Origin of the sequence: Gilliamella sp. ESL0232, assembly GCF_013346885.1 — a bacterium.
Taxonomy (GTDB): domain Bacteria; phylum Pseudomonadota; class Gammaproteobacteria; order Enterobacterales; family Orbaceae; genus Gilliamella; species Gilliamella bombi.
In genome coordinates this window covers 173,015-230,685 of sequence record NZ_JAAEDW010000001.1, presented here as the reverse complement: position 1 = coordinate 230,685, position 57,671 = coordinate 173,015, and the positions used below count along the sequence as shown (strand labels likewise).

Genomic DNA, 57,671 nt, shown 5'->3' with positions numbered 1-57,671 from the left:
GGAAAAGAGGAAAAACGAACCAAGCCAAATAGTTAGCGTAATTAAATGAACGCCTAACAAACTAAAAAGCGCCCAATACAAATTGATAGGGTTTTGACTTAATGCTCCCAATGCTAATGAACCACCTAAAAAAACAGATAGTAGCAGCAATAATGCAAAAGATAACTTTACCGATCGCAAAAGTACTTTTTGCGCCAAATACAATCCATTTTGTTTAGACAACATGATTGCACGCATCACAATTCGATCTGGAAGAGATATTTGTTCGGCTCTTACTTGTCGGTTGATATCTTGATCAGCAAACTGCCCAAATTCTGTTTCAATTAAATGGATCGTTTCGGTCAACCAGAGTGATTTTAGCTTTTGTCGCATTAGACTTAATCTTCAACATTATAATAAATAAAATATAAAAGAAACGCGACATAAGTCGCGTTCATAAAGTCGAATCAATTATTGTGTAATTTCACCAATTTTACTTAATAAAGTTTGAATACGTTGTTGCCATACTTGCTGATCTTGTTTTAGCTTTTCGTTTTCGTCACGTAGTGCTTTCATTTCATCTGAACTATCATTAATTAATTGCTCTAACTCTTGATTGCCTTTTCTTAAGGTTGCAATCTCTTGTTGTAATGTATTGATAGTATTTATAGTATGTTGGATTCGACTTTCTAATTGATTTAGTATTTCTAATGACATATTTTTCCTCAAGCTCAAATTATTTGGTGTATAATGCTAATCATTATACCGAATTCATTCTAAAATCAACACCTTTTTAAATCTTAAGTTGGAGAAAATTATGCGAAAACCTCTCGTTATGGGTAACTGGAAATTAAACGGTAGTTTGGATATGGCTAAAAGCTTAGTCTCAGGACTAAAAAGTGAGCTATCAAACGACACAGCATGTGATATTGCAATTGCACCACCTGTTGTATACCTTGATTTTGTAAAACACCAATTAGGTGGATCTAATATTATTTTAGGAGCACAAGATGTTGGTATTAATTTATCAGGTGCTTTTACTGGCGAAGTATCAGTTAACATGTTAAAAGAAATTGGCGTGACTCATATTATTATTGGACATTCTGAACGCCGAACTTATCACAAAGAATCTGATGAATTTATTGCAAAAAAATTTGGTGTTATTAAAGAAGCTGGTTTAGTGCCTGTATTATGTATTGGCGAAACCGAAGCAGAAAACGAAGCTGGTCAAACACAAGCTGTTTGCGCACGCCAAATTGATGCAGTAATAAAAGCACTTGGTGTTCAAGCATTTAACGGTGCGGTTATTGCTTATGAACCAATCTGGGCTATTGGAACTGGCAAATCTGCAACTCCTGCACAAGCACAAGCTGTTCATAAATTCATTCGTGATCATATTGCTAAACAAGATGCAAAAGTAGCACAACAAGTAACCATTCAATATGGTGGTTCAGTTAATGATAAAAATGCGGCTGAACTATTTACTCAACCCGACATTGATGGCGCACTAGTTGGTGGTGCATCACTAAAAGCTGATGCTTTTGCGGCAATTGTTAAAGCGGCTGAACAGGCTAAAAAATAACGCATAAATATGTCGAATAACAAAATAAAAAGACGCTTAATTTAGCGTCTTTTTATCATTTAAATTAATATCATTTTTTAGCCTTAGTCGGATAACGTGAAGGCCAAATTTTTTCGACAGGTACTTGTAAATAATCAGAAATAATTCGTTCATACTTAGGGCAATGACGATATAATGCGTTTCTTAAAGTATCAGCCTGCAAACCACTAGCTCTAGACAATGCTCTTAAATTTCCGCCTCTAATTTTAATTTCGCCTACAACTCTAGATGGTGCCCAGTCTTGATCTTGCTCTCTCATTATGAGATCCTCTATTAGTTAAATTCTTACTATTGTAAAGATTATCGGTAATACAATGTTCAAAAGATATGAATTTATATAGAACAGAATAACACAGAAAAAAACGATTTAAAACAATAAAAACAATAAAAAAATGGAATAGAGGAAAAAATGTTCGAAAATAAAATAAAAAACCAAACCGAAAAAGAAAAAACACGAACCCTAACTAATACAGGGGTCATTAATTTTAAAAATCGATTAAGCTTAGTGTTAGAAGGTCTTTCAGGTAATGCCTTTGCTAAAAAAGTTGGCATGTCAGAAGCTGTAATAAGAGATTACTTATCAGGCAAAACCTACCCATCACTAAATAGATTAGCCATCATAGCCCAAAAATGTAATGTTCCTATTGAATGGTTAGTAACTGGAAAAGGAAAATGTCGATTATTATCAGATTCAGATACTCAAGATTCAGTATATATCCCATTCCACCATTTAAATAATATGGTGAAATCTTACTCAAAAATCGAATCAATCCCATTTGATATTAATTTAATAAGGCATCAAGGCTGTAATTACGAAGACTTAGTCGCCGTATGGGCAAAAGGTGATAGCATGGAGCCAACAATATCAAATCATGATATTCTTATTATTGATAAAGCGCATTATAAACCGATCGATGGCTATTTGTATGCTGTTGAATATGAGGATCAAATCAGTATAAAACGCATTCAAAATCAAGGAGCAAACTTAGCATTACTTTGCGACAATCCTAAGTACCCAACCATTATTGGGGATAAGCATGAACCGCAAGAATTTAAAATTATTGGGCATGTAGTTTATCTTCTAAAAGATCTTAACTAAAACCCATTTAAGCTTGGGCTAATTACAGCTTTATCGGCTTCGACTGGTAAGGCTGTTTTAATGTATTTAACTCTCGTTTTTTTCTATGAATATCAAGGTAAAAAAATGTCAAAAAGTTTCAGGTAACTATGTGTTTCAGTATAAAATCAATGTAAAGCTATTATAAAAAATAAATTAACTTAACAATCGTTATCAGCATAACTTTATGCTTTTTTCACTAGTTATGCTAAAATTAGCATTAAATTTTTTATTAGTTTTACCTATTAATATAATATTATGCCAAATATAAACACTCGAAAAAAAGTCGTTGTCGGTATGTCTGGCGGCGTTGATTCTTCTGTCTCAGCTTATTTATTACAACAACAAGGATACGATGTCGTTGGGTTATTTATGAAAAATTGGGAAGAAGACGACACAGAAGAATATTGCTCTGCCGCTGTTGACTTAGCCGATGCGCAAGCAGTTTGTGACAAATTAAATATAAAATTACATACTGTCAATTTTGCTGCCGAATATTGGGACAACGTATTTGAACATTTTTTATCTGAATATAAAGCAGGCCGAACGCCAAATCCTGATATTTTATGTAATAAAGAAATAAAATTTAAAGCTTTTTTAGAATATGCGGCCGAAGATCTTGGCGCAGACTTTATTGCCACCGGGCATTACGTCCGTAAACGTCAAACAGGCGATAAAGTCGAATTATTACGAGGGATCGACAATAACAAAGATCAAAGCTACTTTCTTTACACCCTTAGCGAAGCACAAATAAGCCAAAGCTTATTTCCAGTTGGTGAACTCGAAAAACCAGAAGTGCGAAAAATTGCACAACAACTTGGTTTAGCTACCGCTGCTAAAAAAGACTCAACTGGCATCTGCTTTATTGGTGAACGTAAATTTAGTGACTTTTTAGCACGATATTTACCCGCTCAAGCAGGTAACATTCGCACTATTGATGGAGAGATTATTGGTCAACATCAAGGCTTGATGTATCACACATTAGGGCAACGCAAAGGGCTTGGTATTGGTGGCTTAAAACAAGCTGACGACACACCATGGTATGTTGTAGACAAAGATCTTACCAATAACGAATTGATTGTGGCACAAGGTCATGATCATCCAGCACTCCTTTCTGAAGGATTAATTGCTCAACAACTTCATTGGGTTGATCGTAAAGTAGTAACAAAACCATTTAGCTGTACTGTAAAAACACGTTATCGTCAACAAGACATAGCCTGCCAAGTAATACCATTAACCGATGACAAAATTAAAGTCATATTTAATAATCCTGTTGTAGCTGTTACACCAGGTCAGTCTGCTGTCTTTTATAAAGATGAAGTATGTCTTGGTGGTGGTATTATAGAAGAACGAATTACAAACAGTAAGGAAGACTAACGTGAATAATAAATACCACCATATTGCTATTGCCCTCGCTGGTGCGGCACAAAGTGCAATACTGGTGCCACAACTTGCTAACACAGGCGTTTGTAATGTTACACTTTATGAACAAGCAATAAAAAGCTTGTTTAAAACCTCGCCAAAAACAACGGATGATGTTTATGATGGTATTAAAAATATCAAAACAGGATTACAAACAGTAATACAACTATTATTATCAGGACAAAAAGAACAAGTCCAAATTATTCGTTACCTGTTTGGTACAATTGGCATTACTAGCAAATTATTAAAAAATAATGACGCATTAGATAAAATTGACCAACGATTAAAACGCATTTCAGGGCTTTATCTAGATATAAATGATGAAACTGTTAGTACTAATGTTGAAGATCTGTCCTATTCATTAGCGGGAATTTATTCTGATATCGTCAGCCCGATATCAACAAGAATAAAAGTTGTTGGCAAAATCGAATTTTTACAAAACACATTGGTACAAGCAAAAGTAAGAACCGCCCTTTTGGGATGTGTTCGATCGGCTATTTTATGGTATCAAGTTGGTGGAAATCGTTTCCAGTTTCTTTTTTGCCGTAAACGCATTTGTAAAGCAGCACAAGAACTATTAGACCAAATTAATTGCGCAAACTAATTTGCACTTTATAACTGATATTTCAAATATTGTAACGGAGTAAAACCGATGGAATTATCTGCACTCACTGCCCTTTCACCAATTGACGGGCGTTATGGTGAAAAAACCACAGAGTTACGCACCATTTTTAGCGAATATGGTTTATTAAAATACCGCGTTCAGGTCGAGGTTTGTTGGCTACAAAAATTAGCTTCACAAGCAGATATTTTAGAGGTTCCAACATTAAGTCAATCAGCTATTAATCATCTTAATCAAATTGTAGACCAATTTAGTGTGCAAGATGCAAGTCGCATTAAAGAAATCGAAAGAACTACTAATCACGATGTTAAAGCTGTAGAATATTTTCTAAAAGAAAAAGTGAGTACTCATGAAGAATTACACGCCATTAATGAGTTTATCCATTTTGCTTGCACATCAGAGGACATTAACAACCTATCTTATGCGTTAATGCTAAAAACAGCTAGAGAAGCTGTCTTAGTGCCATATTGGAATAAACTCATTGATAAAATCACCTCACAAGCTATCGCTTATCGTGATTTACCACTACTATCAAGAACACATGGTCAACCCGCTACGCCATCAACCATAGGTAAAGAGTTTGCTAATGTAGCTTACCGCTTAAAACGCCAATTACAACAACTAAAATCGGTTGAAATACTAGGGAAGATTAATGGTGCAACGGGAAATTATAATGCACATATGGTTGCTTATCCGCAAGTGAACTGGCATAAATTTAGTGAGAATTTTGTTAACTCGCTAGGACTAAAGTGGAATCCTTATACCACCCAAATTGAACCACATGACTATATTGCCGAATTCTTTGATTGTGTAGCACGTTTTAATACCATTATGATAGACTTTGATCGAGATATTTGGGGATATATTTCACTAAATCACTTTAAACAAAAAACTGTTGCTGGCGAAATCGGATCTTCAACGATGCCACACAAAGTTAATCCTATCGACTTCGAAAATTCAGAAGGCAACTTAGGGATTGCCAATGCAATTATGAACCATTTAAGTAGCAAATTACCGATTTCACGCTGGCAACGTGATTTAACCGATTCTACAGTGTTGCGTAATCTAGGTGTAGGTATTAGTTATGCCATTATAGCTTATCAATCAACCCTAAAAGGATTAAACAAACTCGAAGTCAACCAAGACCACTTACTTGAAGAACTTAATCGCAACTGGGAAGTATTAGCCGAGCCAATTCAAACAGTAATGCGCCGTTATGGTATCGAAAAACCTTACGAAAAATTAAAAGAATTAACTCGAGGCAAACGAGTTGATGCAAAAGGCATGCAAGAATTCATTGACTCATTAAATCTACCCGAAAGCGAAAAAACACGACTAAAACAGTTAACACCAGCTAACTATATTGGTTATGCCGTTAGCTTTGTTGACAATTTAGAATAACAACTTAAATCCAAATAGCCTGATACAGTCACACCCTATCAGGCCATATTGACTTTCAGGTGATCATATTAATCACACTAGTGTAGAAATTACTCATTAAATATAAATCACCTAAACAAAAAATAGGGAAATTAATTGAACATTCGCATTGCAACTCGTAAAAGCCCATTAGCGCTATGGCAAGCAAATTTTGTTAAGCAACAAATTTTAACTAATCACCCAAATTTGACAGTGGAATTAATTCCCATGGTAACTAAAGGTGATGTATTGCTAGACAGCCCTTTATCGAAAATTGGTGGTAAAGGTCTTTTTGTAAAACAACTAGAACAAGCAATATTAAATAACGAAGCGGATATTGCTGTCCATTCAATAAAAGACATCCCTGCTGAGTTTCCTGAAGGATTAACATTAGCCACAATTTGCAAGCGAGATGATGTACGTGATAGCTTCATTTCAAATAAATATTCAAATATAGATGAGCTACCCAATGGTGCAATAATTGGTACATCAAGTTTACGACGTCAATGTCAATTGCGTGCAAAATATCCCCATTTACAAATTAAAGATCTTCGTGGCAATGTAGGCACTCGTTTAGCTAAATTGGATAATCAACAATACGATGCCATCATATTAGCCTCAGCGGGTTTAAAACGTTTAGCACTACAAGACAGAATCAAACAATATATTGATACTGACTTAATCTTACCTGCTGTCGGACAAGGTGCTATTGGTATTGAAACCCGAGCAGATGACAAAAAAATATTAGAGATTCTTTCAGTGCTTGATGACAAACATAGCCGAGTTTGTATTGAAGCAGAAAGAGCAATGAATAAAGCCTTACAAGGAGGATGCCAAGTACCCATTGCTTGTTATAGCCAATTAAATAACAATATTTTATCACTACAAGGCCTTGTTGGACGCATTGACGGTTCTAAAATAATTAAAGGGACATTAGAGGGTAGTATAACTGAAGCCGAAAAGTTAGGAAAAGAATTAGCAAAACGCTTATTAGATCAAGGTGCGAAAACAATATTAAAGGAATTAAATGGCGGATGATTTATGTAACTAGACCCTCTCCAGAGGGTGAAAACCTTACCCAACTATTTGCTCAAGCAAATTTGCCTGTACAACATCTTCCATTTTTTACTATTTCACAAGGCAATGACCTACTAAATTTACAACAACAACTGAATAAACTTTTACCTAACGATATTGTAATCGTTGTTTCACCACAAGTTACACACGTTATTAAAACCTATATTGGCAATCTAATATTACCAACTAATGTTCGGTATTACGCAATAGGAAAAAAGTCAGCACAATTATTTAACCAGCTCACCACAACTAAAGTCAATTATCCAGAACAAGAAGACAGTGAAGGATTATTGATAAAACTACAGCAAGAATCTGTACAAAATCATACTGTTTTAATTTTATGCGGTAATTCAGGTCGGCAATTATTATCTCAAACACTAACAAATCGAAAAGCCAAAGTAAAATCAATAACGTGTTACTGCCGTGAGCCAATCACCTATCCGCCAAAGATATTATCTAGTAATATTGAAAATCAAATCATCATTATTACTAGTCTAGAACACTTAATCCAGCTTGAGTTATATATCAATCTTGAACATAAAATGCATGCTAATCTTGTAGTAACAAGCCAACGAATTTTTGCAAAAGCGAAACAACTTAATTGGCAAAAAGTTCAACTAGTGAGTAGTGCGAATAATCAAAAGCTTTTTAACGCTGTAATGATAAATTATACTATAGCCGATAATATAAATAATCTATGACACTTGCTTATTAAGACAATAATTAAAATTTATTTAAAACAATGTTAACTCTATGTCATAATGCAACATAAATTTCTAGAAATCTAAATGAGGTTATTTATGCCACCAAAATATTACGGTGCCAATGCAACACTTTCAACAATAAACACAACTTCGTTTAGTCAAATAACGATAACAGCGGTTCAAAATGAAGCGAATAACACTATGAAAGAAGATAAAAAAAATCAAACAACCACTCAATCCAATCCATCTGTGGAATCTAAATCCCAACCTAAAAACAGTGTTAGCGATAACACTAAGAACACAAGCAAATCACCCGTTTCAAAACTATCAATAATTGCTATAGCATTAACTGTTTGCTTAGGTGGTTTGGGGCTTTATTATGGTCAACAGGAAATTAAAAAACAAAAAAAAACCATCTCAATATTACAAACTGAGCTGGCCAATTTAAAACAAACAACCAAGCAAAGTATAACAAATGATTTACAAAGTAGTATTACCGACGCAGTTAATAAACAAAATCAGCAATTCAATTCACTAGAACAGCGTATTGATCGTAAACTGAGTGATCAACAACAGCTACAGCAACAATTAATAACTCAAATTAATGATTCACAAAAATTGACAGAACAAAGCTTACAAAATATCAATGAACGCTTAGCAGCAATGTCAACAAGTGATCACAATGTTTGGTTAATTTCACAAGCCAATTACTTAGTACATTTAGCTGGTCGTAAAATTTGGAGTGACCAAGACTACACATCCGCACGATTACTACTAAAAAGTGCTGACGAAAGCCTAACTCAAGCTGATGACCCAAGCCTATTGCCTGCAAGACAGGCAATTAGTAAGGATATTAATTCACTTGCTCAAGTAAGCTTTACTGATACCGATGGCATTATTATGAATTTAATCGGTTTATCAGAATCGCTTACCGAATTACCTTTAGTAGGTAATTATAAAGATATCGATCTTGGCATGACACAATATGCTGAAGATGCTACAAACACACCACAAACAAACATTAACAATATAGCTAATGATAATAATAGTGGGGTATCATCATCGGTTAACGATTGGTCTGATAATTTATTAAGCAGTACCAAGACTTTTATGGATAAATTTATCACCATAGAAAAACTTGATGACAAAGAGAACAACTTTAAGGCTTGCTTAGAACAAGCAGGACAAGACGAAAAACAAATCGTCAAATGCCAAATATTAAAAGCACCACTGAATTTGGAACAGTCGCTTTACCTACGTGAAAACATCCGCTTCCGTTTATTGATTGCAGCGCAAGCCGTACCAAGACATCAAGAACTTATTTACCAACGTGCACTAAATGAAACCGCAATTTGGGTTAATGCTTATTTTGATGGGAATGCTCCAAGCGTTAAAGCGTTTATTAATGAACTTGAAAATTTGCAAAATCAATCAATCAGCAATCAAAATGTGCCTGAAAACCTAACTAGCATTGGCGAACTTGAAAAACTAATGCAAACCCGCGTTCGCTCAATGTTAACAAAATAGGAGAATAATAATGATAAAAATACTAATTATTTTCTTAGTACTAGTGGGTGGATTCTTTTTGGGACCATTATTACAAGGGCACCAAGGTTCAGCGGTATTTGAATTTGCCAAATATCGTGTCAGCATGTCATTTAATTCATTTATGATACTTGAATTAGTTGGTCTACTTTGCCTTTATTTAATCTATTGTTTATTGAATAAAATTTTTAATTCTAAAACAGCATTAGGCAATTGGCTACGCTTAAAGTCGCCAAAAAAATCGATAAAACGTGTTGAACAAGCGCAAATGTTATTACTTGAAGGTGATTATAAGCAAGCTGCTAAACTATTTATCAAAAGTGCCAAAGGGGCAAAAAATACCACCTTATCGTATTTACTTGCGGCACAAGCTCAAATTGATAATGATGAATTAATCCCCGCTAATCAGTCGCTAGAACAAGCCGCTAAAAGTTGCCAACCTAATGAGTTATTTGCCTTTCAGCTAGTACAAATTAGATTGCAACTAAAAAACCAAGAATACACAACTGCACGCATCACATTAGACCAGCTACTAAACGAAAAGCCTCGCAATGCTGAAGTACTTAGATTAGCAGATCAACTTTATTATGAAATGGGTGATTATCAAGCGATTATTGACCTATTACCAGCAATGTACAAAGCTAAAGTGTACAGCGAGTCGCAACTAGATCAGTTTAAACAAGCAGCCTATATTGGTCGAATTAAGCAATTATCGACTAATAGTGATGCACAAACACTAGTAAAATGGTGGCATGAACAACCAAGAGCCATTTTAAATAATATGGCTTATCAAAAAGCGATGGCTAATTATCTAACTCAACTAGGCCAAGCAAACGAAGCAGAAAAGATATTAAAATCGATTAGTAAACTTGAACAAAAAGAAAGAACATAAAAAAAATATAACAAAAAAAACAGGGTAATTGCCCTGTTTTAGTTTGAACTCACAATAATGGTTAAAAATTCAGTTATTGATTGATACAGATCAAATCATAAAATAGCGAATTAACGCCATAAAGCACATACCAGCAACCACAATACACATTAGATTCTTAGTCAAAAAGGCAACAATTGCGGTTGGAATTGTCGCTAAGCAATATTCCACATTAAAATCAGGAAAATGCCCCTCCTTTGCCACAAATAAATTTTGCACAAATAGCGCTGTTAAAATACATAAAGGTACATATGACAAGAATTGAGTCACAACATTAGGCAACTGAAATTTACGAACTAATATAAATGGAATCACTCTTGGCAACCAAGTTACTAACCCGCAACCTAAAATAATCAATAAACTATAAGTTGTCATGCTTTTTCTCCATTGCCATACCCATAAAACAACCGCCAAACGTACTGATTAAAATAGCCATTTCAGGTGACACAAAACGCATTAAGAAAATTAGCAAAACAGCAACCGTTAACATAGCTAAAAGTCGATTTTTAAGACTTTTGCTATTATCGCTAATCAATTGTAAATAGAGCAAACCAATAAACATGGCGACTAAAGCATAATCTAGACCAAATTGTGTAGGATCAGGCAACCACTCTCCGATTAAAGCACCAATAAAACAAGACAAAATCCAAGTAATATAAGCCGTTAAATTAAGGCCATGCATCCAAGCAGCATTAACTGGCACTTTATTTGTAATCGCATTTATTGCCACGGCAAAACTTTCGTCGGTCAATAAGCTACCAATACCAATATTATTTAATAACGATGCTTTGCGAAAAGCTGGAGCTGTTGCCATACTCATCAAAAAATGACGTGAATTAACTAAAAAAACAGTAAAAATAATAGCCGAAATAGGTGTAGCTACTATCATTAATCCAGCAATAATAAACTGCGCAGCGCCTGCATAAACAATAATAGCCAGTAATGTAATTTCGAGTACCGATAAATTTGCCGATTTACCCACAACACCGGCAGCAATACCAATACCGATATACCCCAATAGAGTTGGAATACAAGCATAAACTCCATCTTTAAATGATAATGGCATAGATATTCCTTAATAATAACAATATGCTATAGATTAATATTACCTATATTACAAATACATATTAAAAATGACAAATTAAATAACTTAATTCACAATAAGCCATAATATATTGCCGAAATTTGCTATAATATCGCTTAACTAATATTGATGACAATCAAAATAACTTAATAACAATTAATGTGACAAATATATCTATGCATACAGGAACTTTATTTATCATTTCTGCACCAAGTGGTGCAGGCAAATCAAGTCTGATCCGAGCCTACCTAGCGCAAAAGAATCAACATCAAGCTAAAGTATCAATTTCGCATACTACGCGCGATCCTCGCCCAGGAGAAGCGCATGGTGAACACTATTACTTTGTGGATCACAAACACTTTGAATCCTTAATTGATCGGCAAGCATTTGTCGAATATGCCAACGTATTTGACCACTATTACGGCACATCTAAAGCCGAAATAGAACAAAGCCTATCGCAAGGAATTAATGTTTTTCTAGATATTGATTGGCAAGGTGCAAGGCAAGTACGCCAAAAAATGCCACAAGCAAAAAGCATATTTATACTACCACCTTCGCTCAAAGAGCTTGAAAACCGCCTAGTTAAACGTGGGCAAGACGACAACCATGTGATTGCCAAAAGAATGCAAAAAGCCCGAGCTGAAATTTCACATTATAACGAATATGACTATATCATTATTAACGATGATTTTGACACCTCATTAAATGCCTTAAGTGCCATTATTACCACTGCCAGCCTTGAGCAACCAAAACAAGCTATCATCAATAGGCAATTATTAGTAGATTTGCTAGGGGAATAATTCGAAATAAGATGAAAAAATATCGCCAAAAAAGTGGCGATATTTTTATGGAATAAATTAATTACCTAACGCTTTATCAGCCTGATCATTTTGGATCAACTCTAACTTATAGCCATCAGGATCCTCAACAAAAGCAATAATAGTTGAGCCACCTTTTACAGGTCCAGCTTCGCGCGTTACCTTGCCTCCAGCTTGTTTGACGTCATTACACATTTTAGCAACATCATCAACACCAATAGCTATATGACCAAACGCCGAACCATGCTCGTATTTATCGGTACTCCAATTATAAGTTAACTCAATAACTGAGCTAGTTGTTTCATCACCATAACCAACAAATGCAAGTGAATATTTATATTCAGTATTTTCACTAGTTCTTAACACCCGCATTCCCATTACACGAGTATAAAAATCGATTGAGCGCTGTAGATCGCCAACTCGAATCATAGTATGTAATATACGCATTACTTTGTTGTTCCTTATACGATTAATAATTTGTTTGAGCTTATATGTTAGCATTCAGACAGGCAAACTTCTGTGAAAGATTCATCGATTAGATAAAAAACAATAATTAATTTAATCAAGTTATTTGCTAAAGTAATCCGCTCACCATTGAGATGAGCGAAAATTAGTTGTTATTTAAGGACAATATGTCCAAAACTAATAAAATTAAGCGTTATTTTTTTACACTACTACCATAACGTGGTGATGCGCTAATTTGTTTACCATTAGTGACTAAACGAACAGCTTGACCAACATAAAAATCGTTAGCCGAACCTTTTTGTACAAGAACAATATTAGATCCGTTTTTTTGCTTGATTTCTAACTCAACACCACTAGCTTGGCTAGATTTATTTTGAATAGCATCACCCAAAATCGCACCACCAATAGCTCCTGTTGCAGCAGCTAACACACGACCAGAGCCATTACCAATAGTATTACCTAAAACGCCACCTATAACAGCACCACCAAGGCTACCTGCTACACTTTCACTTTTACCATTTGACGCATTAGCTTGAATTTTAACAGGTCGTACTGAAACAACTGTACCATAACTTACTTGCTGAACTTGTTTTGCTTGATCTGCTGTATAAACATCGCCAGAATAAACATCACTATTGCTACATCCAGATAAAATTGCAGCTAAAATAGTTAACGTGACGATTTTTTTCATAATTTATTCCTCATATAATAGTATAAGCTTTTTATACACAGTTTAGAATAATATTTTTTTTTAAAAACAACAATACCATTTTCATTATTTTATCAATAGCCAATACAATTTATGCTTAAGTTAGGTTATACTCAGCACAAAAATTTATCAACTATGCAATGAATATATGAAACGGTTATTTTTTCTATTAACATTATCAGTTATGATAACTGCTTGTCATGATGCAAATCAAGCACCTACAACAACCGATAATGCTGCCATTAAACAGCCATCGAATGATTGTTTAGATAACAAATCAGCCCATGATTCGCATTTAGGCAAAATTCCTGCTTTAGGATGTCCCGTGAAATAATACAATAGGCACAAGTAACATAATGAAAACTATCGAAATCGACGAAGAATTATACCAATTTATTGCTGGCCAAACTAAACACATTGGCGAAGATGCATCAAGTATATTACGACGTTTATTAAATATAAACCAATCTACATCGGCAAAAAAACAGACTATTGCACAAAAAGAGAATCATTATCCACTGTTTAATGACTTATTAACTAGTGACGCTTTCACAAACGAGAAATCCATTATTAGTCGCTTTATATTACTGCTTAGTGCGTTGTATAACTATAATCCAGCACTATTTGCCATAGCTGCAACATCCTTACATGGAAGCAAGCGAAAATATTTAGCCAAAGATAAACAATTACTAGAAACATCAGGCAAAAACACAAAACCCCGCGAAATCATTGGTACACCTTATTGGGTTATCAGCAACACTAATACTGCCAGAAAATTATATATTATTGAATCAATAATGAGTGACATGGGCATATCTGAAACCATGATAAACCAAGTCACCAACGCATTTTTACCTTAATAGGTTAAATAAAAATAAAAAAGCTAAAAACGTGATATAAACTCAACAGATTCGCGTTTTTAGTCATATAAAGTATTTTTTTATGAAAGAGGAGTAAAAAATGGCCAAGCAAAGCCGCGCAGGAATGTTAGCTCAACCATCAGATCTTATCAACGTTGAAACATTACGCAATAACTATTACCAAATCCAACCTGATACGGATAATGCTAGCCAATTAGTCATTTTTGGTACATCAGGTCATCGCGGAAGCTCAAACAAAGGCACATTTAATGAAGCACATATATTAGCCGTTGCTCAAGCAATTGCCGAATACCGCAAAGCGAACAACATTACAGGCCCTTGCTTTATTGGTCAAGACACACATGCTTTATCAGAACTTGCCTTAAAATCAGTGCTTGAAGTTTTTGTCGCCAACGAGCAAACGGTGGTTATGGCTCGTGATTGGGGCTATACGCCAACGCCAGTCATATCGCATGCCATTTTAACTTACAATCAAAACAAACAATCACAACTATCAGACGGCATTGTTATCACTCCATCGCATAATCCACCAGAAGATGGCGGAATAAAATACAACCCAACCAATGGCGGACCTGCGGATACTGACATCACCAAACAAATTGAAAACCGCGCCAATGAATTACTGAAAAACAAACTCAATGGTGTAAAACGTGTCACCTTAGACAAGGCTCTAAATTCAAATTACATCCACACCAAAGAATACGAAACCGACTATATCAACGATCTTGAAAATATCTTAGATCTCTCTCTTATCAAATCATCATCGCTCAAAATCGGTGTTGACCCATTGGGTGGTGCTGGTATCACCTATTGGCCACGCATTGCCGAAAAGTATGGCATCAACCTTAATATTGTTAATAACAAAGTCGATCCAACTTTCAGCTTTATGCATCTAGATCATGACGAAGTTATTCGTATGGACTGCTCAAGCTGTTGGGCTATGGCTGGATTATTAAAATTAAAAGATCAATTTGATTTAGCCTTTGGTAATGATACCGACTTTGATCGTCATGGCATTGTGACACCAAAAGGGCTAATGAACCCAAATGCCTACCTTTCAACCTGTGTTAATTACTTGTTCCAAAACCGTCCACAATGGCACAAAGATATTGCTATTGGTAAAACACTAGTCACAAGCTCAATGATCGACCGAGTTGCAAATAGCTTAAACAAACAGTACTTAGAATACCCAGTTGGTTTTAAATGGTATGCAGATGGGCTTTACAATGGTAAACTTGGATTTGCTGGCGAAGAAAGCGCAGGCGCATCGTTTTTAAGAACGAATGGTAAAGTATGGTCTACCGACAAAGATGGCATTATTTTATGTCTGCTTGCTGCCGAAATGACGGCTAAACTAGGCAAAAACCCACAAGAACAGTACCAAGAACTTGAAGATAAATTTGGTGTTTCTTATTATGGACGAATCCAAGCGCCAGCCTCGTTTAGTGAAAAACAAAAACTAGCCAAACTTGATGCCAGCCAACTAACCACCGACAACTTAGCAGGTGAAAAAATCACTCAATGTTTAACCACTGCACCAGCTAACAATGCTGCAATTGGTGGGCTTAAAGTGATAACCAAAAACGGCTGGTTTGCCGCTCGCCCATCAGGAACAGAAGATGCTTACAAAATTTATGCAGAAAGCTTTATAAGCAACGAACATTTAAATACGCTACAGCAAGAGGCGCAACAAATTGTGGCTAAAGCGATTAAATAACCGAAAAAAACAAACGCAATAAAAAACAGCAGCCAAGTAGCTGCTGTTTTTTTACATAAGTCTTTTATTAGAAAGATATCAAAACAAAAATAATATCAATATATTTTCTGAGCAATTTTTACCTAAAGCAGTGGGATTTTTTATATAAATAGCTCAAGTAGAATGCTGATTTTATTAAATTTTAAAGTAAATCAAATAACTATTGGTTGATTTTTTTATTGTGGTGAATTAAAAAAATGCTTTTGCACTTTATGCAAAAGCGTAAGCCTTCAGTATTGCTAGTCGAATCGATTTTTTTGCTTTCAATCATTAAAGTACCCACAGCAAACTTTACCTATTTGAACTTATCTTTACGTTGGTTTTGTCTTTTATTAACACCATAACTTCTATCTACCATCTACACCTTACAAAGCATTAAAAACACAAACAGCCTCAGTACTGTCAACACTGCTCTTCCAGACAGAACGACCTGTTGGGCTTATCTCGTGCCAATAAATTATATTATCATGGAGATCTTTTTTCCTGTCACTTGACCAAAAAGAGGAGCCAAAACCCCCATCAATGTAATTATGCAAAGGTCCCCACTCTGTAAGAAATCCAGCTCCTATTCGGCGTTGATAATGTTTATAACTTGAAGACGGTTTAGCTCCACGTCCAGATTCACCTTCATTAGTCAAATCACTTGTCTGTGGAAGACGATAACCTATACTATTACACCAAGATTCTTGATTAGAAACTATATCTTTTTTATTTCGACTAACGAACCATTTCCTTAATTGAAATCCATATTTTAATACATTACCACGACTATCCTTACCCACTAATTCAAACGTTTGTGGTAAACTTGGCTTGGAAATTATACTGGGAGTGTCTGACTGTTTTTGACTACTCCTTGCTGCAGGCCCTGTTAATTTAACGCGTGCTACGACTTTCCTTCTATCGTCATTAGGAATCCATCTATCACTAGCTACAACATTTGTTACCGTAGCAGTTATTCCCCCCAAAGTAACGGCTTCCCAAGTCAACTGACCAACGTCAACTCCACCTATGATGAAATCAAAATATAAATTATCAGCTCCCGTTGTCGGGAAATTTTGACTGTATGAGTCTGAATGGGTTGATTGAACTAAAAATCCTTTTTTGTCGTTCCATATTTCGGCTGGACCAGCACTTAATCCGTCCCCCCAAAATAGATTCGGTCTTACAAAACAAATGGTTGGCGATGCCTTCGGTTTGATATAATATGCTACTTTACGACCTATAAAGGAGCTGGTGTTTGGTATGCCGTAATAAGTGCTTATATTACCGTCTGTACTACTTAATTCCACTTTATAAGGTGACTTGCAAATATCTAAAACATCATTACGATTAACTGCTTGACCATCACTATCGGTTATCCTGAGCGTTATACTTCCTGTTATTTTAACTCCACCGCTACCTTCTCCATCACCATCACCATCATCATCCCCCCAATAATGATAACGTGTCACTAAGCTGTCTATACTTACTGAATTGGTAGATGCTGGCACCAGCATATTAATATCAGCAAAACTTTGACCATCTATGGGTAACTCAATTGGCTTTGTAGACGAGGAACTATTAATTCTAGGTGTGATTTTACTACCATCGGATAATGTGATAGCCAATAGCTCATCAGTTGTTATAGCCTTAGTCCGACCTTCGTCAAATGTTAAATAAGGCGCACTACCCTGTATAACACCGCTTGTATGAGCCGTTAGTGCTTGAGAGTTCGATGAATACGATAATAACAACAACAACGGAGTCAAGGACCATACGCTTGAGAATGTAAAAATGAATTTTAGTTGCGGTATAAATAAATCCGCTAAATTCCCTAAAAAATTATCAGTTTGTAAGAGTTTTTGATAATTTAAAGTTTTAAGAGAATTTAAGATATAGGCCTGCCTATTTTTGCTCCTACGACAATAATCCATTATATTTCACCTATTAATGAATGTTCCATTTCATTTTTATTAACTTATTAAATAAGCTGATTTTCTATCAGCTGTAAAAGTATAATCTTTTGTGAAAATTTTGGCTAGTTTTTTGGCGGACTTTTTTGTAAAGAAATGTAAATAAATTTAAAGAAACATAAAGATAGAAATGATTCAGTTATAAAAATAGGTGAATTTTTTAACTAAATTATGATGTCTGATTTCAGACTTTTTGACTTTTACGGAATGGTTAATATTGCTGATAACATCTAAAACACAAACACGCCCAATAGCCCAGTTTGGCGTGCTAGCTTTACTTCGTTATCGGCATATTTTGGCGCTCTGATAAGGCAAACTTATTAACATTGTGGTGCTATAAGTGTGTTTCTTACTCTAAAATCGCTCAGGTAGACTATTGATTTTATTGTTATTTTTATTTTTCTTAAAAAGAAACAACTTTTTGATCTCTTTCCCTAATTGATGCAATATAGTATTCTAGTAGCTATTATTTGAACATACACCAAACCCAATACACCGTGCACACATTTATTTTGTCTTTACGTAAAGTCTTTTACAGCAGTAATCTTCTTTTTAGTCTTCGGATGTTAATTAGTTTAACTGGTTCGACTTTAGTTCCGTGGTATTTTGGGTATACTTCGCTAGTTATTCCCCTTACGCTTGGTGTAGTGGCAGCAGGTTTAACCGAGATCGATACACGTCTATTAAGCCGTTGTATTAATTTAATTCTTACATTGTTCTGTTTTACTATTGCCACTTTTTCAGTCGAGTTGTTATTTGATTATCCTGCATTTTTTATTATCGGTTTGGTCTCTTCAACGTTTATTTTTACCATGCTTGGTTCGCTTGGGCAACGTTACGGTGTGATTGCGTTTGGATCACTTTTAATTGCTGCCTATACCATGCTTGGGCATAATTTGTTTACCGATAATTACACCTTACCCTGTTTTTTGCTGTTAGGTGCGCTTTGGTATAATGTTGTTTCGTTAATTGAATCGATCATCCAACCTATTCGCACAACCCAACAATCGCTTTCTCAGTGTTTTATTGATTTAGCACAATATCTTGACGCTAAGGCGGCGATGTTTGATCCCGATGAGTCTGACGGTTTTAAAAAACAGACTTTGCAATTAAACAATAGTAATAATCAACTCATTAGTGCTTTTAATAACACAAAACGTTCACTATTTAATCGTTTGAAAAGCTATCGTGGACAAGCTTATATTAGAAAGTTACTAAGCTATTATTTTGTCGCGCAAGATATTCATGAGCGAGCAAGTTCAGCGCATGGACATTATCAAGCGCTTAGTGTGCATTTTAAACATAGTGATATTTTATTTAGATTTGCTCGTATTTTAAATTTGCAAGCGAAAGCTTGTGCGCAATTGGCAATGACAATTAAGTTAAATCAAACTTATCAACATGATCCGCTGTTTTCACGTTATTTTTCGTATCTTGAAGAAGCTATTAATCAATATCATGCTAGTCATAAAAGCGATATGCTGATGATTAAAGCTCTTAAGAGTTTACATCAAAATTTGCTTTCTATCGATCTGTTACTTGCTAATATTGATACCGAGCAACATTTGCCAAAAGCAGAAGAAGATAATCAGTTAATCGATGAAGAACTAACCAGCTTTTATGCTATTTTTGCCAAGATTAGAAACAATTTAACCATAAAATCGGCACTATTTCGTCATGCAATTCGTATGTGTGTGGTGTTTTTTGTTGGTTATATGGTGATTCATTTTTCCGATTTACAGCATGGATATTGGATTATTTTAACCAGTTTGTTTGTGTGTCAACCTAACTATTCAACTACAAAATATCGGTTAAAATTACGCGTAATCGGTACCATTCTAGGGATTATTGTAGGTATTCCGTTGACGTTTTTATTTCCAAGTGTTCCTGAGCAGTTGGTGTTGATTATTATCACTGGTTGGCTGTTTTTTCTATTTAAAAATTCACAATATGCTTACGCTACTGCGTTTATTACGTTACTGGTGTTTTTTAGTTTCAGTTTAATTGGCGAAAGTAGTATTCAAGTTGCGGTCGCACGTATTATTGCAACGTTAATTGGTTGTTTTATTGCATGGTTTGCTGTGAGCTTTATTTGGCCTGACTGGAAGTTTAGAAATCTACCTAAATTAGTGGATCGTGTTTGCCATGACGATAGCCATTACTTAGCGTTAATTGGTCGTCAGTATTTGACTGGTAAAACTAATGATGTTATGTATCGTTTAGCTAGGCGTGCGGCGCATGATAGTAATGCAGATTTGTCGTCATTAATTAGTTTGATGACTAAAGAGCCGCATATGAATCCAGTTGTTATCGATCAGGGATTTCGTTTGTTAACACTTAATCATACGTTGATTAGCTATCTTTCGACTTTAGGTGCGCATCGCGATAAACCTCTTTCAAAACAGACTTTCGATCTATTTGATGATTTGTCAGTCTATATTATTAATCTATTAAGCATTAAAAAGATCGACGGTGAATACCAAGCTATTAAAAAATCCGTCACCGATTATATCGAAACTATTTCGGCTGTTTCAATTGATGATGATAAAACAAATAATGATCTGTTAGTTATGCAACAATTGGCTTTGATTTTGGATATTTTGCCTGAGGTTGTCATGCTTGCAAGTGAATTGGAACATTAAATGGTTTAATAAGGGAATTGACCTTTAAACCACATTACTAGCATTTGAGAATTAATTCATTTATTCTTTTATTGATAAATAATGTTATATACCCAAAATATAAATTGAACCGTATTTTTGTATATTATCATCAATCCATGTTATAAAATCACCAATCATCTGTGAAAAAGAAGATTTATATTTGTAAAAATTATTTGTCATTTCTTGCAAATCATTATCAAAAATAAACTTAAAATCGTATAAGTCATGTTCAAGTTCTATTAGATTTAGAGAGTGATCAAGCTTCTGTTTAAGCTTGATTAATGATGATTTTATTAAGAACCACTGTTTTTTATTAACTTCCGTTTTCCCCCAATGCCCATGGTTTTGATACTTAGGTACATTGTTATATATAATACTTTCAATAAAGTTAAATGGGTTTTCTGCCAGATACTTTGACGTTTCATTCCAACAATAATCTTTAAAAGGAGGTATAACGAACTCAAAAATTAGCCCCGGCATGTTTTCTTTCAAGAGATTTTAACCTAAAATCTATCATGTAAATTCTTTCATATTAAAAATGTTATGTACACATAAATACCAGCATATTATTTTTTGATTACTATCAAGCCAACTAATCATATTAAATGTAGCAATAAATCAAAAAAAATGACCTAACGTAAAAATTCTAAGTATTTTACTATAATAATTTTAGTTAAATATGTTTCTCTACAGAATGAAAGTTATTATATATTATGATTATGTGGTGATGTCATTGAAAAGATATAGTTGTCATTAAAATTGAACTAAAATATGACGATATTTAAATTATTTCAATCGATTACTCGCTTGGTTATAAACTTCATTACGCTCTCTTTTTCCTATAACGACAACAATAATAATTAGCACATTATCTTGAACTTGATAAACCAATCGATACCCAGATGCCTTTAATTTTATTTTGTAACAATTAACGATTCCTCGTAGCTTGTTACTTGGTATATGAGGGTTTTCTTTACATTTTAGTAGTTTTTTTGCAAATTGTTGTTGTATTGTTCGATCAAGTTTTTTCCATTCTTTTTCTGCATCCTTTCTAAACTTGATGGTGTATTTCATAAAAAACTTTCCAAATCAATATCAACGAGCTTTTGTTTTTCTCGCTCTTTAACTAATGCAATTAATTCTTGATCATCAATCATATCAAGCATTTTTTCGTAAAGTTCGGCTGGAACACAATAAAATGTAGGTTGATTTCTATTTAAAATTGCAACTGGCAAACCTTGTCCTGCATTCACTGTTGCCATTGGATTTTTTTTTAATTCACTGATACTTGCAGTTGTATCACTCAAAATAATATTAGGCATGATCATATACCCTTGTTTTGTTATGCATATTAAATATAACACCTTAAAGACCTGTTAACAAGTCTTATCAGTGCTTGTTACCCTTTAAAATAATTCTAATTATGTATTATTTATAGTACCAAACGAACCTTACGATCACACTGGAATATTAGTCTTATAACATTTAAAAACTTTATTTAGCATAAAAGAATATAACACTCTACTGAATAATAAACGCAAAAATACGCAATATTATTTTCTACTAGAGTTATGTAATAGCGATAAGGTATTTATATCATAAATCTTTCAGTTGTATTGGTAATTGGTAGTTTGTCTTTTTTAAAAGATAACACAAGTAAACTGCTTGTAAGATATGTGTTATTGCTATTTGTTGTTGACTGAGAATTTTATTTAAAACGGTACTTAATGTGTTTAATCCTAGAGTATCACAATCATATTGGATCGCAATTAATTGCTGTTTTTGATCAGTGAATAATTCAAGTCTTCCAGAACATACCATACTCTCAAGTATCGTTAAAAGTGGTTGAATAATTAAGGTTGAAAGTGAATCCGTCATATAGTGATTTTCGCCTAGATGCTTTTTATGCGCTAAATAATTATTTATAATAACATTTTGTTTAGAATTATTTTTTTTACTTTTATGACAGAAGTCTTCAAAATCAAGGTTTAATGTTTTGATATCTCCTGTTAGTTGCTCTTTGTAAAGCAATGCAAAAGGCTCTAAATCCAAAAAGTTGTCATTTTTTACACAATTGACAAATACGGTTAAGGGGTGATTGTTGGTTTCTAAAAAATTCTTTAAAACATCGATACGTAATTTTTCATATTCATCCCAAAAGAGACATAAAAAAAGGCTATTTCCATCATTATCATTTACTTGCCAAACTAAATTTTGTCGAATTTCATCTAAATAAGGTTTATTTGAGCTTGCTATATGAAGAATTAACATCTCATTAAGAGGTGAATCATCTAAATGATTATCTTGTAAATAGTCGCTCAGCATTGACCAATTTTCAAATCCCGCTTTTGATCTAAAATCCTGATAATTGTTATCATTCCACCCTGTTTCTTGTAAAGTAACAGTTGAACCATGAATCGCCAATTCGCCAGTATCTGATAAACGAGGGTGATGAAGCTTTATTGATTTTTGCATCAACATATAAGGAAATGTTTGCCATATTGACATACTGTTCCAAATCATTGTGCGATTAAAATTGATATCGTTTTTATAGGATCTGGCTAATGTTGTTTCTTGGTATTGTTGTTTTTCAATATCCCAAAAGTAGAAAGTTGCACCAATGGCACCTGTTTTACTTTGCCACCAACGACCGCCTAATGGTAATAGCTCAAGGGGCTGTGATTCTGTTTTATATTGGCGTTTTATCCTACCTCGCAATTTAAAAAGTTGTTCACCTTGATGATGTAATAGCATTTCGGTATAGGCTTGTATCTGCCCTAAAAAAAGAAGTATATCTTGTTCTTCAACCGCAAAATGCCGTTTGGCAAGTAACTCAACCAATTGACTAAGATGCCGAAGCATTGCAGCCAGACGAGGTAATCCTTGAGATCTTGCTGACATATTAAGTAATTGTAATTGATCAGCTTGATTATGACTCACATGAGATAAACCTTGATTGATAAGATTACAAATATGCTGTTGAATCTGTTTAATCAAAGTAATTTCATCAGCAGAAAGCTGATCACTTTCATGTGTTATGCTTTGTCGATATTGGATTGGCCACGGCCATGTTTTGTTGTTTTTTTCAAATAGATAAGCAATAGCTGCTAAATGTATTGCCATTTTTTGGTTTGTACAGAAAGTTGAAATCATTCCATCAAAGCCAGTACCCGCCATATAAATAATAGGTGTATCGCTTTCTGGTACAATAATTCGTATTTGTGAATCTTGGTATTCTATCGTAACTAAATGATTTTTTTGCCAACTACACGCAAATTGATAAGCTTTAAAAATATTGTTTTTTCCTGCTTTTTTTAAAAGTTTGGAGGCATCTAATGACAATAATTCAGTTAACACGTTAGCTAAAGGTCTTATTGTTTCAAGCTGTTTTGTACTTATTTTATTATCAGATTTATGCAAATCATTAGATTGATCTAGCGACTTAATTTGATTTTCATCATCAATTTTATTGCTATCGGTAATAGAATGTTCTAACAACGAAGCATTTGATTGTAGCCATAAAACAGCCGATATAATGTGCTTACAATGCCCGTGAGCAAGACAATTGCAACTTGCGGCTTGAATACCTTGAGCAGGTAATCTAACTTGCTGACCGTCTGCATTGAATTCTAAATAATCTTCATTGTTTTTTTCAATTAATTTTACTTTGTTAGCCTCGATATCTTTACGAGCACGGCGAACTAAGCCAATATTGGCATAAAGTGCCAATGACTCTTGATCATAGTTTAAATAGATATGTTGCCAACTCATTGCATAACCTCAGCTAGCCAAGCAGCAAAGTGTTCTGGTGTTAATGCCGCAATTTGCATACCACGGTTAGCTAATTGCTGCGATATTTGCAAATCATAAACAGGATCAGCATTATCATCTAGCGCTGCTAAACCTAACATTTTGACTCTATTGCTGTTCATTCTTGAAACAGTTGCATAAAGGTGAATTAATGCTCCTCCCTCACAAAAATCACTAATTAATACCACAATTGTTCGTTGTGGATTTTTAATTTTTTGTTCAGCATAATTGAGCGCTTTGGCAATATCAGTTCCCCCCCCTAACTGAACTGTCATTAAAACTTCCACAGGATCATGGGCTAAGTGAGACAGATCAACAATTTGAGTGTCAAAAACAAATAAATGTAAATTAACAGAAGGTAATTTAGCCATAATGCTAGCACAAACAGCAGAATAGATAATTGAACTATCCATTGAGGCGCTTTGATCAACACATAAAATAATATCCCAAGGTAATTGTTTGTTTGCACGGGAGTTAAAAATCGCATTTTCAATAATCATTTGTTGTTTTTGTTGATCAAAATGTTTCAAATTAGCCTTAATTGTTGCACGCCAGTCAAAATTTTGGTTACAACGTATTTTGGAACGACGAAATCGATTCCTTTTACCTATCAAGGCATTAACAAAATCGGATTTGATTTTTTGTAAAATTTCATCAACAACGTTTTGAATCAGCTCTTTAACTGCCAAATAGACTTCACTTTTTAATTGCCCTCTTAAATTCATTAATAAACGCACAGAGTTCAAATTCGGCTCTAACGCTTTAATAACATTAGGATCGTTTAAAATTCCTTGCAGTTGATAACGGGCAATCGCCTGCTGTTGCATGCGTTCAAATGTACTTTTAGGGAACAGTTTTCGCGTTTTATTGAGCCAATTTACTGTGTTAAATACAGAATTTTCATTGCCACCAGGTGAAATCTTTTTTCTAACACTATCCCTACTATCTTCATCACCTATTTTTAAACCTCGCTTGCGGTATTCATGCTGATAAAGATAATTTAATGTTTGTTCTAAGTTATGATCATGTTGGTTAAATGTCGCCTGATTAAGGTGTCCATCTGCATATTTTCCTAATATCAATCGCCATCGCTTAACATGAGCAACATTTTTTTTATCAATGATTTTTTTATTGCCGATCATGCTAAATCCTTACTGTTTAAACCAATCTTGTAGTTGTTGTTGATGAATATATTGGGAGATAGATAATTCCAAAGAAAGTGTTTTTTGCAATTCTTCTTCACTAAATCTATATTGCTCAATACTCATATCTTCTTTTTCAGCACTATATTTTTTAGAAATTTTTTCGGCAATTATCGCATTTTGTTTCGGTGTGAGTTGCGTAAATGCAAGTCGTAAATCAGGAAGTATTTCGATAAATTGATCTTGTTTCCAATTTGCTAATAATTCATCAAGGCTTGTTAATAATTGTGAAGAGTGGATAATTAATTCGGGTGCACATTGCATTATCCCCATAAAATAGCTACTTGCCTGTTCATATTGGGATCCTAACTCAAAAGCCATTTTTATTTTGTGGTCAAATTCTGATTGGCTAATTTGAGAGTCCAAATAAGCAATACTATCAATAGCGCCCCGAATCAATGGCGCCTCGCTTAATAACGGTTGTAAACGATGTAAATTCAGGTAAAAATCCTGTTTCAACTTTTTCACATCTAGCTTATCTGGTAGATTATTTATTAAATTTCTAAATAATAATAATGTTTTTAAATTTTCTTGCTGTTGCTCTGTATCGGATTGTTTTAATGTATCAAGTAAGAAAAAGGCTTGTTTTGGTACTTTAGCTAGCAATGCTAACAAAGTTGAACTGACATTAAGTGCTAAAAAGTCCCGACCTTGCCATAAATAGAGTAAACGATGCCCACAATCCACTAATGACAATAAATTACTGTCAACTTCTAAGAATGATGATAATTTAACTAATAATTGAGAGAAATAGGTTTGTAATCCCATTAACGCCGCTTGTATCACCCCTTTTACTGCACACAAACAAGATTGTGCCATTCCATCTTCTGTTAATTGCTCTATTGACTGTTGTAGTTTTTGTATAGCAATCTGTTCAAGTTGCGTGCCTTGCTCTGACAGCTCAATTAACCTAGCTTCAACCATTGGAGTCCATAAATATTGCCAATCTTCAAACATAATGGTTAACCTTGTTCCATATTGATAATTTGGTCCGTCAAGACGATTAGCAAATCCAACGTCCAGAAAGGCAAGTAGGTGTAAAAATCGACTTCGTTGCCGATGTTCTGGGTTACGGTAAATATCAATATGGGTAGTTTTAGGCAATGTGTCGTCGAGCTTAAAACGGTATTTTTTAAGTGTTGAATAAACTTCATTAACAAGTGGTGGTGAGGCTATATCATTAGGAATTTGTCCTAATTGATTTCCTGATAAGCTACGATAAACTATTTGCCAAAAATCACTGCGTACATCGTGAATACTTCCTTTGATAAAAGCAGATTGAATACCATCAAGCAGATCATAACGACCTGGACCATAATGACCTCGAAGTTCAGCTAATAAACAGGCTTGTTCAATCGCCGACTTTAAAGGGATAAAACCAATTGCATCACTACAATTTTGCTTTTTTCTTAATTTATCAGTAATAATCGATAAAAAATCAATCAATTGTGTTTTTCGATAACATTGGGTTGTTTGCGGTTGGTTAGAATTTTGTTCATAAGCTAGCATTGATTGCCAAGATTTTTGGTAATAAGCAGGAGAATTCATCCCTGCTGTATAACCATTTAATGCATCAAGGCGATCAAAACTATAACGAATAAGCCAAGTTCGATCCCTGTCGCCACTTTTCTGCTGTCGATTAAATCGGGTAATATCGGTTCGTTTGGGTAATAGAAGCTTGTTTTGCCATAATCCTTCAAATAATGCTAAAGTATGAAATCCGCCTGTGACCACCACAATTTTTGCATCGGGGGTCGATTTTTTTAATCGCCCAATTGCGGTTAACATGTGCTGTTCTCGTTGGCTCGATCCTTCAGCTTCAAGTGATGATGAATCGTAATCAAGCCTCGCCATTGCACACCAAATAAACGTATCTTCAAAAAATGTTTGCCAATCAGCAAGATCGGTAAAATTTCTTAATTCAAATAAATGCTCCCAAACTTCGTCATGATCACGGCAATGTAATTTCTTAGCCAATTGAGTAATATATTGGCTATGCTTTAGATAGGTTTCAGAAAGTAATGATTTGCTCTGCAATGATGTGAATTCTTGAGTAACTTGTTCTGCCCAAGGCAGATCAATAAATTGAATTTTTGCATTGTATTGTTTTGCCAATTGCATTGCTTGCCACTCTGGTGAGTAACTACAAAATGGATAAAATACGGAGCGAGTAATTTGATGCGATGGCGAGTTAGTCTTATCATCCTCTTTATATTCTTCACTATATTCTTCATTCTTCTGAAAGACAACTTCGTCTACTTGAAGATCTGTTTGACAAAGTATAGCAATGGGTGGCTCTGTCTTATTATTTAGTAGTTCCTCAAGTTTTTCTGAAAAGCTAGCAGGTGCTTCAATCAAAATATGAGTCGGTTTAATTTGAGTAATCAACTGTCGCAAAGCATAACTACAAGCAGGACTATGATGGCGTACTGGAGCAAAATAGATCTGTGCTTGTTGTAATGCATCTCGACATATCAAAGCATTTTGTAGACGTTGTGGTAATGGTGAGCTTCCCATAATGATTATCTATTTATTATTTCCAGAATTTTTTAGACACCTGGTAGAATGAATGCCATACTGATGAGTTTTTGGCTCTTTCTCGCACCACATTATCCATATAAAATTGAATTCGTTTAATATCATCAGCATTGTCTTTTAAAACTACACCAATAAGCTGTTTAGCAATATGTCCACCCTCAAGGGTGCCCTCATCAAAATAATAGGCATCTAATGCTGAGGCATAAACAATATTGACAGCTTCTGCTGTTGACATCACCGCATCAGGTGTTTTCAGATTAGTGCCTGCTTGTGTTTGCCCCTGTCTTAACTCTTGAAACGTTGTTACTAATAGTTCAATGACATCGACTGGAATAATGATCTGCGATTTTAGTTCACCTAATTCCTGGTTAAGTTGCATTTTAATTAATTCTATTTCAAAGTTTTTATCAGTAATTGGGTTAACGGTTTCAAAATTAAAGCGACGTTTTAATGCAGCCGACATCTCATGTACACCGCGATCTTTTAAATTTGCCGTACCAATAAGATTAAAACCTGGTCGAGCGCTAATTTTAGCATGTTGTCCCATTTCTGGAATCATCATTTGCTTTTCTGACATCAATGACACAAGTACGTCTTGAATTTCAGGAGGACAACGTGTTATTTCTTCAAAGCGCACAATTTTACCTTGCTGCATACCGTGGTAAATTGGCGAACCAACTAATGCTCGTTCAGTTGGTCCTTCTGCTAATAATAAAGCATAATTCCAAGAATATCTGATATGATCCTCATTTGTCCCTGCCGTACCTTGAATAGTTAGGTTTGAATCACCACTGATTGCTGCAGCTAGCAGTTCAGATAACATCGATTTAGCCGTACCAGGTTCGCCAACTAACATTAAACCTTGTTTACCAAGCAAAGAGACTATTGCTCGATCAACAAGAGGATCGTCACCAAAAAATTTGCGGCTGATGCCAATTTCTTCATTACCTAAAATAAACGTTCGTACCGATTTTGGTGATAACTGCCAGCCTTGAGGTTTATTGTTATTACTATCCAATTTCAGCAACTTATTTAACTCTTTAGCATAACGTTGTTCTGCACTTAAGCGAATGGCTTGTGTTTGTTTTACCATAACCCTTTCTTCTCCCACTCTGGATCAAAACCGCTTGAGGCATTAGCAACAGCCATATAATCAGCATAAGCTTCTGCTAGTAATACTGGCGGCACATCGTTGATATCAATTGCATTACCGTTTTTCCCTTGCTTTTTACTAAAATATAGATTGTAAAGTATAACGGGAATATTCTCTTCTGGCACATAGCTACCACTAAATTCAATATTGATATAAAGCTCAAGCTCGCTAAAATATTTATAATAGCCGTAAAAGCAAGCACCGTCTTCAATGTCTTCTCGCTTATACCCTTGTTTAATTAATATATTTCGTATTGTAAAACTGTCTGTTAGCCACCCTTTACGATCATCAATAATATTATCTTCAACATGGCTAACATCAGGCAACGAATGGTTAAATTGTGTAAGTAGTAGCGAAACTTTGTAATCTGTAAGATGTTTTTGCCATGTTTTCACAACTTCTTCAGTTAACAATGCACTATGTGCAACAGTAATATAGTTTAGTTTGTTAAGCGCAATCTCGTCATCGTTTAAATCAATTAAACTGCCATCTTCGGTTGGACGAAAACTCTTTATAATTACCCCTGATTCATTCACTTCGAGCCATACTAAATGTTGAATTAATCGATTCATAATGGGATGGTTATAGAGATATTCTTGCCACTCTAAAACAGACCAACGTCGTTGCAAACACATAGCTTCGTATAGCCGCATTATTTGTAATTCAATTAATTGTTTCAGCTCTTTTTTACTATTATTAAATTGTTTTTTTGCTTCTTTAACTAGTGTTTCATCTTCAGATTTTCTTGCTTCGGGGAGTGTTTTAATTTCTTTACCTTCGGCGTTTTTTAATACAAATTTAAATTTATCATCTAATGTGGCTGTAAAAATTCGCTCACCATAATCAAGGCTCAGTACGCCCGATTCATCTAAACCTGCTGTTGGAATGGTGCGATCAGCCAGTTCATCAGCCGTCCACTGTTTTTGCTCAGCAATTTGGTTAATCAATAATTTTGCTTTTTTTTGCACGGACGGCGTTCGATAACGACGTGCAATTGATAATAAAAATTGAATAATAAGCGGATCATCACTAACGGCTATTGATTCAAGCATGGCTTCAATTTGTCCACGCCTGATTTGATAGTTTTTAATATAGTTTTTTATTATCGATACGGCAGTATTACCTTGTATGCCACCAATTAGTGATAATATACCCTTTGATTTAATAGCTGAACCAATCAAACGGGAAAGCACTTCTTGCTTTATCATTTCGAATGCTTCGCTTAAAATCATATTTTCATATTGACCATAATACTCGGGATAGCGCTTTGCATAATTTAAATAATCTTTCAAACGCTGTTTTGCATTTAAGTTTGCCTCTATTTCGGCTTCTTCAAGTGTTGGCGTTAGTGTGTCTTGCTTAATAAAAGCCTGTAAAATAAATACACCTAATTCGTGTTGACTTTTGATGCTTAAAAGTCGGGTATAAATGATTAATAATGGATTAGCAGGCTCTTTTAATTTTATCGCAAGCCAAATCCACCAAGTGATAATTTGAGGGGCAACCACCTTACCATTTTGCCAAGTTAATGCTGGAATTAAGTTTTCATCAAGCCATTTGGCATCTGCTGGTTTTTTGCCTGTTAAGCCTTTTTGTGCATCATCTAATAATTTTGTTGGCGTTAAATATTGGTTTATATTTTCACCTAAACTTTCAAGCGCAGCTAATAATGTTGCTTGTACAGATTCAGATTTCTCTTTGTTTAGCGCATTATTCAGTGCTTTAATTGATGATTTCTGTCCTAATTTTACCAACCACTTGGCAGCTAAAATACGCTGAGCTTGTTTGGTTGATATTAATGCCTCTTCCACTCGGTAATGAATATCAGGCAACATACTCAATGCTTTTTGTGCTAATAAACGTAATGATTGAGTTTCACCTAATGCCAGTTCAAGTAAATAAGTCACATATTTAGCTAGTAACTTCGGGAAAAAAGTTAATATTTTTATCCCTCGCTCTTTCTCAAAAAAATAATCACTGTTTTGCAGTTCTTGATTTGGCAGTAGTCCTAATGCTTCATCAAGATAAACGGAATTTTCTGCAAAAAATGGCCAAACTAAATTAGGATCGACCTCAGCTGTGGTTTCATAATAATAATTCATTAAAAATGCGGCAGCGATGGTACGTTTCGCATCTGGCACATAATCTATTTTATTCATGACTTCAACTAACTGGCGTAAATCAGTACGTAACAAGATTTCATGATGAGAAAAACTTAAACCTAAATAAAAGGAATTAGGCTGAGGATGACAAATTTTTTCCGCACGTAATAAGTGGTAAAGATTAAATTCAGGTAACGATGGCAAGCGTCCTTTATTCAAAATAACTTCATAAATTAATTTGTTTTTTATATCCGCCTGTTCGATATCACCTTTACCATTTAAACAATCAAAAATCGCATCTAAATCAGTAACAGTAATTGTTTTTAATTGCGCATAACGCTGTTGTTCAGATGTAATTTTGTAACCATATTCTTGGTTATATTGAATTTCCTGTTCTGCTTTCTTTTGCTGTTGGACTAATATTTCTTGGTAGTTTTGTTGCAAAATATCTCGCGCTTTAGAAGGTAAATTAACTTCAACGATCGATTCAAAAGGAGGAATAATTAATCCGATTTCTTGCTGTTTAGCATCCTCATTGACACTTAATCGTGATAAAGCCCCTTCGATGGTTTTTATTACGGTTTTATTCGTCTGACGAGTTAATGCTTCTTCTAAAATCTTGCGATTAACAGATAATCTAACTAATAAGTTTATCGCATGGCAACGTTGCTTAGGCGTTCCTTGATCTAATAAAGCTTGTAATTCAGCTTGTATTATGTCAATAGGTAAACTTAGTAACAAGGTTGTTGCTAACTCACTGATTGCTTTTATATTACTTGTTGATTGTTTTACAAGCAAATCAATCACATCTTGTTTAAGTTTGTCTTGATTAGCAATATATTGTAATTGCTGTAATTGACCAGATCTAGATAGCCCCTGTTCAGGCAAGGTTTTAAACCATTCAAGATGTTCATAAATATAGGGCAATAAACCATTAATCATAAACACATAATAAAAACACTTTAAATAAGATTCTGGTGTTTGTTGACGGTCAAAAATAGCAAATAATAGTTGTTTCCCTAGCCCTTTTTGTTCTATTTCGAGCAATTGATGTAATTGTTGAACAGACCAATTTTGACGTTCAAGAATAATTTTTTCAGCACTTTGATTATAGCTAAACAAAGTTGAAACCAATCCATCTAAAAATAGATATAAAAACCATAATGGTAAATTTGGCGTGATCACATCAATATTTTTTTGTTCTGAATAAATGCGACTTTGCTGCATATTTTCAATATAGGTTGCTGCCAATACCTTACCAAAACGGATAATCTGTTCTGGCGTATAGTTATCCGTCCATTGTTGATAAAATAGCGCTCTTGCTTTTATTGGTTGTTTTTTCTCAGTGGAATAATAAATGATATTAGTCGCACCTGGAAAGCCTAGGCGCCCATAAACTCGCTTTGCACTATTATACGTTTGTGATAATTGATTTAAATCCTCTAAAACTAGAGGATCTTGACCTTGTAAAATATATTTACAAATGCGCTCAGGAATCAATTTATCTAACCCCCGCAAAATCTCAAAACACGCTAATAAATTGCGCTCATTATTGTCAACAGTATCCTTTACCATATTAATTTATCTTCCCAATCAGGATCAAAGCCACTACACGCATTTGCAACCGCCATATAGTTAGCATAACCTTCAGCGAGTAACACTGGAGGCAATTTATCGAGAGCTATTGGTCTATCTTTTAAACATGGCTTTTTACTAAAATAGAGGTCAAAAAGAGCAACAGGGATATTTTCTTCTGGTACCATGCTGCCACTAAATTCAATATTAATATACAGGTTAAGACTAGCAAAATACTTATAATAACCATAAAAACAACCTGCATCTTCAACATTGTCACGCTTATAATCCAATTTGGTTAAGATACCACGTATCGTGAAACTGTCAGTTAACCAACCTAAACGTTCATCAATAATGTCATCTTTAACTTTACTTATATCTGGTAATGAGTGAGTCAATTGATCAAATAGCTCGGGGACTTTGTAATCTTTAAGATGATCTTGCCATTTTACTGTGATAGCACTTGGCAACACTGCAGAGTGGGCAAGGGCAATGCGATTACCTTCATTTAGTTCTATTTCTTCATCTTCAGTTGTAATTAAGCTACCATCCTCAGTTGGTCTAAAGCTGTTTACTATCTGTCCATTTTCATCTAATTCAAGCCAGATTAAACGTTGAATAAACCGTCCTACGATAGGATGTGGCTGTAAGTATTTTTGCCAATCCTCTACTCGCCATTGACGCTGTGTACACATAGCTTCATAAAAGCGGGTAATTTGCATATTAAGCAATTGCGTTAGTTCTTTTTTACTGTTGGAAAACTGTTTTTTTGCCTCTTTCACTAAGGCTTGATCTTCGCTTTTTCGGGCTTCTGGTAAGGATTTAATTTCGTCACCATCTGCATTTTTTAAATGCCATTTAAACTTATCATCAAAAATAGCCGTAAATGTGCGTTCACCATAATCAAGGGTTAACACACCATTATCATCTAGCCCTGCGGTAGATATGGTGCGATCAGCTAGTTCATCAGTAGTCCAGCCATTGCGTTCTGCAATACTTTCTACCAATAAGCGGGCTTTTTCTTGTACAGATGCAGCACGATAACGGCGGGCAAGCGATAACAAGAGTTGAGTGATCAACGGATCATCACTTTGAGCAAGCGGTTCAAGCATCGCTTCAATTTGCGCTCGTCGTTGTTGATGATCTTTCATAAAACTACGTAATAACGAAACTGCAATATGACCTTTAATACCACTAGTTAATGCTAATAATCCTTTCGCTTTAATGGCTGAACCAAGATAGACTGCCAAAGCCTCTTTTTTTATCTCTTCAAATACTTGTTCAAAAGTAATATTGGCATAACTAGGGTAGTATTGAGGGTGTTGCTGGTAGTAGCCAATATATCGCTGCAATCGCTTATCGGCTAATGAATTGGCTTTTGCTTCGGCATCTTCCACCGTTGGCATTCGCGTATCTTGCTTAATAAAGCTTTGTAAAATAAATTCGCCTAATTGCTGTTGGCTTTGCTGACTTAATAAGCGACTATAAATAATTAACAATGGATTAGCTGGATCTTTTAACTTGACCGCTAACCACGCCCACCATTCAATAATTTGAGGATCAACTACATCACCATTTTTCCATGTTAATGGCGGAATTAGATTTTTATCAAACCAGTCAAAATCAGCAGGTTTTTTACCTTTTAAGCCTTTTTGTGCATCGGTTAATAGTTTTTTAACGGTTAGATGTTGACTAATATCTTCGCCTAATTTTTCTAAAGCGACTAATAAAACAGCTTGTACAGTTTCGCGTTTTTCTTTTTTTAAGGCATTATTTAATGCTTTAATTGAAGATTTTTGTCCTAACTCTGCTAACCAATTAGCGGCGGCAATACGCACCTCTTGCTTTGCTGATGTTAAAGCTTGTTCAACTTGGCAATGAATATTAGTAATCACACTTAAAGCGTTTTGTGCGGCATAGCGTACTTGTTTACTTTCGCCCAAAGCTAATTCAAATAGATAAGCAACATATTTAGTTGGAATATTTGGGAAAGTTTGTAATATTTTAATGGTACTTTCTACATCAACATTAAGATAAGACAAGGCTTCTTGTTTGGGAGCAAAACCTAAGGCCTCATCAAGCAAAAATTCGTTTTCAGCAAAAAATGGCCATAATTTGTGTGGTTCATTTTCATAGACATCGTGATAGGTATCTTTGGTTAAAAATGGCACAGCAACGACATAGGGCACATGCTGAGAATAATTGAGTTTTACTAATACATCTGCAATTTGTCTAAGATCTAATTTTTTTATAAATTCATTTTTTTCAAATAATCTTTCGAAATAATAAACGCCTGTATCTTTATCAGCTAATTGAGTCACTCGTAATAGATGAAAAAGCGTAAATTCAGGTAGATTCTGTAACCTTTTTTTGGCTAATAAAAATTTAATATCGATATTTTTATTGATTTTTTTGAGTAACGCCGAATATTCAATCTTACCATTTAAATAGTGATAGACATCATCTAAATCCTGTGAGGTAATCGTTTTTAACGTTTTATAGTATTTTCTTGCCCAATTATATGGAAGGTTATATTTTTTGTTATCTTCAACTTCTTTTTGTGCCGCTTTTTCACTTTCTATTAAATGTTCTTCATAATTTTGCTGCAAAATATCACGAGCAATAATGGGTAAATCAACATCATCGATTGGCTCAAAATCAGGAATGATTAAAGTTGCTTGTTGTTCGGCTGTATTTGCACTTTCAAGTCGTGATAAAGCACTTTCTATCGCAGCAATGACCGTTTTGTTAGTTTCGTTAGCTAAGGCTTGTTGTAAGATTGTCGGATCGGAGGATATTCTAGCCTGTAATGCGGCAGCATGACTACGCTGCTTAACTGTGCCAGCAGTTAACAAACGTTGTAAATGGGGCTTTACTATTTCGACAGGGGAACTAAGTAACATTTCAGTTGCTAGCTGACTAATTTGTTTGGAGCTATTTAATGACTGCACAGCAATAAAATCAAGCAGCGGCATTTTTAGTTCAGGATGTTTTCGAATATATTTTAATTGTTCGACTTGCCCTAATATCGCAATATCTTGATTCGGTAATTGTTTGAATAATTCGATATGCTCAATAACATAAGGTAATAGACCATTAATCATAAAGAAATATTGAAAACAGCTGCGATATGTAATATTTTGGCGGTCAAATATAGCAAATAATAACTTTTTACCTAATCCTGATTCCTCAATCTCTAACAACTCATGTAATTGTTTAATTGACCAATTTTTTCGCTCATCAATCCGATCTTCATTGTCACAACAAATCGGTAACGTAGTAATCAATCCATCATATAACAGATATAAAAACCAAGAGGGTAACTCTGGAGTAATTAGTTTAATAAAACGTAAATTACTACATAACGCCGTTAAAACTCGTGCAAAACGGATTATCTGTTCAAAAGTATAATCATCAGTCCACCGCTGATAAAAAGCCATTCTTGCTTTTTCGGATGAATTGGGTTCATCACAAATATTTGTATAATGAAGGTCACAAGGTCTTCGAAGTAACTCATAAAGTTTAGTAGCCGTGTTTGAAGACTGACACAATTGATTTAAATCAACTAATACATTTAGTTCATCACCCTGTAAGATATATTGAGTAATGCGCGTTGGCATGGTTTTATCCAGTTCTTTTACTGGGTCAAATATAGTGGTAATTAATTGTTGTGATGATAATTCATTTATTTTTTTCATATTCCTTTCTTCTCCCATTCTGGATCAAATCCGCTACATGCCTTAGCAACAGCCATATAATCAGCATAACTTTCTGCTAGTAACACACGAGGATCTTTGCTAATTTCAATTGTGTTATTTTTAATTGTATCTACATCACCGATAACAAAAGGTGTAACGCTTTAATAACTATTGACATTGCTCCTTTAGCCAGTTTATTTCTTGCGTCCAAATATCAGGATCAATGGTTTCTAAGATAAGAGGAATTTCGTCAATTCTTGGATCTTGCATAATATATTTAAATGCAGTTTCACCAATATTGCCTTTGCCTAAACTGTGATGGCGATCGACATGGCTAGCAAATTCGCTTTTAGCATCGTTTAAGTGCATGCCTCGTAAGTATTGAAAACCGACTATTTTTTCGAACTCAGCAAAAGTTTCTTGGCAAGCTTGTTCGGTACGTAAATCGTAACCAGCGGCAAAAGCGTGGCAAGTGTCAATGCAAACTCCAACTCGGCTTTTGTCTTCGACTTGGTCAATGATTTGCGCAAGATGTTCAAATTTATAGCCTAAGTTAGAGCCTTGTCCAGCCGTATTTTCAATAACAGCAACCACATTTTGTGTTTTGTCGAGCGTAATGTTTATCGATTCGGCAATGCGTGCTAGGCATTCATCAACCGATATTTGTTTTAGATCGCTTCCGGGGTGAAAATTGAGTAATGTTAATCCTAATTGTTCACAACGTTGCATTTCGTCTAAAAAAGCAGTGCGTGATTTTTCAAGCTGTTCACTATCGGGGTGTCCTAAATTAATAAGGTAACTATCGTGTGGCAAAATTTGTTTGCTGGTAAAACCATATTTTTCGCAGCGTTTTTTAAAGCTGTCGATGGTGGCTGTTTCAAGCGGTTTGGCGTGCCATTGTCGTTGATTTTTGGTAAATAACGCAAATGCGGTTGCGCCAATTTGATAGGCATTTATCGGGGCGTTATCTACCCCACCTGCTGCACTTACATGTGCACCAATGTATTTCATTTTTTGTCCTAATAACGTTGTTAGTTTATGATTAGCGGATAATTAGTTCGAGCCGCTATTGCGTTGTAGCTGATCACGCAAATTAGGCGGTACACCTTTAATAACCAGTGAGTCAGTCTGTGGATCCCATTTTATACGTTCACCTAACAAATTTGAATCGAAGCTTAAGGTTAATCCGCCACCGCTGCCCGAGAATTTTTTAAGTTGGCGCAATGCACTACGATCAACGGGGAATGTGTCTTCTAAATCGTATTCACTATTTTTGACAAATTCAATAAAGTTGTTATCGTCACTTGTTGGTAGTTCGTTGGCTAGATTTTTTAGTTCAATTTCTTCACCAGCTTGTAATTGAGCTTGACAGTAATTGTAGACGCTTTCACGTGCGTTGGTTTTGTCTTGTTTGTCAAATTGCATTTCTTGGCAGTAATCATCTACCGCTTTAACCAGTGTTTTGTTTTGTGCTTTCGCATCTAATCCTTCATTAGCACCTAGGTAGTCCATAAAAAAGTCAGATACTTTTCGCCCTACTCGTCCTTTTAAAAAGGTTAAATATCGTTTTGAGTCGGCTTGGGTTTCCCATTCGGTGATGTCTATACGGGCAATAATATCGGCATGGTCAATGTCTAGATATTGCGTTTCGCTAATATCTAAGTCTTCATTAACTAACATACTTAAACAACTATTTAACACCGCAATAATTAAGTATTCAACCGCCAAATAACGATATTGGCAAAACACCACCGTTCCTCCTTCTGCAAAAGGATATTTGGCAAGTTCGTTGCGTAGTTGTTTGGTTGATTCTTGGCTGAAATGTAAAAAATCTTGATTGCCTAGTCGTAGTTCTTTTAGTGATTGTTCAAATAAGCTTTCGCTATTAAATAATCCATAGGCTTTGCTTTTGTTATTATAGATGCGGTTGATATCTTCAATTAGATTAACAACCGCTTGCTCGTTGTCGAGCATTGAGTCACGAAGTTGTAGTTCAATTTCGGTGTCGCTTTTTCTAATTAATTTATGCAGTATGATCTTTTCTATTTGTACGCTCATTGGTGAGGTTCCTATTGGATCGCTATAATCATTAAGGACATTATTTTATCAAAGCGCTGAAAAAGTGCTATTAACAATTTGCCAGTCTGTTAAACTAGCACAGTTAAATTGCATAAATCTATACTGAAACGTATAGTTACCTGAAACTTTTTTACAATATTTATCAGCGGAAAATTAAAAGCAATGGCTCACTCTATTGATGTTTATAATGATTTTAAAAATAAAAAAATCAGTGCACTATTTTGGCAATATGCGTTACCTGCCATTATTGGGACAATTGTTAACACTCTTTATAATATTATTGATGGCATTTTTATTGGCCATTGGATCGGACGCGAGGCGTTAAGTGCTGCTGGTCTTATTTTACCTGTGATGAATTTAGCAGCGGCAATTGGTATGTTAGTTGGAATCGGTTCGGCCAGTCGGATTTCAATTTTTTTAGGTCGTGGTGAAAACGACAAGGCCGAAAAAGTTGCTGGTACGTCGTTTATGCTAACTGCGCTGCTGAGTGGTTTTACGCTGTCAATGCTGCTTATTTTTATTGATCCCGTGTTGCGATTTGTCGGTTCTAGCCCTGTTAACCATGTTTATGCCAGAGAATTTTTACAGATTTTTTTACCCGGTAGTATCTTTTTAACCCTCACTTTTAACTACAACAATATGATGCGCGCAAGTGGTTATCCATTTAAGGCAATGGTCACTATGTTTGTTAGTGTGATTGCTAATATTATTTTAGCGCCAATTTTTATTATTGGTTTAGGCTGGGGGATGCGTGGAGCTGCAATGGCAACGACGTTATCGATGATGATTAGCTTTGTATTTGTTATGCAACATTTTTTAAATAAAAACAGTAATATCAAGCTTTATCGTCGTAATTTTAAGTTGGACTTTTCAATTGCAAAATCGGTTATATCAATCGGTTTATCGCCTTTTTCAATGCAAATGGCGGCATCAATCGTTGTAGTGTTTATTAACTGGCAACTTAATCGTTATGCTCCACTTGCTAATGTGTCGGGCGATGATTCCATTGCTGCTTTTTCTAATGCTAACCGGCTTATTACTTTAGTGATTATGATTGTCATTGGTATCAACCAAGGTATGCAACCTATTATTGGTTATAATTATGGTGCTAAAAATTATGATCGCGTTAAAAAGACTTTCTTTTATGCTGTGAAAGTAGCAACGGTTGTAACTTCGCTCGGTTTTGTGTTAGGATTTTTTATTCCAGATATGTTGGTGCGAGCTTTTAGTTCCGAGGAAGATTTAGTGCAACTTTCGGCTATTGCATTACGATTTACTACACTCTCTTTTATTTTTGTTGGCTTTCAAATGGTTACCACTAGCTTTTTCCAATGTATTGGTATGGCAAAAATTTCGATTTTATTAAGTCTTTCAAGGCAAATTTTGATTTTGTTACCAGCACTTTATATTTTACCATTATTTTTGGGTTTTGATGGTGTTTGGGTTGCTGCCCCAACAGCCGATCTGTTATCAACTGGTACAGCTTGCCTTGTGCTTTATTGGTATTTTAAATCACTCAAGAAAAGACATTGTTGTAATTAATACTGCCGTTTAAGTTAATCAGGGCTTAACGCCCTTTTTAATTTAGCCCAATTTTATTTACTGAAGTCGTTTTTATTTTTGTTCACAAAATTCATGCTTAATTCCATTTTCACAAGCTTTTTTAAACAATTCTTTCGCTTTTTTGGTATCTTTTTTAACATCATAGCCATTAAAATATATCACACCAAGATTCCATTGTGCGTAAGGATCATTTTTCTCGGCTGCTTTTTCCAACCAAATTTTAGCTAAACTATAATCTTGTTCAACAACTTTACCATCAAAATACATATCACCTAAAGAATATTGAGCATTTACATTGCCATTTTCGCTCGCTTTTTGATACCATTCCAAAGCTTTCGTTATATTTTGTTCAACACCTTGGCCTTTTTCGTACATATACCCTAAATTAAATTGAGCTTCGTCGTCTTTTTCTGCTGCTTTTTGAAACCATTCAAAAGCTTTGGTGTAATCTTGTTCAACTTCTTCACCTTTATAATATAAGCTAGCGATATTAGTCATAGCATATACAATACCTTGTGCCGCAGCTTTTTCGTACCATTCTATTGCTTTTTGCGCATCTTTTGTGACAGAAATACCATAAAGGTACCTAACGCCAAGATAAAATTGTGCTTCTGGATTATTTTCTTCTGCCGCTTTTTTGTATAATTTGTCAAAACTCAAATCTCGAAAATCTTGAGCATAAGATGGGTTTGAGAAACATATGAACAATAAAAATAATGCAACTAATTTTTTCACGTTATATTGCTTATTAGTAAAACTTAATGAAGTTAAAATATATATTTTAATTTATTATAAACTAAAATTACTGAACTATTTTTAGTAATATCAAAATAAAACAAAAGTCTATTAATTCCGTTCAGTATTTCGTATTGTAGCCTTATTATGTCGAAGCCGATAAGTTTGTAATACTCGATAAGGTCACAAACATAAGACACAGAAAAATCAATATAACCCCAAACCACCCAACTAATGACATTTGTTCGCCAATAATTAACATCGCTAATATGGCCGCAATAACAGGCTCTAATAAGCTGATTGTAATAGCCGAACTAGCCGATATTTTAGATAAACCATAACCATAACATAAATACCCCATAAACATGGGGATCAATGCTATATAAATACAAACAGCAATATTGGTTAGTGAGTCAAATAATGCAGTCCCTGTGAGTAACATAACGGGTATGAGTAAGATGCCACCAAAGCCAAAGGTTGCCCCCATGGCCGATTTTGTTGATATGCCTTTTAACATTAATTGACGAGCTGACCATGAATATAAGGCATAGGTAAATCCAGCAATTAATCCTAATAAAATACCTATAGTGGTGTGTTCATATTGCGTTGTGGTGGAATTATCTTCTGAAAAGGCAAGTAAAATCATCCCCAAAATACCAAAGGCTGCTCCTATTACCCATTGTTTAGTTAGGCGAAAATCACGACTAATATATTCAATGAGGGCTGAAAGGATCGGGGCTGATCCAATAGAAACTACTGTTCCAATTGTTACACCCGATAAGCGCATAGAGCTATAAAAAGCTAAAGGATAAATCATAACAGCAATAGCACCAACAATAAGTAAGTGAACATGCTTGATTAATAAATGGCGTTCTTTGATTATTTTAGATATTGCCAATGTACATTGTAAAATGCCACCAATACCCATTGCTAGCGAGCCAATGAGTAAAGGTGAAAGCGAGGGCGCAAATGTAGCAGCTGTGCCCGTTGTCCCCCATAAAATAGATGCTAATATGACAGCTAAAATACCAAGTACTTTATTCATTAGATAGGTGATTACTCAATATTTTGTACTTGCTCACGAATTTGTTCAATAAGTACTTTGAGTTCAATCGCACTGGCTGTCACATCAGCATTGATTGATTTAGATGCAATAGTGTTAGTTTCTCGATTAAACTCTTGCATCATAAAATCCAATCGACGACCTATCGCTTCGTTTTTCTTTAAGATCGAATAAGTTTCTTTAACATGTGTCATTAGGCGATCAAGCTCTTCGGCAACATCAATTCGCTGGGCAACCATCACTATTTCTTGCTCTAGGCGAGAATGATCCAGTTCAATATTAGCTTCAGCCAATTTACTTTTTAAACGTTCTTTTTGCCATTCAAGTATTTGCGGCATCCAATTACGAATCTTATCCACTTCTACGGTAATGGCTTCTAAACGTTTAACAATTAAATCACTAAGCGCTTTACCTTCACGTTCTCGAACAGCTTTAAACTCGTCGATAGCTGTATCAAGTAACGCTAGGATTTCTTGTGATATGCTGTCAAGATTTTGTTCTTTTGCCGACAATACGCCTGGCCAACGAAGTACATCAATCGGGTTAACTTGTCCTGATTGATGCTCTGTTTGAACCCAATTAGCGGCATTTAAAATTTGCTTAGCAAGATCTTTATTTAACGAAAGTTCTTGATTTTGCGCTGCAGGATCTAATTCAAAACGTAAATTACATTCGATTTTACCACGAGTTAGACGATTACGGAGTCGTTCACGTATCATCGGTTCAAGTGAACGAAACTGTTCTGGTAGGCGGATATAGGTTTCTAAATAACGTTGATTAACTGATCGGAGTTCCCATGAGGCGGTTCCCCAAGATTGATTTAACTCCTTTCTGGCATAGGCGGTCATACTGGAAATCATAATTGCTTCCTAAATTTATAAAAAACTTGCTGGGCATTGTACCACATATTCTGTATAATATGCTCTTAGCTTAGGCTAAACATCAACCTTATCTTGTTGATGTCCCCCTAAATAATTAGCTCAAAAAAGATATTTTTTAATTGTAACATCTGGAGAATTGCATGCGCCCGTCAGGTCGATCTGCGGAACAAGTCCGCCCTATCAAAATAACCCGTCATTATACTAAGCATGCAGAAGGTTCTGTATTAGTTGAGTTTGGTGAAACTAAAGTACTTTGCAATGCCACTATTGATGAAGGTGTGCCACGTTTTTTAAAGGGGCAAAACCAAGGTTGGGTAACTGCTGAGTATGGAATGCTACCTCGTGCAACCCATTCACGAACTCAACGTGAAGCGGCTAAAGGTAAGCAAACCGGCCGCACTATGGAGATTCAACGCCTTATTGCCCGTTCACTACGTGCAATGATCGACCTTAAATTATTAGGTGAATATACTATCACGTTAGATTGCGATGTTATTCAAGCAGATGGTGGTACCCGAACTGCGTCAATTACTGGTGCTTGTGTAGCACTAAATGATGCAATCAACAAAATGGTTGCAGATGGTAAAATTAAACAAAATCCAATTAAATCATTAGTTGCTGCTGTTTCTGTCGGTATTGTCGATGGACAAGCAGTGTGTGACTTAGAATACATAGAAGATTCAAACGCTGAAACCGATATGAATGTTGTTATGACTGACGATGGTCGTATGATTGAAGTGCAAGGCACTGCTGAAGGCGAACCTTTTAGTCATGACGAATTATTAAAACTGTTAGAGCTAGCAAAAAATGGCATCAAAACTATTATTGATGCACAAAAACAGGCCTTAAAAGATTAATTGGAGAGGATCGATGAAATCATATAAAAGTGAATTTATTGAATTTGCATTAAATAGGCAAGCATTAAAGTTTGGTGAATTCACCTTGAAATCGGGACGCAAAAGTCCCTATTTCTTTAATGCAGGATTATTTAATACAGGTAAAGATCTGGCTTTATTAGGTCGTTTTTATGCAGCCGCACTAATGGATGCTAATTTAGAGTACGATGTCATTTTTGGTCCAGCCTATAAAGGTATTCCTATTGTTTCATCAACCGTTGTTGCACTATCTGAACATCATAATGTTGACATTCCTTACTGCTTTAACCGTAAAGAAGCAAAAGATCATGGCGAAGGCGGTAATTTAGTAGGTAGTTCGATCTATCAACAACGCGTTATGTTGGTCGATGATGTTATTACTGCCGGAACTGCTATTCGTGAATCGATGAAAATATTAGCAGATAACCAATCTAAACTTGCTGGCGTACTGATTTGTCTAGATCGTCAAGAAAAAGGTCGTGGTGAACTGTCAGCAATTCAAGAAATTAAACAAACTTATCATTGCAATGTAATTTCAATTATTACGCTTGATGATTTAATCCAGTACCTCTATAAAGATCCAGCTCGAAAAGATCAAGTAATGCAAGTTGAAGCTTATCGGTCTGAATTTGGGATAAAGTAATAACAATTTACTTTTCTATATTTATAAAAACTAAAGCCTCGAAAGAGGCTTTAGTTTTCATGTTTTATCTAGAAATTTTTATTATCAGTAAGATAAATTCCACAATAAAGTAAAATAATTGCTTTTATTTTTTTAAGATTTAATCATCATATCAAGCCTTTTAAATTTTATTTATATTATTAATCATGATAATTAATTTATATGAAACAAGTAAATTGCTAGAATAATAACTAATAATCAAATGTTTTCAAATTAAATTAAATAGAAATATAAGTAGGTATAAATATGGAAGAATCTTTTAAACCCCGTAGTTTATCGATTAGTGAATTATTTGGTGATACAAAAAATCTTTATAAAATACCAAAGTATCAAAGACCTTATAAATGGGAAAGTGAACAAGTTGAACAGTTATGGGACGATATTTTAGAATCATATGAAAATGACGTACCAAATTACTTTCTTGGCTCTGTTATTACAGCAAATTCTTATGATGAACCTAATTCCCCTTATATTGATGTTGTCGATGGACAACAAAGATTAACAACGTTAATGATACTATTTTGCGTTATACGTGATTATTTTCCGAATCTTAATCTACATGATAATTTAAATCCCCTTTCTGTAAACATTGATATTATCCGTTCTGCAATAATCTTTAATAGCCGAGCTTCACGTTTAAGATTACACACTCATAGCTCTCATCAATCTGATTTTGAAGCGTATATTTTAAACGAGGGAGCAACAAAAATATTGCCGCCTCCATATAAATATCAAATTAAAAATGATCAAGAACCCAAATTTAAATTTATTAATACCGCACTAATTTTTAAAGAGAAATTAAATTCTTTACCTGAAAATAAACTTGGAGAGTTAATTAATTACTTGTTTTACCAAGTTAAAATTATACGTATCGATTGTACCAGTCGTGATTTTGCTATTAAATTGTTTCAGGTGCTCAATAATAGAGGTTTAGATTTAACTTCTGCTGACTTAATAAAAAGTTTTTTATTAGAAAAGCTTTATAAAAAATATAAAGATGATTTAGCCACTTCAAAATTAAAAGAAGATAGTTTTATGTCTGATTGGCGTGAAATGGAGCAGCTCATTAAACAATGTGACGATATAAGTTTAAATGATTTGTTTATTATTTACGCACATTATTTATTAGGCTCAAATCAAAAAAAATCATTCACTGAAGAGCTACAAAACTTATTCGAAAATCAAGATCCTAATCAAGTCATAGCCTCATTAAAACAATTTGTTATTAATTATTACGAAAAAATATATTGTTCAAAAGATAAAAATATTTATTCATTCCAATATTTGAGATGGAGTAATTATTGGAAAGCGATATTAATGACAGCCATTACAACAAATTATAAAGATTTTGATGAATTAGTTTTTGAACTAAGACGCTTTTATTATTTATATTGGATTGCGGGAAAAACATTATCCCAAGTAAAGCAGACTTCTTTTAATGTCATTAAAGCACTGAAAGAAAAAAAACATATCAATTATTTAAAAGCAATCTTTTCAAATAAGTTAAATTCCGAAAAGATTTATGAATTAGCGATATCTCAGCTAACTTCTAATATGGTTGATAAAGAAGCATGGATTAAACCTCTTTTGATTTTAATTGAGTATGATCTAACCGATCAATCTAATCCTATTTTATTAAAACTTAATAATGACTTGCACCTTGAACATATATTACCTAAAAAATATAAGACTATTGCAGAATGGAATCATATCACCGAAGAAGTAAAAAACAGATGGTTACATAGTATTGCTAATTTGACATTATTAAGCGGTAAAAAAAACATTGATGCTAGTAATAATCCTTTCAATGTCAAAATGATCGTATATCAGGGTAATCATACTAATAACACGACTGCATTTCGCCTTTCTCAAAAAGTATTAGATGATTTTAATCAAAAAACATTTAATCAACAATGGCATGAAGATGCATTAAAAGATCGTTATAATTGGATACTTGCACGATTAGAAAAATTATTAGCTATAGATTTTACATTAGTAAAGCAGATAGATACCCCAAAAATGGCAAAATAATGATCAATCAACTAATATGATGTGTAGGAATCAATTGTTGGTTATAGGAAATAGTCAGTTAAACTACTGTAATAAACTTTCATAAAATAAAATTAACGCCGTATCACCAACAAGTGATATGGCGTTAATATCATAAAGAAAATTATTATCAATTTGAATAAACGTATTACGGCCATTCATTCAACCGTTTGTAATACAAAAAGACTTCATGAAGCACTAACTCTCCCTGACATATCTTTATATATTTCTAAACTGCCTACACGGCAGTGAACTAGAAGCTAATATACTATCAATATAGTATGTAAAAAGGCAAATAGGTATTTAGGTTTTAAAAACCCTTTTTTTAGAGATAAATTTAATTTATTGATTTTATTAACTTTTAAAATATAGCTAAAAAAAGGGTTTTGTTTTTAGATTTTGTTGCTTTGTTATTTTTTAAGATTTCCCAACCTTAAAGTTCAAAATACCCATTGGCTGAGTTTTTAATATACGCCCCAGATGGAAAAATAATAACAAATCAGCTATGCTATAGCACCTATAACAGGTAGCTATAAAATGACTAATATGAAAGTAAAAATCAGTTACTTTCTAATTAGGCAGCACCTATTTTTTATTTAGGAATTTTGAAAAATATGACATCTAATAACGCTAAATCAATTACCGAAACGCAACAACGCGATCAACTACAACGACAAATTTGGAAAATTGCCGACGAAGTCCGTGGTGCTGTCGATGGTTGGGATTTTAAACAATATGTACTTGGTTCTTTGTTTTATCGCTTTATTAGTGAGAATTTTGCCAATTATATTGAAGGTGGCGATGAGAGTATCGATTACAGCACTTTATCCGACGATGTCATTAACGATGAAGTTAAAAAAGACGCAATAAAAACCAAAGGCTATTTTATTTATCCTAGCCAATTATTTTGTAAAATTGTAGCTGAAGCTAATACCAATCCAAGTTTAAATACTGACTTGGCAAATATTTTTAATGCGATTGAAAGCTCAGCCATTGGTTACCCTTCAGAAAGCGATATTAAAGGATTATTTGCCGATTTTGATACTACCAGTAACCGATTAGGTAATACAGTTGCCGATAAAAACAAACGGTTAGCGGCAGTACTTAATGGTGTGGCCGAACTGGATTTTGGTAATTTTGCAGACAATAAAATCGATCTGTTTGGCGATGCTTATGAGTATTTGATTTCTAATTATGCCTCGAATGCTGGTAAATCAGGAGGCGAGTTTTTTACGCCACCGAATGTGTCCAAGCTGATCTCGCAATTAGCCTTACATAATCAAAAAAAGGTCAATAAAATCTATGATCCAGCGGCAGGATCAGGCTCTTTATTGTTACAAGCGAAAAAGCAGTTTGAGGATCATATTATTGAGGATGGATTCTTCGGTCAAGAAATCAACCATACTACCTATAACCTTGCTCGAATGAATATGTTTTTACATAATATCAATTACAATAAATTCGAGATCGCACTAGGTGACACGCTAATTAACCCACATTTTGGTGATGAAAAGCCATTTGATGCAATCGTTTCTAATCCACCTTATTCAATTAAATGGATTGGTAGTGATGATCCAACCTTAATCAATGATGACCGCTATGCACCTGCTAGTGTGCTTGCGCCAAAATCCAAAGCTGATTTTGCTTTTATTATGCATGCATTAAGTTATTTGTCCGAGTGTGGGCGAGCGGCAATTGTTACCTTTCCGGGGATATTTTATCGTGGTGGTGCAGAACAAAAAATTCGTAAATATTTGGTCGATAATGATTTTGTTGAAACCGTAATCTCGCTCGCACCAAACTTATTTTATGGCACATCGATTGCGGTTAATATTTTGGTGCTTGCCAAAAATAAAACCGCCAAAACAACACAATTTATTGATGCCAGCAAACTGTTTAAAAAAGAGACCAATAATGATGTGCTCACTGATGAACATATTCAAGAAATTATGCAAGTATTTGCTAGCAAGCAAGATATCGAATATTTTGCTAAATCGGTCGATAATCAAACCATTGCGCAAAATGACTATAATCTATCCGTCAGTTCGTATGTTGAAGCCGAAGATACCCGTGAAGTGATTGATATCACCCAGCTTAATGCCGAAATAAAAGATACCGTAGCAAAAATTGAAAGCTTACGATCCCAAATTGACGCAATTGTGGCGGAGATTGAGGGATGATTAAACGTAATAATATAACTGAGTTATTAAAAGGTGTTGAGGTTGAGTGGAAGACGCTGGGGGAAGTTACTACTATACTAACAGCACAATCAAAAGTAAAAAAAGATAGATACAGCAAATCAGGAAAAATTCCTATTATTGACCAAGGTGAACAATTTATTGCTGGTTATAGTAATGAGAATATTCAACCTATTGAATCGGGAGAATATATCATTTTTGGTGATCATTCAGAACACATAAAATATGTCGATTTTTCTTTCATTCAAGGTGCTGATGGAATAAAAATTCTTAAAACTAAAAATGATAATACAAAATATATTTATTATGCATTTAAGAATTTTTATCATAAAGAGCTTTCATATAAAAGACATTGGTCTAATGCAAAAGAAACGTCTATTCCTATTCCTCCGCTTCACGTTCAAACCGAAATAGCCCGTATTTTAGACACATTCACAGCTCTCACAGCAGAGCTCACAGCAGAGCTCACAGCAGAGCTTACTACACGAAAAAAACAATACAACTATTATCGAGATAAATTGTTGACCTTTCAAGAGGATGAGGTTGAGTGGAAGAATTTGGGAGAGATTGCGAAAATTAAAAATGGTAAAGATTGGAAAAAATTAGGTGATGGCGATATTCCTGTTTATGGTACGGGAGGAGTTATGGGCTATGTTAATACACATGCATATAATAAACCGACAGTACTAATTCCACGTAAAGGTTCAATCACAAATATTTTTTATCTTGAATCACCATTTTGGAATGTTGATACAATCTACTACACAGAAATAGATGAAGAAGAAATCATCCCTAAATTTTTTTATTATTATATGAAAACAATAGATCTAACCAAGTTAGATACAGGATCAGGTAGACCAAGTTTAACTAAAGCTATTTTAGATAATATCAATATCCCCATCCCCCCACTCAAGGAACAAGCACGTATTGTTGAAATCCTAGATAAATTTGATGTGCTCACCAACTCAATCACGGAGGGTTTACCGCGTGAGATTGAATTACGCCAAAAACAGTACGAGTACTATCGGAATTTATTACTTAACTTTTCCGTGGAGACACAATGACAAAAGATTTAACGACTTCTACGATTAGCCGGCAAAATATTTTAAATAATAACTTTGCACTGGAAAAAATAGAATCAACGCTTGCACTAGGTGGGATTTGTTGGTGCGATAAAACTTTTTTTACAAAAACACAAGTAGCGCAAATTTTAACTATTGATGAACGAACAATCGACAGATATATAGAAAGCCATAAAGATGAGCTTATAAAAAATGGCTATAAAATAATAAAAGGTAAAGAATTAAAATCATTCAAGGAGTATGTCGACGACATGAATGTCGTCGACATATCAAGAGCCCCGTCCTTAGGTATATTTTCATTTAGAACTGTCCTTAATATCGCTATGTTAGTAACAGAAAGCGAAAAAGCAAAATTAATTAGAAGTAAAATCCTTGATATTGTCCTTGACGTTATGGTTCAAAAATCAGGTGGACATACTAAATACATTAATCAACGCGATGAAGACTATTTGCCATCAGCTTACAAAGAGTATAACTATCGAAAAGAGTTTACAGAGGCTTTAAACCTCTATTTAGATGCTAATAAATGGAAATATGCTAAATACACAAATAGAATATACGAAATTGTTTTTTTAGAAAATGCAGCTGAATATAAAAAGATTTTAACCTTAACAGAAAAAGACTGTGTAAGGCAAACTATGTATGCTGAAGTACTTAATGCTATTGCGAGTTTCGAGCATGGACTAGCGATAGAAATGAAGCAGGCATCAGAAAAGCTTGAGCGAAAATTAACAACCGATGAAATGGATAAATTAATCGAAAGTGCGTCACAAAACCCTTATTTAGTGCCACATATACATGATGCTAGAGCTAAAATGGCTAGTCGCGATTTATGTTTTCGAGATGCTTTGCACAATAAACTAGAAGCCTATATTCAATCCGTACCACAAAGCGACTTTGATAAGTTTTTGGGAGAAACAAGTAAATCTCTAGAAGAGCGATTATCCGATCCTGAAACTTTAGCCGTTTTCAAAAGGTTAAAAGATAGATGAAACCATCCATATTTTATTTTGATATAAAACATGCTATTAAATTACACGATTGGATCATAGATAACAGTGGTGGAATGCCTGGACAACGTGAAATAGGATTACTTGATAGTGCGTTAGAGCATATTCAAAATGATGATTATTACCCTTCATTTGAAGAAAAACTCAAACATTTAATTTATGCTGTTAATAAATTTCACCCATTTAATGATGGTAACAAGCGCTCTAGTTTAGCTTTAGCTGCCTATTTTTTAGAATTAAACAATTATCAATACTGCGTTAAAAAATTTATTCAAGAAATGGAAGAAATTGTTGTATGGTTAGCTGAAGGAAAAATAAACGATAATTTACTACTTGAAATAATCGATTCTATTATTAATGAGAATGAATTTAGTGAATCTTTAAAACTTAACATAATTGAAACATTATGGATGAATAACTATGATAATTAGAACAACCCCCATCGCCGAAACCAATAGCTACATTATTTTAGATAACTACAACAAACTTGAAGAATCGGCTGCTGTTTATCAGACTGAAACGGATTTAGAAAATGAATTTATTCATGATTTAGCTCGACAAGGTTATGAATACTTACCGAATTTAAATACACATGAAAAGTTATTAGCCAATATTCGTGAGCAGTTGCAAACACTAAACAAAATGCAATTTACGGATGATGAATGGCAACGTTTTGTATTAGAGTATTTGGATAAACCCAATGAATCGATGATCGATAAAAGTCGCAAAATCCACCACGATCATATTTATGATTTTGTTTTTGATGATGGTCATATCCAAAATATCAAGCTGTTAGATAAAAAAGATGTCACCAATAATAAATTACAAGTTATTCGTCAATTTCAGCAAACTGGCAATTATGCAAATCGTTATGATGTGACTATTTTAGTTAATGGCTTGCCGCTTGTTCAAGTTGAACTAAAAAAACGTGGTATTGCTATTCGTGAAGCCTTTAATCAAGTGCATCGCTATAGTAAAGAGAGCTTTAATCAAGACAATTCACTATTTAAATATTTACAACTGTTTGTTATTTCAAATGGTACCGATACACGTTATTTTGCTAACACGACTAAACGTGACAAAAATAGCTTTGATTTTACAATGAATTGGGCGAATGTTAAAAACGAGCCAATAAAAGATCTAAAAGACTTTACCGCAACCTTTTTTGCCAGCCGAACGCTGTTAAATGTGTTATTGACTTATTCGGTGCTCGATGTGAATGACACATTGTTAATTATGCGCCCTTACCAAATCGCCGCCACCGAGCGTATATTATGGAAAATCATTAGCGCTTATCATGCCAAAAAGTGGAGTAGCTTACAAAGTGGTGGTTTTATTTGGCACACAACAGGTTCTGGTAAGACACTAACCAGTTTCAAAACGGCACGCCTTGCAACCGAACTAGAATTTATTGATAAAGTTTTTTTTGTGGTGGATCGTAAAGATCTGGATTATCAAACCATGAAAGAGTATCAAAAATTTTCAAAAGATAGTGTGAATGGTTCAAATAGTACCGCAGGGCTTAAGCGCAATATTGAGAAAACCGATAATAAAATTATTGTTACTACCATTCAAAAACTTAATAACTTGATCAAAAGCGACGATAACTTAGCGATCTATGATAAACACGTTGTATTTATTTTTGACGAAGCGCACCGCTCCCAGTTTGGCGAAGCTCAAAAAAACTTAAAGCGTAAATTTAAAAAATATTACCAATTTGGTTTTACTGGTACGCCGATTATGCATACTAACGCAATCGGAACGCAAACTACAGCGGATGTTTTTGGTCGTGAACTGCACGCTTATGTATTAACCGATGCAATTCGTGACGAAAAGGTACTAAAATTTAAAGTTGACTATAATGATGTGCGTCCTAATTTTAAATCGATAGAGCAAGAACAAAATCTTGAAAAACTCAGCGCTGCTGAAAATAAAAAAGCATTGCTCCACCCAAACCGTATTGAGCAAATCACACAATATATTCTGAATAATTTTAAACAAAAAACCCACCGATTAATGGGCAAAAGTAAAGGGTTCAATGCCATGTTTGCAGTGAGTAGTGTAGATGCGGCTAAACTCTATTATGAATCATTCAAAAAACTACAAGAAGGTGCAAATCAGCCGTTAAAAATAGCCACGATATTTTCTTATTCTGCTAATGAAGAACAAGATGCGCAAGGTAATTTTGCCGATGAAAGTTTTGAAATAGACGCCTTAAATCAAAGTGCTAAAGAGTTTTTGGCTTCTGCGATATCAGATTATAATCAGATGTTTAAAACTAACTTTGATGTCAGTAGCGATCAATTTCAAAACTATTATCGTGATTTATCTTTAAAAGTAAAAAATAAAGAAATTGATTTATTAATTGTGGTTGGTATGTTTTTAACTGGCTTTGATGCGCCAACGCTTAATACTTTATTTGTTGATAAAAATTTACGGTATCATGGGTTAATTCAAGCCTTTTCACGCACCAATCGTATCTATAATGCCACCAAAACCTTTGGTAATATTGTGGCGTTTCGTGATTTAGAACAAGCGACCATTGATGCAATAATAACATTTGGTAAAAGTAATACTCATGAAGTAGTGTTAGAAAAAAGCTTTAAGGAATACATGGAAGGGTTTACTGATAAAGATTCAGGTAATTTCCACAATGGCTATCTAGCCATCGTTGCCGAGTTACAAGAAAAGTTCCCACGCCCTGATGAAATTATCAAAGAAAAAGATAAAAAAGAGTTTGTTAAATTATTTGGTGAGTACTTACGTGCTGACAATATATTACAAAATTATGATGAATTTGTTGCATTAAAGGATTTCCAACAATTAGATATGACAGATGCGCAGGCAGTTTTAGCGTTTAAAAACAAACATTATGTGACTGATGAAGATCTGCAAAAAATGCAAGCAGTTAAACTACCGACTGACCGCACAATTCAAAATTATCGTTCAACTTATAATGATATTCGTGATTGGCTACGCCGAGAAAAAGAAGCCAATCAACAAGATCAGCAAAGATTTGACTGGGATGATGTGGTTTTCGAAATTGATCTATTAAAATCGCAAGAGATCAATCTGGATTATATTCTTGAGTTAATTTATGAACAAAATAAACAAGAAAAAACCAAACAGGACATTGTCGAAGATGCTAAGCGATTAATTCGATCAAGCTTAGAAAATCGAGCTAAAGAAGAGCTAGTTGTTGAGTTTATAAAACAAACTGATCTTGATGCTATTCCAGATAAAGCCTCGATTATTGATGCGTTTTTCTTGTATGCGCAGCAAGAGTTACAGGTAGAGCTTAATTCCTTAATTGAAGATGAAAATTTAAATGAAGCGGCAACAAAACGCTATATTGCATCATCATTAAAGCGAAAATATGCAACCGAAAACGGCACAGAGCTGAACGAGATTTTACCAAAAATGAGCCCACTCAATCCTCAATATTTAATTAAAAAGAACCGAGTCTTTGAAAAGATCGCCGCATTGGTTGAAAAGTTTAAGGGTGTTGGTGGTGAAATTTAATTGTTAACAGTTAAATTTGCTAATAATTAAAGGAAGATGAATGATCGATTTCTTATTCATCTTCCTAATAATTCATCATTCAAACTTACTTTGAGTGATTTTGTATACAAAATCTTGCATTTTCGTAATGATAAATGATTTTTGAAAAATCAAAAGGTTCACCTGACGAGGTATAAAATATTTCTTCAACACAAAGTGCAGGTTCGCCAGGTTGCAATCCTAAACATGGCGCCATTTTTTCATCAAGTTTTATTACCTGTAAATATTTATCAGAAAAACCAATATTAATATTATAATTTTCCTGAATGTAATTAAAAATTGAGTTTTCCACAATTTCTTTATTTAAGTAACAAACTAACTTTTTACGGTAATATGACTGCTCTAAACCATATAATTTATCTTCAAAATAGCGCAATCTTTTAACAAAATAGACTTCTTCGTTATCATCACATTGTAGATTTTCTTTAACTTTTGCACTGGGCTTGATGATATCAACATTAAGTACTGTCGAAGAACCATAAACATCTTCTAGATCGACAGTAAAACCATGACTTTGCAAAAAATTGAGATAGCCTCTTTTTTTACGTTCACGAACAAAAATACCACTACCTTGCACTTGATAAATAACGCCCTGCCGCTCAAGACAATTAAGCGCTTTAACAATTGTACTACGACTGACCTGATATTGATTAATTAACCCGTCAATATTAGCAAGCTGAGTGCCTTTGGACAGTTGTTTTTGATAAATCATCTGTTTGATTTTTTTTGCAACTTCTTGATATTTAACCATTTGTTTATGTTATTAATTTAATCAATAATTGAAGTAGTATTTTATACAGCTTATTTTTAGTTTTAAATTAAATAATATAAAAACTCGATCTAGATCACAAACAATATAATTGTTAATTAACAATTTTGAAATTGTCTATAAAATAATCTTACTGAATTGCTTTTAAGGAGTTTATGGATGTCATCAAAAATTAGAGATTATAACAAGCTAGCTGTTGATATTTTAAATGAGTTAGGTGGTGAGAAGAATATTGTTACCGTTTCTCGCTGTGCAACACGCCTTCGCCTTGTTACCCAACACACACCAGATCATGCAAAAGAAAACATTGCTAAATTGCCGGGTGTGATTACCGTTGTTGAAAAAGGCGGTCAAATCCAAGTGGTTATTGGTACACATGTTGATAAAGTCTATAACGCTTTTACTCAGCTAGTTAATACTGATAACAAAATTGAAGCAGGAAATGATAGCAACATATTAAATCGCATCATTGCGACAATGTCGGCTGTATTCGCCCCGTTTGTCTATATTTTAGCCGCATCAGGAATTTTGCAAGGTATCTTGATTTTACTTAAATTAGCCTGCCCTGAGCTAGAAAAAACGGGGACTTTTGAGGTATTCAATTTCATCTCTTGGGCACCTTTTTTCTTTTTACCTATCTTTATTGCCATTACAGCTTCTCAGCATTTTCGTTGTAACTTATATATCGCTGTTGCTTGTTGTGCTGCGCTGTTATCACCGACATGGACAGAGTTTGCAAAACTAATTAGTGAAGGACAAGAAATTGATCTATTTGGTATTGCACTATCACAAACCACTTATGCTTCAACCGTTTTACCACCACTCTTTTTAGTTTGGTTACTTTCTTATTTAGAACGATTCTTAGAGCCTAGACTGCATAGCATTATAAAACCCGTTTTATTGCCATTATTTAGCCTTGTCATTATGGTACCTTTAACATTACTTGTTGTTGGTCCATTAACAGCAAATGGTGCACAATACATTGCCAACGGCTATAATTGGTTTGTTAGCCTAGCGCCTTCAGTTGCAGGCGGAATCATAGGTGCTGTTTGGCAAGTCTTTGTTATTTTTGGTGTACATTGGGGGATCACACCTGTTATCGTCGAAAACTTTAAGCAGTATGGTCAAGATTCTTTCCAAGCTTTCCAAACCATTGCCGTTATTGGTCAAGTCGGTGCAGCATTAGGTTTTTATTTAAAAACCAAAACCCAAGAGATGAAAGGTATTTCATTATCTGCTTTTATCACTGGCTTATTTGGTATAACCGAACCTGCTATTTATGGTGTTAACTTACGCTTTAAAAAACCATTTATTTATGGCTGTATTTCTGCATCTTGTGGTGGTATTGTGGCAGGATTTTTTGCTCCTCACTATGTTGCTTACGCTGGTTTACCAGGTCCACTAACTATCGTTAATGCAATTAGCCCAAATAATCCTGGTTCATTTATTGGCGTCTTGATTGGTGCACTTATTGCTCTTTTAGGACCAGTAGTTTTGATCCAAATTTTGGGAACTGGCGAAACCATACAAGATACAGTTAATAGTCAAGAAAATATCAATATTGAAGATGATAATCCTAAGATTCTTCTTGATGAAGTTGACATCACAAGCCCGATGACAGGTCATGCTTTACCACTAAGCGAAGTGCCCGATCCTGCTTTTTCACAAAAACTCATGGGAGAAGGGATTGCAATTGAACCTACTGATAATCACGTTTATGCGCCTTTTGATGGCGAGGTAACTGCAGTATTTGAAAATTCTAAACATGCCATTGGGTTAACATTAGATAATGGCGTCGAATTGTTAATTCACGTGGGTATTGATACAGTTAATTTAACTAACAATGAGTTTGAATATCATGTTGAATTACATCAAAAAGTAAAAAAAGGTGATTTGCTAATCAGCTTCAATCCTGAGGCAATTAAGCAAGCAGGTTATCCATTAATTACCCCAATTATTATTGTTAATACCGATCAGTATCAACAAATTTCATTAACCGATAAAACACAAGTAACAGTTGATGATATCATATTTAACATTAAGCAATAACAAGGAATAAAAAATGACTAAAAAACCATTTTTATGGGGCGGTGCTTTAGCCGCTCACCAATTTGAAGGCGGTTGGAATGAAGGCGGTAAAGGCCCAAGTGTTGTTGATGTTATGACCGCAGGTGCTCATGGCGTTGCAAGACAAATCACTCAAGATATCGAAGCGGGTAAATTTTATCCAAATCATACTGCAATTGATTTTTATCATCATTATAAAGACGATATCAAGCTT

Annotated in this window: 48 protein-coding genes (2 of these 48 running past the window's edge); 25 read left to right on the top strand and 23 right to left on the bottom strand. The window is 34.4% G+C overall.

The window, feature by feature from the left end; translation table 11 throughout:
- Together GYW75_RS00940 and zapB are read right to left on the bottom strand one after the other, a co-directional pair.
- On the bottom strand, positions 1-372 hold the 5' portion of the coding sequence (locus GYW75_RS00940) for a DUF2868 domain-containing protein (RefSeq protein WP_174798111.1). Its footprint begins 936 nt before the window's first position; the window shows 372 of its 1,308 coding nt (coding positions 1-372); the start codon lies at positions 370-372; its stop codon lies off the left edge, out of view.
- A gap of 78 nt (positions 373-450) precedes the next feature.
- Positions 451-696, bottom strand: coding sequence for a cell division protein ZapB (gene zapB, locus GYW75_RS00935; RefSeq protein ID WP_034910977.1), 246 nt, complete (start codon positions 694-696; stop codon positions 451-453).
- Positions 697-796: 100 nt separating this feature from the next.
- On the opposite strand from zapB, the gene tpiA reads away from it, so the two are divergent.
- Positions 797-1,561, top strand: a complete 765-nt coding sequence (tpiA, locus tag GYW75_RS00930; RefSeq protein WP_065590479.1) for a triose-phosphate isomerase — start codon at positions 797-799, stop codon at positions 1,559-1,561.
- Between the two features lie 70 nt (positions 1,562-1,631).
- Here tpiA and GYW75_RS00925 read toward each other — a convergent pair whose 3' ends face one another.
- Positions 1,632-1,859 (bottom strand): helix-turn-helix domain-containing protein, encoded by a 228-nt coding sequence (locus GYW75_RS00925; RefSeq protein WP_065590478.1) that lies wholly within the window; start codon positions 1,857-1,859, stop codon positions 1,632-1,634.
- A gap of 150 nt (positions 1,860-2,009) precedes the next feature.
- Between GYW75_RS00925 and GYW75_RS00920 the strand changes: the two genes are divergently transcribed.
- From GYW75_RS00920 to GYW75_RS00885, 8 genes are all read left to right on the top strand, one after another.
- Positions 2,010-2,699 carry a LexA family transcriptional regulator gene (locus GYW75_RS00920; RefSeq protein ID WP_065590477.1) on the top strand — a complete coding sequence of 230 codons (690 nt, stop codon included), beginning with the start codon at positions 2,010-2,012 and terminating at the stop codon, positions 2,697-2,699.
- A gap of 276 nt (positions 2,700-2,975) precedes the next feature.
- Positions 2,976-4,094 carry a tRNA 2-thiouridine(34) synthase MnmA gene (mnmA, locus tag GYW75_RS00915; RefSeq protein ID WP_065590476.1) on the top strand — a complete coding sequence of 373 codons (1,119 nt, stop codon included), beginning with the start codon at positions 2,976-2,978 and terminating at the stop codon, positions 4,092-4,094.
- Between the two features lies 1 nt (position 4,095).
- A complete protein-coding gene (gene hflD, locus GYW75_RS00910) occupies positions 4,096-4,743 on the top strand; it encodes a high frequency lysogenization protein HflD (RefSeq protein ID WP_174798110.1) in 648 nt (215 codons plus the stop codon).
- A gap of 48 nt (positions 4,744-4,791) precedes the next feature.
- A complete protein-coding gene (gene purB / locus GYW75_RS00905; protein WP_174798109.1) occupies positions 4,792-6,162 on the top strand; it encodes an adenylosuccinate lyase in 1,371 nt (456 codons plus the stop codon).
- Positions 6,163-6,297: 135 nt separating this feature from the next.
- A complete protein-coding gene (gene hemC, locus GYW75_RS00900; protein ID WP_085163792.1) occupies positions 6,298-7,218 on the top strand; it encodes a hydroxymethylbilane synthase in 921 nt (306 codons plus the stop codon).
- A complete protein-coding gene (locus tag GYW75_RS00895) occupies positions 7,215-7,958 on the top strand; it encodes a uroporphyrinogen-III synthase (RefSeq protein ID WP_065590472.1) in 744 nt (247 codons plus the stop codon). Before hemC ends, GYW75_RS00895 begins: the two co-directional genes overlap by 4 nt.
- A 99-nt stretch (positions 7,959-8,057) precedes the next feature.
- The gene (locus GYW75_RS00890) at positions 8,058-9,488 is read left to right on the top strand and encodes a uroporphyrinogen-III C-methyltransferase (RefSeq protein ID WP_174798108.1); all 1,431 of its coding nucleotides are present in this window, start codon (positions 8,058-8,060) and stop codon (positions 9,486-9,488) included.
- 10 nt (positions 9,489-9,498) lie between these two features.
- The gene (locus GYW75_RS00885) at positions 9,499-10,398 is read left to right on the top strand and encodes a heme biosynthesis HemY N-terminal domain-containing protein (protein ID WP_174798107.1); all 900 of its coding nucleotides are present in this window, start codon (positions 9,499-9,501) and stop codon (positions 10,396-10,398) included.
- Positions 10,399-10,488: 90 nt separating this feature from the next.
- On the opposite strand, the gene GYW75_RS00880 is transcribed toward GYW75_RS00885, so the two are convergent.
- Positions 10,489-10,812 carry an AzlD domain-containing protein gene (locus GYW75_RS00880; RefSeq protein ID WP_065590469.1) on the bottom strand — a complete coding sequence of 108 codons (324 nt, stop codon included), beginning with the start codon at positions 10,810-10,812 and terminating at the stop codon, positions 10,489-10,491.
- On the bottom strand, positions 10,799-11,503 hold the full coding sequence (locus GYW75_RS00875) for an AzlC family ABC transporter permease (protein WP_065590468.1): 705 nt from the start codon (positions 11,501-11,503) through the stop codon (positions 10,799-10,801). The genes GYW75_RS00880 and GYW75_RS00875 overlap by 14 nt, the downstream gene beginning before the upstream one ends.
- 194 nt (positions 11,504-11,697) lie before the next feature.
- Between GYW75_RS00875 and gmk the strand changes: the two genes are divergently transcribed.
- Positions 11,698-12,321: a guanylate kinase gene (gmk, locus tag GYW75_RS00870; RefSeq protein ID WP_085163796.1), complete on the top strand. Its 624-nt coding sequence runs from the start codon at positions 11,698-11,700 to the stop codon at positions 12,319-12,321.
- Positions 12,322-12,378: 57 nt separating this feature from the next.
- Here gmk and gloA read toward each other — a convergent pair whose 3' ends face one another.
- A complete protein-coding gene (gene gloA, locus GYW75_RS00865; protein WP_238786367.1) occupies positions 12,379-12,786 on the bottom strand; it encodes a lactoylglutathione lyase in 408 nt (135 codons plus the stop codon).
- A gap of 211 nt (positions 12,787-12,997) precedes the next feature.
- Entirely contained in the window at positions 12,998-13,498 is a 501-nt protein-coding gene (locus GYW75_RS00860; RefSeq protein ID WP_085163798.1) for a glycine zipper 2TM domain-containing protein, read from the bottom strand.
- Positions 13,499-13,661: 163 nt separating this feature from the next.
- On the opposite strand from GYW75_RS00860, the gene GYW75_RS00855 reads away from it, so the two are divergent.
- The 3 genes from GYW75_RS00855 to pgm all read left to right on the top strand — a co-directional run bounded on the left by GYW75_RS00855 (position 13,662) and on the right by pgm (position 16,111).
- Positions 13,662-13,847, top strand: a complete 186-nt coding sequence (locus GYW75_RS00855) for a hypothetical protein (protein WP_065609748.1) — start codon at positions 13,662-13,664, stop codon at positions 13,845-13,847.
- Between the two features lie 22 nt (positions 13,848-13,869).
- Positions 13,870-14,373, top strand: coding sequence for a hypothetical protein (locus tag GYW75_RS00850; protein ID WP_065590464.1), 504 nt, complete (start codon positions 13,870-13,872; stop codon positions 14,371-14,373).
- A 100-nt stretch (positions 14,374-14,473) separates the two neighbouring features.
- Positions 14,474-16,111: a phosphoglucomutase (alpha-D-glucose-1,6-bisphosphate-dependent) gene (gene pgm / locus GYW75_RS00845; RefSeq protein WP_174798105.1), complete on the top strand. Its 1,638-nt coding sequence runs from the start codon at positions 14,474-14,476 to the stop codon at positions 16,109-16,111.
- 404 nt (positions 16,112-16,515) lie between these two features.
- On the opposite strand, the gene GYW75_RS00840 is transcribed toward pgm, so the two are convergent.
- A complete protein-coding gene (locus GYW75_RS00840) occupies positions 16,516-17,883 on the bottom strand; it encodes a hypothetical protein (protein WP_238786366.1) in 1,368 nt (455 codons plus the stop codon).
- Positions 17,884-18,599: 716 nt separating this feature from the next.
- On the opposite strand from GYW75_RS00840, the gene yccS reads away from it, so the two are divergent.
- Positions 18,600-20,744, top strand: a complete 2,145-nt coding sequence (gene yccS / locus GYW75_RS00835) for a YccS family putative transporter (RefSeq protein ID WP_174798326.1) — start codon at positions 18,600-18,602, stop codon at positions 20,742-20,744.
- 84 nt (positions 20,745-20,828) lie between these two features.
- Here the strand turns inward: yccS and GYW75_RS00830 are convergent, their stop codons facing one another.
- The 11 genes from GYW75_RS00830 to yejK all read right to left on the bottom strand — a co-directional run bounded on the left by GYW75_RS00830 (position 20,829) and on the right by yejK (position 38,901).
- Complete coding sequence (locus tag GYW75_RS00830; protein WP_174798103.1) at positions 20,829-21,245, bottom strand: hypothetical protein; 417 nt, start codon at positions 21,243-21,245, stop codon at positions 20,829-20,831.
- A 306-nt stretch (positions 21,246-21,551) separates the two neighbouring features.
- Positions 21,552-21,839 carry a type II toxin-antitoxin system RelE family toxin gene (locus GYW75_RS00825; protein WP_174798102.1) on the bottom strand — a complete coding sequence of 96 codons (288 nt, stop codon included), beginning with the start codon at positions 21,837-21,839 and terminating at the stop codon, positions 21,552-21,554.
- Positions 21,836-22,087: a type II toxin-antitoxin system Phd/YefM family antitoxin gene (locus GYW75_RS00820; RefSeq protein WP_065609784.1), complete on the bottom strand. Its 252-nt coding sequence runs from the start codon at positions 22,085-22,087 to the stop codon at positions 21,836-21,838. The genes GYW75_RS00825 and GYW75_RS00820 overlap by 4 nt, the downstream gene beginning before the upstream one ends.
- 274 nt (positions 22,088-22,361) lie before the next feature.
- A complete protein-coding gene (locus tag GYW75_RS00815) occupies positions 22,362-24,536 on the bottom strand; it encodes a hypothetical protein (protein WP_174798101.1) in 2,175 nt (724 codons plus the stop codon).
- A complete protein-coding gene (locus GYW75_RS00810; protein ID WP_085165278.1) occupies positions 24,533-25,717 on the bottom strand; it encodes a VWA domain-containing protein in 1,185 nt (394 codons plus the stop codon). The genes GYW75_RS00815 and GYW75_RS00810 overlap by 4 nt, the downstream gene beginning before the upstream one ends.
- A gap of 9 nt (positions 25,718-25,726) precedes the next feature.
- Positions 25,727-28,294, bottom strand: a complete 2,568-nt coding sequence (locus GYW75_RS00805) for a DUF5682 family protein (protein ID WP_174798100.1) — start codon at positions 28,292-28,294, stop codon at positions 25,727-25,729.
- Positions 28,295-28,310: 16 nt separating this feature from the next.
- Positions 28,311-29,408, bottom strand: coding sequence for an ATP-binding protein (locus GYW75_RS00800; RefSeq protein ID WP_174798099.1), 1,098 nt, complete (start codon positions 29,406-29,408; stop codon positions 28,311-28,313).
- Positions 29,402-33,145, bottom strand: a complete 3,744-nt coding sequence (locus GYW75_RS00795) for a DUF4132 domain-containing protein (protein WP_174798098.1) — start codon at positions 33,143-33,145, stop codon at positions 29,402-29,404. Before GYW75_RS00795 ends, GYW75_RS00800 begins: the two co-directional genes overlap by 7 nt.
- Entirely contained in the window at positions 33,139-36,843 is a 3,705-nt protein-coding gene (locus GYW75_RS00790; protein ID WP_174798097.1) for a DUF4132 domain-containing protein, read from the bottom strand. The genes GYW75_RS00795 and GYW75_RS00790 overlap by 7 nt, the downstream gene beginning before the upstream one ends.
- A gap of 168 nt (positions 36,844-37,011) precedes the next feature.
- Positions 37,012-37,854, bottom strand: coding sequence for a deoxyribonuclease IV (nfo, locus tag GYW75_RS00785; RefSeq protein ID WP_174798096.1), 843 nt, complete (start codon positions 37,852-37,854; stop codon positions 37,012-37,014).
- Between the two features lie 42 nt (positions 37,855-37,896).
- Complete coding sequence (yejK, locus tag GYW75_RS00780; protein ID WP_174798095.1) at positions 37,897-38,901, bottom strand: nucleoid-associated protein YejK; 1,005 nt, start codon at positions 38,899-38,901, stop codon at positions 37,897-37,899.
- A gap of 183 nt (positions 38,902-39,084) precedes the next feature.
- Here yejK and GYW75_RS00775 point away from each other — a divergent pair, with 183 nt between their 5' ends.
- Entirely contained in the window at positions 39,085-40,464 is a 1,380-nt protein-coding gene (locus tag GYW75_RS00775; RefSeq protein ID WP_174798094.1) for an MATE family efflux transporter, read from the top strand.
- 72 nt (positions 40,465-40,536) lie between these two features.
- On the opposite strand, the gene GYW75_RS00770 is transcribed toward GYW75_RS00775, so the two are convergent.
- From GYW75_RS00770 to GYW75_RS00760, 3 genes are all read right to left on the bottom strand, one after another.
- Complete coding sequence (locus tag GYW75_RS00770; protein ID WP_174798093.1) at positions 40,537-41,220, bottom strand: tetratricopeptide repeat protein; 684 nt, start codon at positions 41,218-41,220, stop codon at positions 40,537-40,539.
- A gap of 145 nt (positions 41,221-41,365) precedes the next feature.
- On the bottom strand, positions 41,366-42,265 hold the full coding sequence (locus GYW75_RS00765; RefSeq protein WP_174798092.1) for a DMT family transporter: 900 nt from the start codon (positions 42,263-42,265) through the stop codon (positions 41,366-41,368).
- Positions 42,266-42,276: 11 nt separating this feature from the next.
- The gene (locus tag GYW75_RS00760) at positions 42,277-43,143 is read right to left on the bottom strand and encodes a YicC/YloC family endoribonuclease (RefSeq protein WP_174798091.1); all 867 of its coding nucleotides are present in this window, start codon (positions 43,141-43,143) and stop codon (positions 42,277-42,279) included.
- Between the two features lie 161 nt (positions 43,144-43,304).
- On the opposite strand from GYW75_RS00760, the gene rph reads away from it, so the two are divergent.
- The 8 genes from rph (at position 43,305) to GYW75_RS00720 (ending at position 54,582) form a co-directional block, all read left to right on the top strand.
- A complete protein-coding gene (gene rph, locus GYW75_RS00755) occupies positions 43,305-44,021 on the top strand; it encodes a ribonuclease PH (RefSeq protein ID WP_174798090.1) in 717 nt (238 codons plus the stop codon).
- A 13-nt stretch (positions 44,022-44,034) separates the two neighbouring features.
- The gene (pyrE, locus tag GYW75_RS00750) at positions 44,035-44,682 is read left to right on the top strand and encodes an orotate phosphoribosyltransferase (protein WP_174798089.1); all 648 of its coding nucleotides are present in this window, start codon (positions 44,035-44,037) and stop codon (positions 44,680-44,682) included.
- 285 nt (positions 44,683-44,967) lie between these two features.
- Positions 44,968-46,752 (top strand): DUF262 domain-containing protein, encoded by a 1,785-nt coding sequence (locus tag GYW75_RS00745; protein ID WP_065589926.1) that lies wholly within the window; start codon positions 44,968-44,970, stop codon positions 46,750-46,752.
- Between the two features lie 632 nt (positions 46,753-47,384).
- Complete coding sequence (locus GYW75_RS00740; RefSeq protein ID WP_194240411.1) at positions 47,385-48,950, top strand: type I restriction-modification system subunit M; 1,566 nt, start codon at positions 47,385-47,387, stop codon at positions 48,948-48,950.
- A complete protein-coding gene (locus GYW75_RS00735; RefSeq protein WP_174798088.1) occupies positions 48,947-50,032 on the top strand; it encodes a restriction endonuclease subunit S in 1,086 nt (361 codons plus the stop codon). The genes GYW75_RS00740 and GYW75_RS00735 overlap by 4 nt, the downstream gene beginning before the upstream one ends.
- Positions 50,029-51,042, top strand: coding sequence for a hypothetical protein (locus tag GYW75_RS00730; RefSeq protein ID WP_034911642.1), 1,014 nt, complete (start codon positions 50,029-50,031; stop codon positions 51,040-51,042). The genes GYW75_RS00735 and GYW75_RS00730 overlap by 4 nt, the downstream gene beginning before the upstream one ends.
- The gene (locus tag GYW75_RS00725) at positions 51,039-51,491 is read left to right on the top strand and encodes a type II toxin-antitoxin system death-on-curing family toxin (protein ID WP_065589930.1); all 453 of its coding nucleotides are present in this window, start codon (positions 51,039-51,041) and stop codon (positions 51,489-51,491) included. The genes GYW75_RS00730 and GYW75_RS00725 overlap by 4 nt, the downstream gene beginning before the upstream one ends.
- Complete coding sequence (locus GYW75_RS00720) at positions 51,481-54,582, top strand: type I restriction endonuclease subunit R (RefSeq protein ID WP_174798087.1); 3,102 nt, start codon at positions 51,481-51,483, stop codon at positions 54,580-54,582. Before GYW75_RS00725 ends, GYW75_RS00720 begins: the two co-directional genes overlap by 11 nt.
- Positions 54,583-54,667: 85 nt before the next feature.
- On the opposite strand, the gene GYW75_RS00715 is transcribed toward GYW75_RS00720, so the two are convergent.
- The gene (locus tag GYW75_RS00715) at positions 54,668-55,372 is read right to left on the bottom strand and encodes a GntR family transcriptional regulator (RefSeq protein ID WP_174798086.1); all 705 of its coding nucleotides are present in this window, start codon (positions 55,370-55,372) and stop codon (positions 54,668-54,670) included.
- 177 nt (positions 55,373-55,549) lie between these two features.
- On the opposite strand from GYW75_RS00715, the gene GYW75_RS00710 reads away from it, so the two are divergent.
- On the top strand, positions 55,550-57,439 hold the full coding sequence (locus GYW75_RS00710; protein WP_174798085.1) for a beta-glucoside-specific PTS transporter subunit IIABC: 1,890 nt from the start codon (positions 55,550-55,552) through the stop codon (positions 57,437-57,439).
- Between the two features lie 13 nt (positions 57,440-57,452).
- Positions 57,453-57,671: the 5' end (the start) of a 6-phospho-beta-glucosidase gene (locus GYW75_RS00705; RefSeq protein ID WP_174798084.1), read on the top strand. 1,218 nt of this gene lie beyond the right edge of the window; only the first 219 of its 1,437 coding nucleotides appear in the window; its start codon is at positions 57,453-57,455; the stop codon falls past the right edge of the window.

Coding starts and splice junctions, on each gene's coding strand:
- GYW75_RS00760 (WP_174798091.1), bottom strand. CDS start 43,143: ATGATTTCCAGTATGACCGCCTATGCCAGAAAGGAGTTAAATCAATCT.
- GYW75_RS00745 (WP_065589926.1), top strand. CDS start 44,968: ATGGAAGAATCTTTTAAACCCCGTAGTTTATCGATTAGTGAATTATTT.
- GYW75_RS00740 (WP_194240411.1), top strand. CDS start 47,385: ATGACATCTAATAACGCTAAATCAATTACCGAAACGCAACAACGCGAT.
- purB (WP_174798109.1), top strand. CDS start 4,792: ATGGAATTATCTGCACTCACTGCCCTTTCACCAATTGACGGGCGTTAT.
- GYW75_RS00850 (WP_065590464.1), top strand. CDS start 13,870: ATGAAAACTATCGAAATCGACGAAGAATTATACCAATTTATTGCTGGC.
- mnmA (WP_065590476.1), top strand. CDS start 2,976: ATGCCAAATATAAACACTCGAAAAAAAGTCGTTGTCGGTATGTCTGGC.
- GYW75_RS00810 (WP_085165278.1), bottom strand. CDS start 25,717: ATGATCGGCAATAAAAAAATCATTGATAAAAAAAATGTTGCTCATGTT.
- nfo (WP_174798096.1), bottom strand. CDS start 37,854: ATGAAATACATTGGTGCACATGTAAGTGCAGCAGGTGGGGTAGATAAC.
- GYW75_RS00725 (WP_065589930.1), top strand. CDS start 51,039: ATGAAACCATCCATATTTTATTTTGATATAAAACATGCTATTAAATTA.
- GYW75_RS00875 (WP_065590468.1), bottom strand. CDS start 11,503: ATGCCATTATCATTTAAAGATGGAGTTTATGCTTGTATTCCAACTCTA.
- GYW75_RS00885 (WP_174798107.1), top strand. CDS start 9,499: ATGATAAAAATACTAATTATTTTCTTAGTACTAGTGGGTGGATTCTTT.
- GYW75_RS00735 (WP_174798088.1), top strand. CDS start 48,947: ATGATTAAACGTAATAATATAACTGAGTTATTAAAAGGTGTTGAGGTT.
- GYW75_RS00805 (WP_174798100.1), bottom strand. CDS start 28,294: ATGGGAAGCTCACCATTACCACAACGTCTACAAAATGCTTTGATATGT.
- yejK (WP_174798095.1), bottom strand. CDS start 38,901: ATGAGCGTACAAATAGAAAAGATCATACTGCATAAATTAATTAGAAAA.
- pyrE (WP_174798089.1), top strand. CDS start 44,035: ATGAAATCATATAAAAGTGAATTTATTGAATTTGCATTAAATAGGCAA.
- GYW75_RS00790 (WP_174798097.1), bottom strand. CDS start 36,843: ATGAAAAAAATAAATGAATTATCATCACAACAATTAATTACCACTATA.
- GYW75_RS00720 (WP_174798087.1), top strand. CDS start 51,481: ATGATAATTAGAACAACCCCCATCGCCGAAACCAATAGCTACATTATT.
- rph (WP_174798090.1), top strand. CDS start 43,305: ATGCGCCCGTCAGGTCGATCTGCGGAACAAGTCCGCCCTATCAAAATA.
- pgm (WP_174798105.1), top strand. CDS start 14,474: ATGGCCAAGCAAAGCCGCGCAGGAATGTTAGCTCAACCATCAGATCTT.
- GYW75_RS00775 (WP_174798094.1), top strand. CDS start 39,085: ATGGCTCACTCTATTGATGTTTATAATGATTTTAAAAATAAAAAAATC.
- GYW75_RS00925 (WP_065590478.1), bottom strand. CDS start 1,859: ATGAGAGAGCAAGATCAAGACTGGGCACCATCTAGAGTTGTAGGCGAA.
- GYW75_RS00710 (WP_174798085.1), top strand. CDS start 55,550: ATGTCATCAAAAATTAGAGATTATAACAAGCTAGCTGTTGATATTTTA.
- GYW75_RS00855 (WP_065609748.1), top strand. CDS start 13,662: ATGAAACGGTTATTTTTTCTATTAACATTATCAGTTATGATAACTGCT.
- GYW75_RS00830 (WP_174798103.1), bottom strand. CDS start 21,245: ATGCCGGGGCTAATTTTTGAGTTCGTTATACCTCCTTTTAAAGATTAT.
- gmk (WP_085163796.1), top strand. CDS start 11,698: ATGCATACAGGAACTTTATTTATCATTTCTGCACCAAGTGGTGCAGGC.
- gloA (WP_238786367.1), bottom strand. CDS start 12,786: ATGCGTATATTACATACTATGATTCGAGTTGGCGATCTACAGCGCTCA.
- GYW75_RS00880 (WP_065590469.1), bottom strand. CDS start 10,812: ATGACAACTTATAGTTTATTGATTATTTTAGGTTGCGGGTTAGTAACT.
- GYW75_RS00820 (WP_065609784.1), bottom strand. CDS start 22,087: ATGCCTAATATTATTTTGAGTGATACAACTGCAAGTATCAGTGAATTA.
- GYW75_RS00895 (WP_065590472.1), top strand. CDS start 7,215: ATGATTTATGTAACTAGACCCTCTCCAGAGGGTGAAAACCTTACCCAA.
- tpiA (WP_065590479.1), top strand. CDS start 797: ATGCGAAAACCTCTCGTTATGGGTAACTGGAAATTAAACGGTAGTTTG.
- GYW75_RS00730 (WP_034911642.1), top strand. CDS start 50,029: ATGACAAAAGATTTAACGACTTCTACGATTAGCCGGCAAAATATTTTA.
- GYW75_RS00815 (WP_174798101.1), bottom strand. CDS start 24,536: ATGAGTTGGCAACATATCTATTTAAACTATGATCAAGAGTCATTGGCA.
- GYW75_RS00715 (WP_174798086.1), bottom strand. CDS start 55,372: ATGGTTAAATATCAAGAAGTTGCAAAAAAAATCAAACAGATGATTTAT.
- GYW75_RS00890 (WP_174798108.1), top strand. CDS start 8,058: ATGCCACCAAAATATTACGGTGCCAATGCAACACTTTCAACAATAAAC.
- GYW75_RS00825 (WP_174798102.1), bottom strand. CDS start 21,839: ATGAAATACACCATCAAGTTTAGAAAGGATGCAGAAAAAGAATGGAAA.
- GYW75_RS00765 (WP_174798092.1), bottom strand. CDS start 42,265: ATGAATAAAGTACTTGGTATTTTAGCTGTCATATTAGCATCTATTTTA.
- zapB (WP_034910977.1), bottom strand. CDS start 696: ATGTCATTAGAAATACTAAATCAATTAGAAAGTCGAATCCAACATACT.
- GYW75_RS00800 (WP_174798099.1), bottom strand. CDS start 29,408: ATGGTAAAACAAACACAAGCCATTCGCTTAAGTGCAGAACAACGTTAT.
- GYW75_RS00795 (WP_174798098.1), bottom strand. CDS start 33,145: ATGGTAAAGGATACTGTTGACAATAATGAGCGCAATTTATTAGCGTGT.
- GYW75_RS00920 (WP_065590477.1), top strand. CDS start 2,010: ATGTTCGAAAATAAAATAAAAAACCAAACCGAAAAAGAAAAAACACGA.